Raw genomic sequence first — 57,671 nt, 5'->3', positions numbered from 1 at the left:
TTGCTTAATATATTTGTCGAATCACATACTGTTGCAAGAAGATCACCTTTATCGCCAATTTCTTTTAAACGCTTGATATTGGAAGTTAGACCAACTACCGGCTTAGGATCAAATTTCCAATCTCCTGTATGCAGCGCACTACCCACTTCAGTACTAATTAATATTGAATTTGCCTCTGGAACTGAGTGAGTAATGTTTATAAACTCTACAGTAAATGGACCCAAATCTATAGTGCCATTTATACCTACCTCTTTCACAGGCACTTTACCATCCAGTCGAAATTCCTTTAGCTTTTCCTTTAGGAAATTAACCGTAAACTTTGTTGTAAATATTGGGCACTGAAGCTCTTCCCACAGGTGTGGAACTGCACCACAGTGATCTTCGTGTGCATGTGTAATAATTATTCCAAGCAAATCTTTTTTTCTTTGAGCGATAAAATCTACATCAGCGATTAATAGTTCAACACCCGGCATAGTTTCATCTGCGAAACCTATACCAAGGTCGATCATAATCCACTTGCCTTGGTAATGGTATAGGCTAACATTCATCCCAATTCTTCCCACTCCACCGAGTGGAAGAAATAAAAATTCATTTTTGTTTATATTCATTAATCTTAAACTATTTAAAATGTGAGGATAGCAAAACTTCAGTTTTAAATAAAGAGATTTATATAATTTAAAGGAATATAAAGAACGCTTTGCAAAATCCTAGCATGGCTAATTAGGCATGTGCAGGAGTTATTCCTCTTCCACAAGCTCTTCTTGGCCAGCCACTTCTCCACCAATCTCTTTTATTTTTAATATCAATGATTCTGGTACATACATATCAATTACGTCCTCTATTTTCACAAACAAAGCTTGATAAGAATGTGAGTTGATTATCCAATTAGGCAATACGTCCTCTGCTTCTATTTTAGACTGCTCTTCTTTTTTATCGTATACTGTGTAGCAATACAAGTGCACAGCAAAAAATAGTACATAAGAAAGCAATACTCCTCTAAAAACTCCAAGAAAGATTCCAGTAACTCTGTCAATAAATCCCAACCTTATTGGGGATAGTATGTACATTAGCCAGTTGTTTATTATTATGAATACAAGATTCAATATAATAAATACAGAAGCTGTGGAGAGTATGTTTAGCGTAACTTTAGAATCAAAATATTTGCTATAATTGATGGTAAAGAAATCGTAATGGTTAGCTGTAAGGAAGACTGACAAAAATAAAAACATTAGTGCGCATAACTCTTTTATAAAACCCCTAGTTACCGAGATTATTACGCATAGAACAATAATGAAAATAATCAAGCAGTCGAAAAGCATACTTTATATCTATATGGTTTTCAGAACATAGTAATTATAAATAACAAGCTTGTAAAATTAATTGTATTTATGTTGCATCAGTTGGTCCAAATACCTGGCGATCATGTCAACTTCTAAATTCAGACAGTCATTTACTTTATTATACTGAAAAGTTGTATTCTCCCATGTGTATGGAATGATGTTTACAGTAAACTCCTGATTAACAACTGAGTTCACTGTGAGAGAAACACCATCCAGTGTCACTGATCCTTTTTTCGCTATAAATTTAATTAATTCTTGTGGGCTTGATAGCGTGATTTCATGAGAATTTAAATTTTGCTTAATTGTTGAAATTTTTACTATCCCGTCAACATGACCTTGAACTAAATGGCCATCGATTCTATCACTCAGCCTCATTGCTTGTTCAAGATTTATTTTTTTGTCTACTGTCCATGTATTTAAGTTCGTGATTTTTATGGTTTCGTGAGATGCTTGAACTGTAAATATATCGCTCATTATATCGACAACAGTTAAACACACGCCTGAGCAGGCTATTGAATCTCCTTTATTTATAGAGGATAAATTTTGTGTTTTTATATGGAAGATTTGATCAGAATCAGAACTAGTAGTGATATCGATTATAGTTCCAATGTCTGTGATAATTCCTTTAAACATATAGCTAAATAAGTAATTTTATCATGAAAAATCTTTTAAAACAGCCTGTTTATATTGTGAGTAAACTTAAGTGCGAGAAGGATGTTTATTCAAATTTACCTGTCCAATAGATTCTACAGAATATTCAGAACGTACAAAGTCAGCCAAATTTACAACACATAACAAGATTAGTATTGGTAACCCTATGTTCAATGTCAACCCAATGTATTCTCTTTTTCCTTCCTGTACTAAACTCTGTAAAATTGGTACTTTTCCAAGTGGCAGATGCCATAAGCAAAGTATTGATATAGAGACCCCTATAACAAACAAGCAGAAATAAGCTTCTTTTGAGGAGAATACAGTCCCTAACGATGATTTGAAGGCAGTATTAGTGGCTGGTGGAGTTCTAGCTTTCTTTGCTTTTGCTGCTGATAGAGGGCGTGAAGCTTGATGAGTAGTAGTTTCAGGTTGTGTGGGAGGCTGTGAGTTAATCCTATCAAGTACTAGTGCAGACAATTGCATTTTTTTCATTTACCCTCTCTTCTAAATATTTTGCATCAAATTGTACTTCAAGCTTAAGTATATTGAATACTTCTTCGAGTGTTTCTATCTTATCTCGATTTTTATCTTCACAAAAAATGCTATTAAATACTGTATCAAATATACGAGAAAATGTTTTTCGATCTTGATCTGTATAATTTTTCATTACTTTAATGAATATTTCATCTAGTGCTTTATCATTATTATTTTTCATCGCATCTTGAGCTTTCTTTTGTGCAAAGTTATATAATTCTTGTATTTCACTTTTATTTACACTAGATATGCATGAAAAATTACTACGCTGAATTGAGCAATTCAGCATTTCTTTCTTTCGCTCTATTTGTTGCATTAAGTAATTCTTATTAAATTCCAAACTGAAATCTTTCAAAGTGTTTAATATATCTTCTTCTGAGACCTCGCGTTTTTTGGAAATATCTTTTAAAAATATGGTTTTAAAAACTGATTCAGTTATTTCCATTAAAAGTTTCGGATATTTTGGATTGTGGTATGCTACTACTGTTTCACAAAATATTTCATCAAGCGTTTTTTGTTTGTCATTAGCCTTGATTTCATTTGATATCATTTCTGTTCTAGCATAACCATTAGCTAGCGCAATAATCTTTTGTGCTTGTATGTCGTCATCATTAATTATTCCAAGAGATCTTTTTACTCTTTGCGTGAGTGTAGGTTCTGCTGTGATATGTTCCTTTTTTGTGCGATTCTCTTCCACTTGTGTTAATTTATGTTCTGCTGTGATATCCTTGTTTTCTGTGTGATTTTCTTTCACTTCAGAACTACTTGTTTCATTTTTTTTAGGTGCTAAATTCTTTTCTTCTCTTACTTCATCCTGCTTTGCCTCTTGTGGCTCTGGGTGATAAGTTATAGCCAGAAGTTTTTGTGTAGAAAGCTTTGGTGTTCTTGAAAAAAATAACCTTATTACATCATTTAAAAAATTAGATAATGGGAAGAAAATTCTATATTTTGGTATGTTATTTTCTATTGCAGCAGTCACTACTGGAGCTTTACAATTTATTTCTCTTGCTACTCTAAAGCTAAATGACCCTGTAAATGGCACAACTTGTTTATTTTGTGCAGTTTCTTGCTGAGTCTCTGCTACCTGCAGCGCAACTTGGCTTTGCTCATTATTTTTTGCCTGTTTTAGTTTTTCTTTTAAATCTGCTTCAATTTTGTGCAAATTATCTAGATTAATATCTTTAATGTTTGCTCGTAGTTTTATTGTTATTCCTTGCTGCAAAACTTTTAATATTTCTTGCTTTATAGCTATACCAAAATTCTGTGCATTGATTTCGCTTCCAAAGATTCCTCTAAAAATGCTCCAAACAAACATGCGGATTTCTTCATCTTCAGCATCTCTTTTATTTCCTACAACATTGTGACAAGCTTTACTGAGAGATGCGCTTACCTTATCCGTAGCCGCATTAGCAATTTTTCTAAACCAGTTTTTTTTGTCAGAAACAGGCTGCAATCCTTCTATCTCAAACTTAAAAATTTCTCCCTGTTTTAGGCAAGGTTTAAGAAAAATTATTAAACCTTTTATCTTATGAAAAATTTTTGCATGTACTTTTTGAGGATTTGAATTTACTTCTGGATTTAACTCAAGCTTAAATGAAAACTCCTGCATATTGTTTTTAATGCTTTCCGAGCTAATAGTTCCAATCTCGATTATCTCATCAGAAAATGCTTTGCCTATGTCCTCAGATTTCTTTTGAAAGAACTGAGGCAAATCTTCTATTGTATACTTCTTATTAGTTTCAGCGTTACTATTGGGCATAGCAGATATAGTTTATTTATTAATATAAAGCTAAATAAATTAACATAATTAGTCAATAAGTTAATAGCCAGAAATATAATAATTTTTTAGGTTATTGATGATATTCAAGATTTTCCTATAATTAAAGTTTGAGCTGGCGTTTTAAGAATGGATAAAGAGCTATTTGGTGAAATACCTTTGCTTGAAGATAAGGCAATTTCTGAAATTGAGAGTGCTTCTTCTTTGCAAGATTTAGAAAAAGTTAGGCTGTCATACTTAGGAAAAAAGGGAACAGTTAAAGCTTATTTTGATAATTTAAAAAAGATAGAAAATATAGAAAAAAAGCGCAGCTTAGGCGAAATCATCAATGCTTTACGTGACAAATTGGACTGCCTTATAAGGGATAGAGAAAACACACTAAAAATCAAAGAAATTAACTCTAAATTGCAAAGTGAAGCAGTTGATATCACATTGCCTGTTAGACCAGAAAAAATTGGCAGGATTCATCCACTCAGCAAGGTTACAAATGAGATAAAACTCATTTTTGCACACATGGGTTTTAGTGCAGTTGATGGTCCTGACATTGAAGATGAGTTTCATGTGTTTGACGCGCTAAATACTCCGAGTCATCACCCTGCTCGAGAAGAGCAAGACACCTTTTATTTAAAGAACAAAATGAATGGTAAAAGAATGGTGCTTCGCACTCATACATCGTCTGTGCAGATTAGAACTATGGAGAAAGCAAAGAGCTTTCCAATTAAAATAGTTGCACCTGGTAGAGTGTATAGAAATGATTTTGATGCAACTCACACTCCAATGTTCCATCAGATAGAGGGGTTATACGTAAATGAAAATGTCAATATGGGCCAGTTAAAATTTACTATTCATCACTTTCTTAATGAGTTTTTTGGAGATAAGGGCCTAAAGATACGTTTTCGAAATAGTTTTTTCCCTTTTACTGAGCCTTCTGCAGAGGTGGATATAAGTTATAAAGGTAGTAAATGGATAGAAGTGCTTGGATGTGGAATGGTGCATCCGAATGTCTTTCAGAATGTTGGGATAGATCATACTAAATACAATGGTTTCGCATTTGGCATTGGCATAGAAAGGCTGGCAATGCTAAAATATCAAATTGATGACCTAAGAAGTTTTTATGACAATAAAATCAATTGGCTTAATCACTATGGTTTTCATTTTTCATCTCTAAGCTAAATAGTGAGTAAAGTTCATACAGTAATCGTACTTGCTGCTGGGCATGGCAAGCGAATGAACTCAAATGTACCTAAGGTGTTGCACAAGATAGGCAACTTTTCCATGCTTGAACATGTGATTTACAGCTCAAAACAATTAAGCCCTGAAAATATAGCGGTTGTAGTTGATCAGCCTTTGGTTGAAAAATTACAGGACTTTGAAAATATACAGCTAATTACACAAGAATCAATGCTTGGCACAGGCAATGCAGTCAAAACTGCAATGAGAAATCTCAAAGAACTGCCAGATCTCGGCATTGTAGTTATTCAGTATGCAGATACTCCACTTATCAAAAACAGCACAATAACCAAGATGATAAATTGTTTAAAAGATAAAGCTCTCGTTTGCCTTGGTTTTAAGGATCACAACAAAGAATATGGTAGGCTAATTATTGAGAATTGCTCCTTAAAAGAGATCGTAGAAGCAAAGAATAGTAGAGATAATGACGGAGAGTTCTTAGCCAATGCTGGGGTAATGGTTACCTATGCAAAAAATTTACGTGAATTAGTAGAGAAAATAGAATGTAATAATTTAATTAATGAATACTACCTAACTGATATAGTTTCAATTGCAGTGAAAAATGGTTTGAGTGTTGGTTATGCTACTACTGGTGAAGAAGAGGCAACTGGGATAAATAATAGAAATGACCTTATAAAGGCTGAGTTTTACTTTCAAGAGAATAAAAGAAAAATTTTTACCGACTCGGGAGTAACGTTGGTTGCTCCAGAAACTATTTTTTTTTCTCTTGATACACAAATTGCTAAAGATTCAATTATTGATCCATATGTTTTTTTTGGTCCTGATGTGAAAATTGAGCCTGGTGTAAAAATATTGTCGTTTTCACATTTAGAAAGTTGTTTAATCAAAAGTGGTGCTACTATTGGTCCATTTGCAAGAATAAGTAAAAACACAACTATAGGTGAAAATTCAGTAATAGGGAATTTTGTGGAAATAAAAACAAGTGAAATTGGTGAAAATACTAAGGCAAAACATTTGAGTTACATGGGAAATACTAAAGTAGGGCGTGAAAGTAATATCGGTGCTGGAGCAGTTGTTTGTAACTACGATGGAAAAAATAAGCATGAAACAAACATAGGCAATAATTGCTTTATTGGTGCAAATAGCTCACTCATTGCACCACTTAATATTTACGATAATTCTACAGTTGCTGCGGGTAGTATTATAGTTGAGGATGTGCCAGAAAAAAGCCTTGCGATAGCAAGAGAAAAACAGGTGATTAAGAAAATAAAATAATTCAGTTATATGATGTAATTATATTATTTTTAATATTTATATGTTCATATATGCATATAAATATTTAGAGGGTAAAATAATGAAAAAATTACTTGCTTTAGCTGTATTATCTACTGTTTCTTTTGCGGCACCATGTTTTGGAGTTGATTTTATTAGGGATAGAGTCTACACCACTGCCATTAAGTTAAGAGAAAAGGATGGACTATATTAATAAATCAAGTAAAATTCCTAAACTTAAAGGAAAAATAATATGAGTAAAAAAAACAATAATCGAATTCATAAAAAATAAATTGATAAGTTTAAACTTTATAAATGATCACAAAGTATCACCAAAAGACTTTCTACGAAAAAGAAAATTGCCTTTTATTGATGTATTCATTTTGATTTTCAGAAAAAGTGTGAAATCATTACAAGTGATGCTCAATGAATTTATTCTGTACACGATGAGAGATTATACAGTTACTGCAAGTGCTTTTACCCAAGTAAGACAGAAGCTAAAGTATACTGCATTTTCAGAACTTAATGATGATGTAGTTTCCCTATATTACCAGGATCAGGAGTTTAAAACTCACCATGGTTTCAGGGTACTTGCATTTGATGCTTCTATATTAATTCTACCAAAAAGTGATGAGGTAATAGAGGAGTTTGGCTCAAGAGCAGTATGGAATGGAGTTCAGAGGTTTGAAGATTATACAAGTGCAACCTTTGAAGCTTGTTATGATGTGCTAAATAATATTGCAATAAAATCGGTGTTAAGTAGAGGTGACAGTTATGAAGTTGATTTAGCAACCGATATGCTTGAAGGCCTCAGTTCAGATGACTTACTAATCTGTGATAGAGGGTATGTATCTTATCGATTTATTGCCGAGCTTACGGAAAGGAAAATTAATTATGTAATTCGTTGTCCAAGTTCATCTTTTAGTGAAGTAAACGATATGTTTAAGCCGGGCAGTCCCTCTAGTACAATAGCAGTAGCTACTGCACCTATTAAAGTGGCAAGGCAGCTAAGAAAGCTAGGATTACCTGATGAAATGGAATTTAGGCTAGTTAAAATCATACTTTCCTCTGGTGAAATTGAAGTGCTAATTACATCATTATTAGATGAGCAGCAATTTAAGGTTGAGGAATTTGAAGAGTTATACTACTTACGTTGGGGAATAGAAACATTTTTTTCTAAACTCAAAGGAAGGTTAGGCTTAGAGAATTTTACAGGTAAAAGTGTTGAAACTATTAAGCAGGATTTTTGGTCAACCATTTTTATTAGCAACCTAGAAAGTATTATGACAGAAGATGTAGAAGAGGCATTGAATGCAGACCTAGCTGATAGTAAGCTTGAAAAAAGCATTAATAAATCTGTTTCATTTAATGCAATTAAAAACTTAGCTTTCGATATTTTTTCTACAGAATCGGACATGGATTGCGTTATGGAGCAATTATCTAAGTTATTTTTAACAAACACTTTAGTTGTAAGGAAGGGGAGGAAAGTTGATCTTCATAAGATATCTGATGTTCGTTCACTCAATTACCAAAAAAGGGCTAGAAAACACGTATTTTGAATACTACCCTACTCATTTCTGAAAGACAGTATTCCTGGAGCAACTTTTGTCAAATCTTCTGTAAAATGACTTTTAAATAAGCTATTTCTTAACTAATTTACATCTAAGAGTTTATCTACTTTAAAGTTTGCTCTATTTTGTTTTAGCATTTGCCATAACTCCTTAATCACTACAAACTTTTTTGTTCAATTTTTAGCCATTCCTTCCTTAACTTAATAGCAGTGGATTTGGAGTTCACCCTTTTTCACAACCTTAGACCCCCTGCAAAAAGGTAGAAAGTAGGTAAAAACGACTAAAAAGCATGTAAAATGAAAATTTTAGAAGAGTAAAATGGCAATAAGTTACGTGAAAATAGCAAAAACACCATATGTTTTTAGACAATTGACAGGGCTTACAACATCTGAATTTGAAAAAATCGTGGAAAAAGTCCGTCCAGAATGGGAAAAACTTGAGAAAAAAAAGAAATGTCATGGAAGAAAATCGCATGTTGAGGAGCTAGAAGACAGGATTTTATGTGTTCTAATTTATTACAGAACGTACATAACGGATCCATTTTTGGGCTTTTTGTTTAATTTGCATAACTCAAATATTTGTCGACTTTTGAAGAAAATGGAGCCATTATTAGCTAAAAAAATTACTATAAAAAAGGATAGAACGCTGACTCCAGAGAGGATTTAAAAATTTTAGCAGACGTCACAGAGCAACCGATACAGCGTCCGAAAGACAGCAAAAAACGTAAGAAAAGTTATTCCGGAAAAAAGAAAACAACCACGATAAAAACCGAAATTGTGATTGAGGGAAATGGGCAAATTTTGTCGATTTCGAAGTCGCATAGAGGTCGAATGCATGATTTTAGGATACGAAAGCAGGAGAGAATGCTGCCAGAAGAAGCGTATGTTTACGAAAAGCAACGATTATAGCTTCCTCCTCATTGGTTAAAACCGTTGATCTTGGCTGCTTTGGGCCCATTGTGACATCTTTAGTGAATAAGCGTTTTTTCCATTTTATAATGGTCTTTGGTATAGTGCTCAGCAAGCTTTGCTATGCTCTCTTGACTATTTTGCATTGCTCTTGCTACTTCCTCTGTTGTTCTGGCGCACCCATGTAACCACAACTCCTCCTTTAATGGTAACTTCTAATATATTATGCCATTATACTCTGGGACTGTACATCTAACCACAACTCCTCCTTTGATGATAATTTCTCATATATTATGCCATTATACTTTTATCATTTGCTTTAGAAAGTGCTATATGTAGAGTTTATAAGCTTAATAAAATAATGTATACTTCAACTGATTTAAGAATTACTTTGTTACATGCAAAATTTTGAAATATTAGAAGAGCTAAAAGTTAAAGCATTAGAAGCTGAAAAAGGAGGAGGCACTGACCGAATTAACAAGCAACATGAGAAAGGAAAATTAACTGCGAGAGAAAGGCTTAGTGTATTGCTCGATGAAAATTCATTTGAGGAATACGATAAATTCGTAAAACATCAGACAACTGATTTTGGCATGCAAAATGCCAATTTTTTGGGTGACGGTGTTGTGATTGGCTATGGCACTATTTTCGGTAAGAAAGTTTTTGTTTACTCTCAGGATTTTACTGTTTTTGGTGGGTCCCTTGGCACATCTCATGCAAAAAAGATATGCAAAATTATGGATATGGCAATTAATGCCAGAGTTCCAATCATTGGGCTAAACGATTCCGGCGGTGCCAGAATTCAGGAGGGAGTAAATTCCCTCGCCGGTTATGGAGAAATTTTTCAAAGAAATGTAGATGCATCAGGTGTTATACCACAGATTTCTTTAATTATGGGTCCATGTGCAGGTGGTGCAGTTTATTCTCCAGCGCTAACTGATTTTACATTCATGGTAAAAAATAGCTCATATATGTTCATAACAGGACCAGATGTAGTGAAAAAAGTCACATACGAGGACATAAGCCACGAAAGCCTTGGTGGGGCTAAAGTTCATACGAGCAAAACAGGGGTAGCAGACTTTGCGTTCAACAATGACATTGAAATGCTATTCAAGGTGCGTGAATTCTTTACTTTTTTACCAGCAAACAACCAAGAGTCACCAAAATCTGTACCAAATTGTGGTTCAGTTGATGATGATGGCATTGAGGAATCTTTAAATACTCTCATCCCTAGCAACCCTAACACTCCTTATAATATGTATGAACTCATTGAAAAAGTTTGTGATGAAAGGAAGTTCTTCGAACTAAAGCCCGATTTCGCTCGCAATATCATAATCGGTTTTGGTAGAATTGGCGGCAATACGATTGGTATTGTTGCAAATCAACCTATGCACCTTGCAGGATGTTTGGATATTGACTCTGCGAGAAAAGCTGCACGATTTGTTAGATTTTGTGACGCATTTAACATCCCTATCATCACGCTTATTGATGTTCCAGGATTTTTACCAGGCACGAATCAAGAATATAATAATATAATACAACACGGAGCAAAATTACTTTATGCTTATGCTGAAGCAACCGTGCCAAAGATTAGTTTAATCACTAGAAAAGCGTATGGCGGCGCATATATCGTAATGAACTCGAAGCATTTAAAAGGCGATATGAATTATGCTTGGCCAACTGCTGAAATAGCTGTTATGGGTCCTGAAAGTGCAGTTGAAATTATATTTCGACATGAAAAAGATCATCAGACATTAATTAAAGAGTATAAAGAAAAATTTGCTAATCCATTTTTCGCTGCATCACATGGGTATATTGATGATATAATAACGCCAAGTAAAACAAGGTATCACTTCCATAAAGCATTAGAGCTACTGAAAAATAAGAAAATTGAAAGATTATGGAAAAAGCACGATAATCTTCCCCTGTAACCTTAAATAGATAGAGCTAGCTCAGGTAAATTTTTCCCGATTTTTGAAAAATAAAGTCAATAGCAGCGTTAATATCTGGCCAAAAAGTTGGTAGAATTTTTCTCATAGTATGTTTTAGATATACAGTCCCAGAGTGTGATGGTATGATATATGAGAAGTTACCATTAAAGGAGAGTTGTGGTTACATGGGTGCGCCAGAACAACAGAGGAAGTAGCAAGAGCAATACAAAATAGTCAAGAGAGCATAGCAAAGCTTGCTGAGCACTATACCAAAGACCATTATAAAATGGAAAAAATGCTTATTCACTAAAGATGTCACAATGGGCCCAAAGCAGCCAAGATCAACGGTTTTAACCAATGAGGAGGAGGCTATAATCGTTGCTTTTCGTAAACATACGCTTCTTCCTTTGAACGACTGTCTTTACTCTTTGCGGGCAACAATCCCTAATTTAACTCGTTCTAGTTTGCATCGTTGTTTGCAAAGACACGGCAGTAACCGGTTGCCAGATGTTGAAAGAGAGGTAAAAGCCAAAAAGAAGTTCAAACAATATCCTATTGGTTATTTTCATATTGATATCGCTGAAGTTAAGACATAAGAAGGCAAATTACAGCTATTCGTTGCCATAGATAGAACGTCCAAATTTGCTTATGTTGAATTTCATAAAAGCGCTACAAAGACCGTAGTTGCTGAGTTTTTTCGCAATCTAATTAAAATTTTACCTTGTAAAATACATACAGTCCTTACTGACAATGGTATTCAATTCACCAACCAAGAGCGCCATAAATATGCTTTTAAACATATATTTGCCGACTTTTGAAGGAAATAATATCGAGCATAGGCTTACAAAAATCAGCCATCCTTGGACAAATGGCCAAGTTGAGTGTATGAACAGGACCATTAAAGATGCCACAGTTAAGAAATATTACCACAAGTCCCATAAGCAACTTAAAGAACACTTATACAACTTTGCTATGGCCTATAACTACGCAAAAGACTTAAAACTCTTAAAGGTCTGACTCCTTATGAGTTTATATGTAACCAGTGGACACTATCTACAGAATTATTTATACTTAATCCATGCCATCACACTCCGGGACTGTATATCTAAGTGAACTAGAGCGTGATTGGTCTAGGAAGGCTATGGAGAATATACACAACAAACCTGGTCAATTTTTATCATGTGTTAATAGCGAAAAGTTTAGTACATATCCAACTGTATTAAATATATAATTTTTCGATAAGTAATGCTTTGTGTTATTATTCATGCAATTATTGCACAGTTTTAGCATGAGAAACACTAAAAAACGCAAGCTTCATGACGCTCAATGAAAAAAGAGAAGCATTTACTTTAATAAGTACTATAGAATGGCAGAAAGTGTTTGGGTTCGCTACATCAGCTGATTATAACAAAAGCAGTAGCATAATCCTTATCATCACTGAGAGAAAGATGAATTGTAGAATTCTTATATATAAAATCTTTGCTAATTGTAATATGCGGCTTACCTCTTATATCACTGTATATTTCTATATCTCTCATTATAATGCCATTGCTGAACCCAGTGCCTAGTGCTTTAACAAAAGCTTCTTTTGCTGCAAAACGTTTGGCAAAATATTTTGCCCGCATTTCTTGACTATTATACTTTTCACTTGTTTTTATTTCTTGTTTGGTGTACATCCTACCCAAAAATTTTTCTCCGTATTTTTGTAATATCTTCAATATCCTTGGTATATACACTATGTCAGTACCGATGCCATGTATCATTTTGTATTAAAGTGATTTATTACTTCTTCAATCTTCATCTCTTTCACCTCACCTGTTGCTCTATTTTTCATTTCAACAAGATTTTCACTCGCTGCTTTCTTTCCAACAATTATTTGCCACGGCAGACCTATTAAGTCCATTCTAGCAAATTTTACTCCCGCGCTTTCTTCTGAGTCATCGTAAAGCACTTTATTGATGTTCAAAGATTCGTATATCTTATTTGCAATCTTTGTGCATTCCTCTCCTTTTGCTTGTAAGTTAATCAGCCCTATTTTAAAAGGAGCTATGGCTTCTGGCCAGATAATACCTTTATCATCATGAAAAGCTTCTATTATTGCACCGACAAGCCTTGAAACTCCAATACCATATGAACCCATGTGAATATTGACATTTTTTCCATCCTGAGAAGTAACACTTGCCTTCATAGGCTTTGAATATTTATCACCAAAATAAAAAATATGCCCTATTTCTATTCCTTTGCTAATTTTCAGTTGTTCTTCTGGTACATTGCAAGTTTTTGGATCGTGCATTTCATCTGCCACTGCATATATATTTTTCAAACTTTCAATATCTTCACTTTCCATCAGCTCGGAAAATTTATTATCGTAATACAAAGTGCTTTCACCTGTATTTGCCAATATATGAAATTCGTGACTTAAGTTTCCTCCAATTGGTCCAGTGTCCGCTCTCACTCCAATTGGAGTCAGTCCCATACGCTTGAAAATCTTAATATAAGTCTTATACATTAAATTGTATGAATTTATTGCACTTTCGTAATCCACATCAAAACTATATGCATCTTTCATCAGGAATTCTCTACCTCTCATAACACCATAACGTGGTCTCACCTCATCACGAAATTTCCACTGAATTTGATATAAACAAAGTGGTAAGCTCTTGTAGCTTTTTACCATGCCTCTAATCAAGTCAGTGACTACCTCTTCATGAGTTGGGCCAAAAAGCATATCGCTCTGGTGTCTATCTTTTATACGCAGCATTTCTTTACCGTAATCATCATAACGGCCTGACTCTTGCCAAAGACTTGCAGGTTGTATACAAGGCATTAATGTCTCAACAGCCCCTGATTTATTCATTTCATCCCTGATAATATCTTCAATATTTTTAAGCACTTGCATACCAAGTGGCAACCAAGAGTAAATACCAGACGCTGTTTGCTTTATTAAACCTGCACGCAGAGAATATTGATGAGAAATAATTTCAGCACCAACTGGAATCTCCTTCAAAGTTTGTAAGTAATACTGTGATAGGCGCATGATAATAATTCCAATTCATATTAAAAAACTCTAATGCAAATTGTTTTCCAGGTAAACTTATTTTAAAGATAAGGGAAGTGTGCTGCACTTCTCCCTATGTTGTACAATGAATCGCTTACTTATTTACGAGACCAATTTGAGTATTTTTTATCTCCTGGTGTTACTACATTTCCAAATATTGCACAGCGATTTTGAACAGAGAAAGTAGACGGATCTTGTGTCCCACTACTCACCTGATTCGTATCATTAACTGCTGTTTCAGGAAGAACTTGAGATGCAGCTTCAGGTTCCTGTTGCTTCATATCATCGCCAGAGGTATAACCACTTTCAGGGGTTTTGTTTCCTACTTTGGTTTTTATCGGAGACGTTTCACCTTCATAATCAATCCATTCTGATTCATCGTCAGAAGTGTTAGTACACATTACATTAGCCCGTGCTTGTAGGACTTTCTGCAACTCTTGCATATGACCATTTCCTTGCTCATTAGAACCATTGCTTGATTTCTTTGGTGCTTCCTTTGTGTCAGAAACTTGTTTCAATTTAACTCCTGTTTTTATTTGGTCAAATAAACAAGGAGGTCGATTATCGACGTTATTTGATGCCGCAGTCAAAGTAGAGGGATTCATACCTGTCAGCAGAGGAGGCAGAGGAGGCAGAGCACTGCCATTAAGTTAAGAGAAAAGGATGGACTATATTAATAAATCAAGTAAAATTCCTAAACTTAAAGGAAAAATAATATGAGTAAAAAAAACAATAATCGAATTCATAAAAAATAAATTGATAAGTTTAAACTTTATAAATGATCACAAAGTATCACCAAAAGACTTTCTACGAAAAAGAAAATTGCCTTTTATTGATGTATTCATTTTGATTTTCAGAAAAAGTGTGAAATCATTACAAGTGATGCTCAATGAATTTATTCTGTACACGATGAGAGATTATACAGTTACTGCAAGTGCTTTTACCCAAGTAAGACAGAAGCTAAAGTATACTGCATTTTCAGAACTTAATGATGATGTAGTTTCCCTATATTACCAGGATCAGGAGTTTAAAACTCACCATGGTTTCAGGGTACTTGCATTTGATGCTTCTATATTAATTCTACCAAAAAGTGATGAGGTAATAGAGTAGTTTGGCTTAAGAGCAGTATGGAATGGAGTTCAGAGGTTTGAAGATTATACAAGTGCAACCTTTGAAGCTTGTTATGATGTGCTAAATAATATTGCAATAAAATCGGTGTTAAGTAGAGGTGACAGTTATGAAGTTGATTTAGCAACCGATATGCTTGAAGGCCTCAGTTCAGATGACTTACTAATCTGTGATAGAGGGTATGTATCTTATCGATTTATTGCCGAGCTTACGGAAAGGAAAATTAATTATGTAATTCGTTGTCCAAGTTCATCTTTTAGTGAAGTAAACGATATGTTTAAGCCGGGCAGTCCCTCTAGTACAATAGCAGTAGCTACTGCACCTATTAAAGTGGCAAGGCAGCTAAGAAAGCTAGGATTACCTGATGAAATGGAATTTAGGCTAGTTAAAATCATACTTTCCTCTGGTGAAATTGAAGTGCTAATTACATCATTATTAGATGAGCAGCAATTTAAGGTTGAGGAATTTGAAGAGTTATACTACTTACGTTGGGGAATAGAAACATTTTTTTCTAAACTCAAAGGAAGGTTAGGCTTAGAGAATTTTACAGGTAAAAGTGTTGAAACTATTAAGCAGGATTTTTGGTCAACCATTTTTATTAGCAACCTAGAAAGTATTATGACAGAAGATGTAGAAGAGGCATTGAATGCAGACCTAGCTGATAGTAAGCTTGAAAAAAGCATTAATAAATCTGTTTCATTTAATGCAATTAAAAACTTAGCTTTCGATATTTTTTCTACAGAATCGGACATGGATTGCGTTATGGAGCAATTATCTAAGTTATTTTTAACAAACACTTTAGTTGTAAGGAAGGGGAGGAAAGTTGATCTTCATAAGATATCTGATGTTCGTTCACTCAATTACCAAAAAAGGGCTAGAAAACACGTATTTTGAATACTACCCTACTCATTTCTGAAAGACAGTATTCCTGGAGCAACTTTTGTCAAATCTTCTGTAAAATGACTTTTAAATAAGCTATTTCTTAACTAATTTACATCTAAGAGTTTATCTACTTTAAAGTTTGCTCTATTTTGTTTTAGCATTTGCCATAACTCCTTAATCACTACAAACTTTTTTGTTCAATTTTTAGCCATTCCTTCCTTAACTTAATGGCAGTGGAGTCTACACTTCCCCATCATACAGCGCTGGTAATGTTGGTTATGCTATAGGTTACCATTACACAGACAGCGTAAAAATTTCAGTTCAGTCTATGCTTTCACCTAAAGGTTTAGTTGAACAAAAATTGCAGGGGGGAATTTTAGTGAATTTACATTATCATTATGATTTGATAAACACAGATATCACTCCATATATTAGTGCTGGTGTAGGTTCTAATATAAATAAGGATGCTAATGGTCTAAAATATAGTTTCTCATATAAAATAAGTTCTGGTTTTAACCTTCCACTCTCTTCAACAACAAATGTTTTTGCTGGCTATAGTCTGTTGAAAGAATTTGGAGGGCATGACCATGGGCTAGAGTTCGGAATGAAGTTTAATTTGTAAGACCACAAGTAAATAGAAGCAAATTGCAATTTTTTTCAAATTAAAGCTTGAATTTTTGCTAGATAATTAATAAACTATATATATAGAGTTATTAGTTAGGTTGTTATGTTGACCCCAATGGCAAGCTTATGTGTTGATAGCAGCACTAATCTCATGCAATACATTGCTAAAGTGCAAAAGTTTCCTATGTTGTCTCAGGAGGAAGAAATACAACTAGCAAAGAATTGGCATCAGTATCAAGATGTTTCTTCTGCTCATAAACTAATTACTAGCCATTTGAATTTGGTAGTAAAAATTGCAATGAAGTTTAAAAATTATGGGTTGCTGCTAATGGACCTGGTCATGGAAGGAAATATGGGCCTAATGCATGCAGTAAAAAAGTTTAATCCTGATTTAGGGTTTCGCTTTTCAACTTATGCGGTGTGGTGGATTAAGGCTTCAATAAAAGATTTCGTATTGAAGTCTTGGTCATTTGTAAGAATAGGTACAACGCAAGCACAAAGGAGACTGTTTTTTAGTTTACGTAAAATAAAAAAAAGAATTTTGCAGTATACGGATAGAGAAATTTTAAGTAATGAAGAGATAAAAGCGATATCGAGCGAACTTTCTGTATCTGAAGAAGATGTTGTGCAAATGGCCTACCGTTTGGCTTCTAAGGATCAGTCACTAAACGACTGCGTAAGAATAGGTGATGACTCTGAAAAAGAGCTACAGGATATGATCCCATGTAACTCAGTAAGCCAAGAAATAGTTTGCCAAGATCACGAAGAAAAAGAATTAAAAGAAACGATTTTAAACAATGCATTAGCAAGTCTGAACGATAGGGCAAGGGATATCTTTATTAGCAGATATTTGTCTGGTAGTCCTCGCACTTTAGATGAGCTTAGTAAAAAATATTCTGTTTCAAGAGAAAGAATAAGACAGCTAGCTGAGCAGTCAATGGGAAAGGTAAAACAATATATACAGTCTGAAAGTTTGAAATTTGGTTTACATGCGTAGTGTTTTTCTATTTTTAATATTTTTTTCAGTCAGTACTTTTGCGTCGGTTGGCGATGTGCAATTAAAGGAAAAATATAAAGATTGGCTTGTGTATACTGCGCTGGAAGATGGGGAGAAGGTGTGTTACATTGTATCTTACCCTAAGAAAAAAAGCGAGCATTATACAACAAATCGCAAACCTTATGTCATGATCAGTTATGTTGATAAAAAAGCAGATGAAGTAAGTGTCACCTCTGGTTTTCAATATGATAAGGAGCCTGTGAATCTAAATATCGATAAAAGGATCAAATATACATTGTCCATAATACAGGGAAATTTTGCATGGGCAGAAAATATAAAAATAGACCAAGATCTAATTTTAAAGATGAAGCAAGGACTATCAATGGTGATTAATGGAAAAATAAAAGCAGCCACTATTGATGATACTTATTCTCTGCTTGGTTTTCAAAAAGCATATCAAAAAATGCATGATTTATGTCATAAGAATTAGAACCCGTCTTTCTTCGCGTGACTCCTTTACCTTCGGATATGGATTGCTAGAACGGATAGGCGAGAACGGCAACGAAATTGCCATCAGAAATCGAATTTCGAAAGAAGCTTACTATTATTTTCAATTAGATGTGGTACGATAATAAGCCGAATAAGGAAATTCTTTATATGATAGTATTGATAACAAATGACGACGGTTTTGAAAGTGAAGGAATAAAGTTACTGAAAGAGATTGCATCAGATCTTGCAACCGAAATATGGGTAGTAGCACCGGATACCGACAGGAGCGGAGCAGCAAGATCTCTTGATTATCCAGTGAAGCAATCTATTCGAATAAACCAACATAGTGAAAGAGAGTTTAGTGTTTCTGGCACTCCTGCAGATTGTGTCATTATTGCACTCAATAAGATTATGGATAAAAAGCCAGATTTAATATTGTCTGGAATAAATATCGGATCAAACGTTGGGGATGATGTTTGCTATTCAGGCACTATTGGTGCTGCAATGGAAGGCGCTGCAAGATCTATACCGTCTATTGCACTAAGTCAAGTGTATCATAATGAGATAAGCTGGGACAATACAAATATTTTTGCACAAAAAGTTATTGCCAAGCTAGTCGAGGTTAGTTGGCCTAAAAACATCGTAATGAGTGTAAATTTCCCTGCTACAGAAAAAGTCAAAGGAGTAAAATTTGCTGAGCAAGGAGAGTATGACATTGATGGTGATTTAACTTTTACTGAAAATTCTAATGGATCTTTTAATTTAAATTGGTCTCGGGAGCACTCTGGAAGTGGGAGTATTGGTAAAATCAAAAAGGGATTTATTACTATCACTCCAGTAAAATTAGATTTTACAGATTATTATACACTAAGTACTATGAAAAATTCTTATGCAGACAAGTTTTCTTCTATAATAGACAATTAACCAAAAAAAGAGCAAAAATCAAGAGCTAGCCATCCAAAAAGCCTACTATTTCCCGCACTTCCTTTGTTGGCTGATCCATAGTTGTTTTTTTGGTCTTGTTAATATTAAATTAACTTGACTTGTGAGCAGTTATTGATATAATTTAGGTAAAGTATGTGGCCCGTATAATGATTGGGTTTAACACGCTCTAAAAACTTAGCTCAGCTTAATTTATTACTTATAGTCACATTTTGGGTGAGCAGGCATCAATTAAAATTTTTGGAGGACTATGACGACAATCAATGAAGATGTTTTGGCAAATGAAAAAAAAACTACAGCTAGACGTGAATCAATAAAGAAAAGTGAACAGATTTCCAATAACGATATGACAAAACAAATAGTACATGAAGGTGCAGAGGAAAATAAAAAAACATTAGATCTGAGCGAGTTAAAAAGAAAAACAGTGGAAGAGCTGTTAGAATTGACTGAAGAAAGAAAAATTTCATCTAACGGCAAGAGTAATGGCCGAATGCTGAAACAGGAAATGATATTCAGCTTAATGAAAAAAATGAGCGAAGAAGGAGGCATTACTACAGGAAGTGGAGTAGTGGAAATATTACCCGATGGTTTTGGTTTTTTACGCTCAGCAAGTGCAAATTATGCTCCCAGTACCGATGATGTTTATGTTTCCAATGGGCAAATAAAGAAATTTAGTTTACGTACAGGAGATATAGTATGCGGAGAATTAAGGCCACCTGGTGATAAAGAAAGGTATTTTACTTTAACTAAGGTTCAAAGTATAAACTCTACTGAGATAAATGAATTAAGGAAATACGGTCATTTTGATAATTTGCTTCCTCTTTATCCTGAAAAAAGTCTAATCCTTGAAAACAACAACAGTGGTGATAGCAAAAAAGATATAAACATGCGCGCTATAGATATAGTTGCGCCCCTTGGCCTGGGGCAAAGAGCATTAATAGTTGCTCCACCTCGTACGGGAAAAACAATATTGCTTCAGCAAATGGCTCATTCTATAGCTATAAATCATCCTGAAGTAGAATTAATAGTATTACTTATAGATGAAAGACCTGAAGAAGTAACAGATATGATGCGCTCTGTAAGGGGTGAGGTAGTAAGCTCTACATTTGATGAACCTGCCTACCGTCACGTACAGCTTGCTGAAATAGTGATAGAAAAAGCTAAAAGAATGGTTGAGCATAAAAAAGATGTGGTAATTTTGCTTGACTCTATAACTCGTCTTGCACGTGCTTATAATGCAGTTATTCCTTCATCTGGAAAAGTGTTAACTGGTGGTGTAGATTCAAATGCACTACAAAGGCCAAAACGTTTTTTTGGAGCAGCACGTAATATTGAAAATGGAGGATCTTTGACAATAATTGCTACAGCTCTAATAGAAACTGGTTCAAAAATGGACGAGGTTATTTTTGAAGAATTTAAAGGTACGGGTAATGCTGAGATCATACTTGATAGAAAACTTGCTGATAAGCGAATATTTCCGGCTATTGATATTACAAAATCTGGAACTAGAAAAGAAGAGTTATTAATTGATAAGGCTATACTAAATAAAATATGGGTACTACGCAGAATACTTAACCCTATGGGATCTATCGAAGCAATGGAGTTTTTACATGATAAATTGCTTTTGACAAAGAGTAACGCTGACTTTTTTAACTCTATGAATAGCTAGTATAGAATAGAGATAAGGTTTCCTGTTGTTATATCACGATTCGTTCCGCTATCAGCTCTAAATAAATTTTGAAAGAGGGTCAGTACTCTCTTGTTTGATTTTTATACCATATACTGCTTTATAGCCAAAAAATATCGTGATTTTTTCTATGATGAGAGAAATCATATGCTGAATTTCCAATGCTTTACTACCATTTGTGACTGTAAGGTGTAATACACCAGAATTTATATTTTGTGCGTACGAGATCTTTTTTGGTTTTGTACACTCTGCAATTTCCGCTCCAACTATATTTCTCCAGTTTAAAATAAGACGTATTTCATTTTTGCTGATCTTATTTTTCATGCATTTGAGTGCATAATTTTCTATTATAGACTTTAATTTTTTTGGTCCGCTTGTTTTGAGCATTTTTCTATTATTGATCAGATTCTTCCATAACCACGAGATAATGAGATGGATATTTTTTATAAGCCCCAGTAACTGCATCAACAGCAAAACCAGGCCACCATAGTATATTAAACAAAGCAACCTTATTAAAACTTTCACCTACCATAACATCTAATCTTCTGTAACCTGCCTTTCTGCAATCAACAGACAATAAGCCAGAACCTCGTTGAACAATTACTTCGCCGGGGTTAGAAGGAAGAAAGTGACTTACTCCAGATGGATTGTGTATAACGCACCTAACTCCTTCAACTAAATTATCTCTATTATCAACCACTTTAATTCTTATTTCCTGAGTAGAACCAGAAAAAATCGTTGCAAAGCAACCAGAAAATAAACTGGTTACAGATAATATTAAACAAACATTGCGTAATTTGAAAGACATAAAACATCCAATATTGTAATTTCACAACATAAATAATCAATTTTTTCGTGTTATCCAGTATACACTTTCCTGGTATTAAAGCAGCCCTTCCCTTGTCATCCCAGTACTTGATACTGGGATCCAGATTTTTCCACTTGATCCTGTGGTGAAGCTATAGGATGTTAGCTATAGCTAATCGAACAACAACAAAACCCTCCAGCCTCACACCGTAAAAAGCAGTATTTTATGCAAAATCTATATTAACATGGCACTTATCAGACAGATCAAAATCGTTCCATTCACCAAATTTCAGTGTGTTAGGTGTAGCGGTAAGCTCTGTAGTAAACCAACCACTATCCTTTTCTGTGATTTTTGGACTTGTTACTGTTATATCAATCTCTGCACCTTTTTTATGATATTTGTGACTTGTTCCTTTAACTTTTACGCCTTCAATTTTAAAGCAATTGTCTGGCCTTTCTAAGCATAACTCTAATGTTCCAACAGTGTGCTTTCCGGTTGCTGCGTCTTTTCCTTCGTTATCTAGAATGCCTTTATAATCCTGTCCTGCAAATACTAATTTCTTAATGTGTATATTGGGAATGTTCCCTGCGGTATCAGAAGGGAACTCATTTATCACTGTTTGTGTAGCACCATCTACTATACTCATACCAATAAGCTTTTTTAATTCAATTTTTGCTGCCATCTTTGCTCCGTAATTAATTGATTTCTACCTGGTTTTAATTGAAATTGTTTAAGTTATTGTTAACCCGAGTGAACTTTAAATTGGATTCAAAAAATAGCATGAGATATTTATTTTCTATTAACACGCGATTCTTCTATTTACAGTAGAAATCACATTCGATGGTACGCCAAATAGTATGGTTTATAATTTAACTATATTATTTAATTAATGGAGTTAATATGTTTGGTACATCTAAGGAAAAAGAAGTAATTAAAACAAATCAAGATATTACAGCAACATCTACCACTGAAATTGACCAGGTTGTGGTAGAAGATATAAGTGTAGATATGCTAATGAAGACAAAGTTAGACCTCTCACATAGATTAGAACATAGTCTTAAAACTTCCTTATCTCGAATTCGTAGTTCTATGACCGATACTTGGTATCGCATAAAAGCAGTTGTGTTAAAAGTCAATAGAAAAATGAAAAATACTGAAAATAATTTTCACTTATTTTAAAGGTATAAAAAGATGTTGCCAAAAATCTTAAAGAATTTTAACGTATTCGTTGATGGTCGTGGTTATGCTGGTCGTATCGATGAGATCACTCTGCCAAAACTTACCATTAAAACAGAGGAGTATAGAGCTGGTGGAATGGATATTCCTATAAGCATTGACATGGGCATGGAAAAGCTTGAAGCTGAGTTTACTTTTTCTGAATATGATACAGAGCTATTTAGACTCTTCGGTTTAATAGATGGAAACTCAGTATCTTTAACGCTTCGTGGAGGAATGCAAGGAAGTGGTAATAATGATATTGAAGCAGTGGTGATAAATCTTAGGGGAATATTCAGAGAATTTGATTTTGGTAGCTGGAAACCTGCTGAAAAAACCACTCTTAAATGCACTGTGGCTGCTCACTATTATAAACTCACTATCAGTGGTAATGAGCTTATCGAGATTGATGCCGAGAATATGATTCGGAGGATTAACGGTGTTGATCAGATGGCCTTACTGCAGACAGTTTTAGGTATTTAAGTTGTAATTCTTAGCTCAAATTCTTTTAATTAGTGTGGATGTGTATAAGTGCTTTAAGTCTGTGTAAGCGCACTTATCCACAACCACACTAATTTGCTAATATTTAGATCTAAGCAGACTTAGGGATGTATTCCTCGGTAAAAACCCTTCCATCTCTTACTAAAGAGTTAGCAAGTATAAGAAATTTTCTCATTGCAGCAGTAGAAGCAACCTTATATGGCTTTTTATATTGATCATACAATCTATCAAAGAAAATTTTTATATAAGAATTCCATTCCCTAGCAAATCTTTCATTATTGCCTGTCTTTGTTGCACCAGTACTTCCTGCGCCACCTTGTACCATCTTCAACTCCATTCATTGTAAATATGCTTAATTATATATAATAATTGTTAATTATATTATAATTAATATGAAATATATAATTTCTTATCTGCTTAGCAGAGTGGGAAGAAGTAAGTAGTAAGTAACCGTTTACATCGGGAGAGTAGACTGGTGGGGAAGTTCCACCGGTCTACTCTCCCCTGAATTAATATAGTCCTCATAATAACTTGTATGTTCTTAAATCCATAAATTAGTCTTTTGAAACGTTTAACTGTATCAAGCTCGGTAATTTGGAAAATACTATTGACATCTTATGGTAAATTATATTACATTCCTCATTTAATAAACGAGGTGATGTATTATGTGTAAAGATAAATTAAAAGGGTTAGCGGCAGCATTGGGAATTGGTGTTGTGGTAGGGACCTTTTCATGGTGTTTGGTGAGCTTTACAGGTCCATATACAATCGCTAGTGCAATTACTGGTGGGGCTATTGGCACTTTAATGACAATGTTGATTATGTCCAGCATTACAGAAAATACTACTGATACAGAGAAAGATTGGTTCGCCTTTGCTGGAATTGTAATAATGATTCTTGCCTTTGGAACGGCAGTTATTCTCAATCAAATTGCAAATGCTGTCTTTCCTAATGCTACGTTATCAGGGTGGCCAGGAGCTTTAACATCTGCAGCAATAGGTGCTATAACAATGTTAGCAGCGCTTTTCATGGAATACTTAGTTGAAAAAGCAATTGACCGTTTGTATCCAGAAAAAGAGCACCCAGACTCGTTAAGCGAAGTAAGAGTGCAGGCTACTAATATTTCTCCCATCAAGTAGTAAGCTAGTTCAGAACAAATGTTAAGCTCCACTCTGACCTTACCAAGAAAAAGTAGAAATGAGCAGTACGAAGTTTGTTGCTATAACCATCATTGTCGTATAGATTATACTTATAAGTTAAATTAAAGGAAGATTATGAGTGGAGAAATAGTAAAGCATTTAAATAAATTATTGACAAATGAATTGACTTCTGTGCGTCAGTATCTTTTGCATTTTTCGATTTTCCAAAACAATGGAATTAATAGATTTGCAGAAAAGATGAAAAATGAACTCACTGAAGAGCTTGAACATGTAAGTAAATTGGCGCAAAGAATTTTCTTGCTCAAAGGTATACCAAATTTTCAGGATACAAATGAAATATCAAAGTATGATGGAAAATTTACAAAAAATACGATAAAAGAAGTATTAGAGGCTAATTTAAAATTAGAGGAAAAAGGTATAGAAGACATCAGAGAGGCAATTTCTGCTGCTGAAAAAGAAAAGGATTTTGTGAGTGTGATGTTACTTGAAGAGCTGCTCAAAAATGAAGAAGAGCATTTCCATTGGATTGAGCAACAGATTGATATTATTGGACTAATGGGTGTTGAAAATTATTTAAGAAAACAAATATAGAGTGCTAAAGAAAACGATCTTTATTTTTATTATACCTTGCTTGCTCTTTTTTTTACTAGGGTTATGGCAGTTGTTTAGGCTGAACTGGAAGAATAATATTATCAAAAGCATGAGACTTCCAGTTGTGTATCTTTCACGCGATAATGATCTTAAAAAATTCAATTATAGGCACGTCAAAATTGATGGAGTGTTAAGTGACATAGAACTATATGTTTTTGCTGGGCAACGAGGGTATCATGTTCTGTCACCTATGCTACTTAATACTGGACATTACATGCTAGTAAATAAAGGAATAATCAGCGAAAAAAAAGAAAGGGAAGCAAAAGAAACAAAAATTGAAAAAGTAATTGTAAGTGGAACTTTATATTGCGACAGCAATAAAAGCAAAAGTTGGTTTATCAAAAACGATACCTCTTCCAATATGTGGTTTACCTTGAGTACAGAAGAAATTTCTAACGAACTCAATATTAAACTAGAGAAGTGCATACTATGGCAGGAGGATCTCGGCGGTAAATTAACTATAGAACCATTAAAGCATTTGGAATATGCAATAACTTGGTTTGCACTCTCCTTAATTTTGTCAATTATGTGTGTAGTCTATTACAGGCAAAACCTAAGTATTCATTCGGGTGGTAGCAAAAGTAAGTAGACATGGCATGCTAAACTGAATTGTTCTGACTTCTGCAATATCAATATGTAAATAGCCTATGAGATATTATTTGAATTTCTTTCTTTTTTTCTTTGCTCATGGAGTCCTTTTTATATTCCTTGCCCTACACTTACAGGTGTAACTTCAGGTTTGTCAGCATGCTGCTGCGGCTTTTCTTGAATAAAATCTCCATAAAGCAGTCTAATAACAAGAAGAGCTAATGGCATAAATATTCTACAAGGATCATACCATGCAAGCTCTCCTTCATAGCTAAATTTTGCATCTTGTTCATATAAACGCTTAATGCAGTGTTTGCTGTACAGTTCAGATGCTTCTATGAAAGTTTTAAGTAAAACAAGAAGCAATAAGTCCAATGCTAAATTTGCTACCAATATTGCTCCATATTGAGCAGACCATCCATTTTGTGCTACTTCTGATACTAAACTGCATACAGCAAATATTGATGCAATACAAATCACACAGTTGTTAACTGCATTAAGATCATTCATTCTTCTATTCAAATTATCATTATTTTCTTCTAGTGAGCCTCCTTCCTTCGCTTTTTTATAAGCTATGGCAAAAACTACGCATGAGGATAAAATAAATAACCATGGCCAAATCCCTGTGGTAAATGCATAAAATTGATAAGCAATATTTTGCACTGAACCATTAGCAGCAAGTTGAAATAAACAAAATTCAACTTCTGATACTGGATTAAGCACTATACTTACTAACGTAAAACATAATAATGCTCTAATTAAAACAGTACGTCTATGTGATAATATTTCCTCTGTTTTTGTTTGATTTTCCCATTGTTCTGTTGAGGTAGTGAAATGCTGTCCTTCTTCTAAATTTTTTAAATTATCAAGAGATTCTTCTAGCTTTTTTTTATCTGCACTAAGTTTCTTAAATTCCTCCTCAGCTATCTTTTTCTTAACTGCATCATTTTCTTTATCAGGGTGGCACTTGCGTGACAATGTTCTAAAACGTTTACCAACCAGATCAAGTATCTCATCAAATTCGTGACTGATTACTTCTTTTTGTATTGTTTTTTCGTCAATTCCTAAACTTGAAAATAAATCCAGTAAACGGAAAGATTTACCTCCACAGTAATAAACATGATAGAGTTGCCCTCTTGTTAAAAATTTACCCATTAACTTTATCTATTTCATAATTATTAATAAAGTATAACTAATTGTAGTGTAAATAGCAAGTTAGCGTACAAGCAAGGATTTTAAGCTATATCAAAAGCAATTTTATTTTCTGCTTTGTCCATATAAATTCTTATTTTTTTTCCTTTTATTAATCTGCGATTTAGTATCTCTTCGGCTAAGTAACCTTTTATTTCTTTTTCAATCGTTCTTTCTATCGGACGTGCACCCATTTCCTTATTATAACCCATTTGCGCAAGATAAGATTTTACTTCTTCCTCTACTGAGCAGTTTATGCCCTTTTGTACAAGTTGTTTTTTTAGTTCCAGAATAAATTTATCCACGATGTGTAAAATCACATCTGCATCCAAGTCAAAAAACGAGATAATAGCATCAAGGCGATTGCGAAATTCAGGACTAAAAACTTGTTCTACTGCTTTTTCACTATCGCTAGTACTAAAATCCTTATTTCCAAAGCCAACTGAACTTTTGCTACGCTCAAATGCTCCTGCGTTGGTTGTCATAATTAAAATTGTATTGGAAAAATTAACTTTACGTCCATAAGCGTCTGTAACACAGCCATAATCCATAATTTGTAATAATATATTGTAAATATCACTATGAGCTTTTTCAATTTCATCAAGAAGTACAACGCTATATTGATTATTAGATACAGACTCTGTAAGTAATCCACCTTGATCATAACCTACATACCCAGGAGGAGAGCCAATCATTCTGGATATTGTATGGGATTCCATATACTCAGACATATCAAAGCGTATAAAATTCATACTCATACTTTTTGCTAATTGTTTTGCAAGCTCAGTTTTACCAACTCCAGTTGGTCCTGCAAAAAGATAATTTGCCAAGGGTTTATCATAATTTCTCAATCCAGACTTAGCAATTTTAATAGAATTAACAAGAGATTCTATCGCTTGTCCTTGACCGAAGATAACCTTTTCCAGATTCTCTTTTAAAAGCCTTACCTTTTGCATATCATCAAATTCAGAACCGCAAGGCACATTCGTAATTCTAGTAATAGTATTTTTAATATCTCTACTATTTATAATTTTACGTCTGTTTTTTAGCAATTTACAATGTGCACCTGCTTCATCGATAACGTCAACTGCTTTATCAGGTAATATTCGCCCAGTAATATACTTGTATGAAAGTTCAGCTGCAGATTTAATAGCATGCTTTGTATAATACACTCCATGATATCCTTCATAATAGTGTTTTATGCCGTCCAATATCTTTATTGTTTCATTTACAGAAGACTCTTTAACATTAATTTTTTGAAATCTTCTTGCTAGTGCCTTATCTTTTTCAAAACTACTGCTATATTCTCTATAGGTGGTTGCACCTATACAACGGAGCGTTCCTCTTGCAAGTGCAGGTTTGAGTAAATTACCTGCGTCAAGAAAACTGCCACTTGTTGAACCAGCTCCAATGATGGTGTGTATTTCATCAATAAAAAGAATAGCACCTGGTTTTGCTTCAATTGCTTTGATTATAGACTTTATTCTCTCTTCAAAATCGCCTCTATAACGTGTTCCTGCAAGCAGTGATCCTAAGTCCAAAGAATAAATTACACTGGATTTGAGCATACTTGGAACATTACCTTCAATGATTTTTATTACTAAACCCTCAACTATTGTTGTTTTGCCAACGCCTGGGTCCCCAACATATAAAGGATTGTTCTTTCTACGTCTGAGTAATATTTCTATAGTACGAGTTAATTCGTAATCACGACCAATAACATAATCTATTTTTTTATTCTGCGCATAATCATTTAAATTTTTACAATAACTTTGTAAAACTTCTTCATCTTTTAATAGTTCGTTTTTGTTTATTGCAGGAGAAATATCATTATTTTTATCAAATTTTACTTTACGATTAGTCGTATATTCATCCGTATCATGGAAATATCCCATATTAGATATATGGTAAATTAAGTTACAATCTTTCGCATTTTGTTTTTCCAATAAATCTTCAATGTATGAGTCTTGTTCAGATAAGATTTCTACTAGAATATTTGCCCCATTAATTTCTCTTTTACCAAGACTATGCGCACGAATTATCGCTCTATGTATTATGCATTGAAACATTGAGCTCGGTTTGATCTCACTCACAACCAATTTAGAGTTGTTTTGTAAAAAATCTTTTATATTTTTGCTATAATCATTAATTTTGATATCACACCTGAGTAAGATATTATCTATGTTTATAATTTCATCAGCTCTGATATTACATTTTAACAAAGCATAATTCACATCAGCATCTTTAGTTAATGCAAGCAGCAAATGCTCTACTTTTGCATACTTAAGATTAAAACTAGAAGCGATTAATAATGCTCTGTTTAGACTTGCCTCTAAGTTTTTAGAAATCATTTATTATTCTCTTAAAGTAGAAACTTATAAATAGCACACAATTATTAAAAAAACTGAAATTGAGTAGTTTGTGCTCAGTAAATAAATTGGCCTTGCATTTTTTATGAATTATTGATACTCTGATAAAGCATTCGGGGCGTAGCGCAGCCTGGTAGCGCATTTGGTTTGGGACCAAAGGGTCGGGAGTTCAAATCTCTCCGCCCCGATTTAGTAAACGCTTTCATATGTTAGCTGTACACTTTCAGAGGCAGCATCTCTTGGACGTACAGAAGCTAAACGACCACTTGCAAGCTGGTATTGAGTTTTCTATCACAATTTATAACCTCATGAAAATAAAGTGGTGTACTGAGATAACAGCAAAAAGTCTGATCTTTAACAAAAGAAAAAAGCTGCTATAATGTGAATAAAAGTATCGCAAATGAAATGAATGTAAAAAACATATTATTACTATTTTTAGTGCAAGTTATGTGTAGTCTGCCATTATTTGCAGCTGACCCTATTTTACTCAACTGCATTGAAACCCCAGAGATATATGAACTTGATGCAAGGCCAAAAATTTTTAACCCTTCAAATAATTTAAGGAGAAAGCCTGGTTCTCCAAACAGTGCAGCTGGGGAATTAATACATATAGTAGGTAGAATTACTGATATAAACTGCTTACCAATACAAAATGCTGCAATTTCTATATGGCATGCAAATGCATTTGGAATGAATCACTATGATGAGGGTATAGAGGATAATCAACTAGATTCAGATTTTGCTGGGTCAGGAAGATCTATAGCGAATAATCTTGGCTATTATAGTTTTATTACGATCATGCCAGGCAGAAGTGACGATAGGGCACCACATGTTAACTTTTTAGTTCAACATCCAGATTTTCCAGAATTTACAACACAAATGTTTTTTAGTGAATATAATTGTGACAATTGTGCTGATCCTGTTCTTGAAGATTTCGTTGATAGCGGGCTTGCAAGTCTTCTAATAGCACCGTTTACCTATAATGATCAAGTCATAAAAACCTATACGTTTAATATTACCTTGGGTGGGTATAATAAATTCTCTGGTAAGAAATAAAACTTGTATTTTTCGGCCAATCTGGTAAACATTACCCGTAATTAAATATGGAGCTATAAGCAATGAAGATCAAAATTTCTAAAATTTCATCTGATTTTAAAACAGTAGTCACAGGTTTATTTGAAGGTAGTGAAACTATAAGTGAATGTGGAATTTTGCAAGGAAAGCAGATTATAGATAATATAAAGCAATTTAGTGATTTTAATGGAAGTTTTGGTGAATTTTCTTCTACAACTTTATCAGGAGAAAAAAATGTTATAGTAGTTGGACTTGGTAAAAAAGATGAATGGGATGAAAATAAAGCGTTAAACATTGGTGGTAAAATATATTGTGAGTTAAGCAGACTCAAGATCAAGAAAGCAGCTGTTTTAATTGAAGATAGTGCAGCAAATATTGCATATGGTGCGTTTTTACGTAGCTTTAAATTTGATAAATACAAGACTAAAAAGGATGAAAAGATCACAGAGGTGGAAGAAATCACAGTGTTAGCAAAAGATGAGCAATTAAGCAGCGCTGAAAAATTATTTGAACGTCTAAGGCAAGAAGGTGAGGGCATATTCCTCGCGCGTTCTTTTGTTACAGAGCCTCCTAATATTCTGTATCCAGAATCTTATGCTGATAGTATTAAGAGCGAACTCACCAAATTAGGCCTTGAAGTTGAAGTGCTAGATAAAAAGCAAATCGAAAAAGAAAACATGGGGGCTTTACTTGGAGTGGCACAAGGAAGCAGCAAAGAGCCAAAATTAGTAATCATAAAATGGAATGGAGCTGCTAAAGAACAAAAACCAATTGCTTTTGTTGGCAAAGGTATAACATTTGATACTGGCGGAGTATCACTCAAGCCTTCACGCGGTATGGAATCAATGAAATATGATATGGCAGGCTCTGCTGCTGTGGTTGGTGTTATGCACGCTTTGGCTGGACGAAAAGCAAAAATAAATGCTATTGGTGTAGTTGCGCTTGCAGAAAATGCTGTGGGTGGTAATGCTCAAAGACCAAGCGATGTAGTCACTTCAATGTCTGGGCAGACAATAGAAGTGTTAAACACTGATGCGGAAGGAAGATTAATACTTGCGGATGCTCTTTGGTATACACAAAAGAGATTTTCACCGAAATTCATGATTGATCTTGCAACCTTAACTGGTGCAATCGTTGTTGCACTTGGTAATAACGAATATGCTGGTCTTTTTTCAAATAATGATGAATTAGCCAACCATCTGATTGATGCAGGAAATGAAGTAAATGAAAAATTGTGGCGTTTTCCTATGAATGAAGCGTACGATAAAATTATTGATTCACCTATTGCTGATGTCCAAAACATCGCTCCTGCAGGTTCTGGTGGAGATAGCATAATGGCTGCACAGTTTTTACAACGTTTTGTAAATGATGTTTGTTGGGCACATTTGGACATTGCAGGTTCTGCATGGCATGAAAAAGGTACTGATATTTGTCCAAAAGGAGCGGTGGGGTTTGGTATAAGATTACTCAATAAACTAGTTGAAAAATATTACGAAACAAAATAATTAATGCGATATTAAGCAAATGGTTAAAACTGTACTCATCAAAAAGACTGGAGGACCGGAAGTATTAGAATTTGTAAATAGAGATATAGGTGAGCCAAAAAGCGAAGAGGTTTTGGTACGTCATACAGTTATTGGCTTAAATCGTTATGATGTTGAGCATAGAAAAGGTATTCGTAAAATTAAAGATCTACCAGCAGTTCTTGGAGTGGAAGCAGTTGGAGTTGTTGAAAAGCTTGGTAAAAAAATAGGTGATGGTTTAAAAATTGGAGGTAGAGTTGCATATTGCACGGCCCCTCCAGGTGCATATTGTGAAAAGCGCATTATACACCAGAAATATCTGATAAAAATTCCAGATGAAATACCTGATGAAATGGTAGCTGCAGTGCTGTTTAAAGGTATGACAGCTCACTATTTGATTAACCAATCTTATAAAGTAAAGCCTGGTGCTTTTGTGCTAGTTCATGGAGCTAACGGTGGTTTAGGACAAATAATATGTCAATGGGCAAAGGAGAAAAAGGGTATAGTGATAGGCTCTGTAAGCTCTGACGAAAAAATGAAGATAGCTTTACAAAATGGCTGCACATATGCAATAAACCATAATGATAAGGATTTCGTTTCTAAAATCATGGAAATTACAGAGGGCAAAGGGGTAGGGGCAGTGTATGATCCTATAGGTCACGCTACAGGCAAAGTTTCTTTTGAATCTTTATGCAGGTTTGGCATATATGTTTCCTATGGACAAATATCAGGTAGTGCTCCCGTGAGCTTTTCTTTACTTAGTTCACGTTCATTGTTTGCAACTGGTACCTCAATATACCACTATAAGCGTCATAGATTCACATTAGTGCTCACTGCGATGGAAATCTTTGAAATGCTAAGAAAAAAACTCTTAACTGTACGGATTAATAAAAGGTATAAATTTGATGAAATAATTCAAGCTCACCATGATATGGAAAATAGAAAAGTGAGTGGGTTAAATATTATCAAGATTTCTTAAATAAATTATCAAGTTAAATTAACTATTTATTAAATTACACCGGCTACAATATCGTATGCTTTAATTCTCTTTTTATGGGAGTTTAGAGTATATTATCAATTTTTAGTTGAAATAGTGTAAGAGGTTAAGAGATGCGGCAATTTAGTAAGAAAATAAATCTATATTCTATGGTTAAAAGCTATTTTAGCCTATTTCTTATGTTTATTCTCTATACGTTTGGATATTCTGCAATTAATAACCCTGCAGGAGCGGAAGAGTTTATCAATTCCATTATGTCTTTTTCTCCTGAAATAAAAGTCTTATCTATAACAGGCGTATTGTTGTTATTTTTGATTCTAATTTATGAGAAATTATTCAATCAGAAAAGTAGCAGTCAAAATAGTAGCTCTTCCACACAAGGCAATGCTTCTACAGCTTCAGATGTACCATTATCCACTCTTGCAGCTGGTACTGAACTGCCTGACTATGATATTATAAACTCTAGTGAGTTGATAAACAGTCAACCAGTAGCTACCTTTTTGGTTCCTTCTGTGATGAACAATAGTGTTTTGTCTATAACTCCTTTAGAGTTAGATCACCACCATTCACGTGAGTTTAACTTTGACAGCCAAGAAGATAAACTTGGCATTCTAAAAGAAATAGTTTACGTATCTACAAAAGCAATACTTTGCAGCATGATAGCTGGAATTGTCATGCTAAGTTGCGGTCTTGCTATAGAGGCATTGATAAAAGGCCAACAGCTCTTGCCCACTATGCTTGAACTTACCAACAGTGTTAGTAGTTTACTCGGTATTTCCAGCAGCACATTATTAGCTGTTGCTTTAGCACCTATGGTTGCGTTGACAGTTTTTTCTGTATTGAGCAAATCACCAATACATACTCAAGATATTATGGGACATGTTTCAGAAAAGAGTAAATCTGATGAATGTGTTATAACTGTTGTAAGTATCGTAAGTCTTGTAATTATAAGTAATAGCGGATTAAGGAATCTAGAATCAAAGAGTAAGTCAGTTAGCGCTAATGGTTCACAGAAAGTAGATGATGGTGGTGATTGGAGACACAACCCAAAAAACCCCTTTAGTATCGATTACGATCTTGAACATTGCACTACAGCCGTGGAAAATTTAACAATCGGAAATCATCATAAGGAAAAAGCCTTGGGTTAATGAATTCATTTTAGGTATAATATAGGTAATATCGCAATACTTGAAATGAGTCATATTGTTAATGCTTATAATAGACTTAAAATTCCTATAATTAAAGGGGAGGGGGTATATCTTTTTGATGAAAACAACAAACAGTACCTGGATTTTGCTGCAGGCATTGCTACGACTTCTTTAGGGCATTGTCATCCATATATTACGGATAAATTAAGCGAGCAATTGAGCTCATTGTGGCACTGCTCTAATGCTTTTACCATTCCAGAGCAAGAAAGACTTGCTGAGCGTTTAACAACACTTGCCTTTGCGGATAAAATATTCTTTTGCTCAAGCGGACTTGAAGCAACTGAAGCTGCGATTAAATTTATTCGCCGATATTTTTATTCAAAAGGGCAAGCAAAACGCAATCGCATAATTACAATTGAAGGAGGATTTCACGGACGCAGCATTGCTGCTATTTCTGCAGGTGGAAATGAAAAAGCACGTGAAGGCTTCGCTCCACTACTTTCTGGCTTTGACAAAATTCCAAGAAATGATGTTAAAGCATTAGAGGAAAAAATCAGTGATGAAACTGCTGCTGTGTTTTTAGAGCTCATACAAAGCGAGGGTGGTGTGTACCCACTAAACGTGGAATATCTTAAAAAAGTAAGAGAAATAACAAAAGCTCATGGAATAATTTTGTGTTTTGATGAAGTGCAGTGTGGGTATGGTCGTATCGGCTCTTTATTTCATTATCAAAACATTAATATTGAACCTGATATGCTAACCTGCGCAAAAGCTATGGGTAACGGATTTCCTCTAGCTGCGTGTTTAGTAAAAGATTATATAGCAGAAGCAATTACCCCAGGAACTCATGGATCAACTTATGGCGGTAATCCGCTTGCTATGACTGTTGGTAATGCAGTACTCGATATCATGCTAAAAGAAGGCTTTTTTGATCACATTAAAAAAGTGAGCGGATATTTGAAAGAAAAATTGTCATCGTTAGCCACAGAGTTTCCAGAGATAATTTCAGAAGTTCGCGGGGAAGGTTTGCTAATTGGAATAGAGCTCAGAGCTCCTTTGGCCGATAAAATCGTCAGTCAATGTCTTGATAAGGGGTTGATATTAACTAAAGTTCTGAATAATAAAGTAATCAGAATCACTCCTTCGCTTATAATTGAGAATGAGCATGTGGACTTGGCATATAATATACTTTCGGAATCCTTTTTACTATAGGAGAACCTTATCTATGTTAGCCATGTTAGTTATATAAGATTTATGTGATATGAAATATTTCTTCGCGTTTTGTGCGACGTGGAGATTCCTCCTCATGCACTATTTCGATAGTAGATACTTGAATTTCCGAGCTAATACCTACTGCTTCTTTTTCAACGATTGAATCTTTTACTTGATCTTTCTTTAAAATCCGTAGGGAAACATTGTCAAAAAGATACCATAAAATTGAATGAAGTACAATGAATGCACCAATACAATTAACTATACTTGGAACGTAGCTTTCTTTGAGTTCTGGAATAACGCTGCTTTTATACCATTCATTACATAATAAAGAAATGCACATAAGAGATACGCCAGCAAAAAGCTTTTTTATTGATAAGCTTCTACCTTGTTTATGAACTTTCATTTCTTGGTGAAGTTTAGATTCCGAGAATATTTTCTCAGCAAGTCTATCTATATCTTCCTATATCTTCTTCAACATCTGAAGTTGATGCATTTGAGTCATCTGCTTGGCTCATCAGATTTGGTAATTCCTTAATATGTAAATGCTTTATATGTGTAGAGCAAGCATATGGAGTAGGATGTTTATATTTTATGATTAGTTCAACTAATTCATTTATAACACCATTAACTTCATGTTCTTCAGTAGAAGACAATAATTCATTATATTTTAAGTGGGGTTACATTTCCAATTCGCCTATGCTAATAAGAGTTCTACGATTTATTAAAGAAGATATGAAAATCGTTAATGCACCAAACGAAGATGCTGCAACGGAACCATTTTTAAAAAATGCTGGCATAAGGAGAGAAGAAAATAAGACTACAATTCCAGAAAAAAATGCAAAAATTGATAAAGATAAATGATCTTGCTTTAGTTTAATGTTTTTGATCCTTTTACCGTCAAAAACTATATTCCTAGCTAACTTTTCTAATTCATCAAGCCTTATAATGTCTATTGATGAAAGAACGTAATCGCAATAGCCTTTGCCATGTTTACGACGCCACAATTCTATGTATTCATTTACCATATTGCCCTCACAATCCTAGCTACATAATTATGTTACGTCATTTTACATAATCTGTCAAGATTTTTAAATTATTAAGATATTATAATCTTATTTAGGGCAATAGTTTACATTTAAATTTTATTTCATATTATTGTAGATATTAGATGATTTTAAGGAATGGTTATGGCAGTTATGCCAGATAAGTGGATAAGAGAAAAAGCTGAAAATTTTCGAATGATAGAGCCTTTTGTTGATCATAAAAGCAGTAAAGGTGTAATATCTTTCGGACTCTCGTCTTATGGGTATGATGCAAGAGTAGATAATAAATTTAAGATTTTCACTAATGTTAACTCGGCTGTCGTGGATCCTAAGAATTTTTCTGAAAATAGTTTTGTAGATAAGGAAACAGATGTATGCATAATCCCACCAAATAGCTTTGCACTTGCAAGCACAGTTGAATATTTTCGTATACCAAGAAATGTTTTAGTTATTTGCGTTGGTAAATCAACTTACGCGCGGTGTGGCATTATAGTAAACGTTACACCACTGGAGCCTGGATGGGAAGGTCATGTAACATTAGAATTTTCAAACACTACTCCACTTCCTGCAAAAATTTATGCTAATGAAGGGGCATGTCAGTTTGTTTTTTTAAAGGGTGAGAGTGAGTGTGACAAGTCATACGACGACATGAAAGGGAAGTATATGAATCAACGTGGTATTACTTTACCGTTAGTAAAGTGATAACCTCTGTTATCACTTTATATATGAAAAAATTATTAGTACTATTTGCGTTGTGAACTGCCATATTGTTCTATAGATAATATTCCACCATTACCAGATGATAGCATAGTTTGTGCTGATTCACTTTGCATTAGTTCGCGTGTTGCTGCTTGTTGATCACTTCCAGTGCGCATACTCATGCCAAATTGAAAATCTACACCCTCTACTTTACCATCTTTTTCAATGGTTTCACATTCAAAGCTGAAACCAGTAGCAAAACCTTTTTCTTGGTCAGGAACATTTCCAGTTACGATTCCTTTCATTTTTACGCTACGATCATTTCCAGTTGCGCGTATCATTGCTTTACCATCTCGTATACCATCACTATTTATACGATTTGCTATAACAGTTTGATCTATAGCTTGTTCACCTTCTACTTCTCGAGATATTATCTCTACATCTGGTTGATTATACAGCTGACCACTATTTACTAATACGTATGAATCGATACCTGGCTGATCTTGCTCCGCATCGTTCCGCTGCTCTAACTTACCAACTTCTTCTTCAATACGTTGATTGTACTTTTCCTCATCATTTATATTCACTTCATTTACTGCTTGGCCTTGATTGCTCCCTAGATCCACACTTTTTTGACTAAAGATATCTCTATTGATAGCTAGAAAGATAAGAAATGGTACTAATGAAATTGCTAGATTTAATATCACACATGCGATTAAAAGTGCAGCAGCAGCAATATAAATTAACAATCTAGCCGTGCCTTTTGCTACTTTGGATAATGTAGAATCATCCTTCCGAGCACTTACAGCATTTAAAAATAGGATGGTAAAGCCGAAAGATAACGTTGTTACAGCAGTTGGCACAATAATAGGCACTAGCAAAATAGCATTAATAATCTTTTTTACAGAACCAGTTGGCTTAGAGCTATCGTTACTTAGTGACATAAAATAGTTCTGACCTGTGTCAGTAAGCCATTTTGTGCCAGATAATACTATTTTCCTCAGACATTTTAAACTGGATAGCTCACACCTTTATAACAACAATGGCATATACTATATTGATATATGCCATCAAGTCAACCTAAAATCTACTTTTTTGCACATTATTGTTTATCATGAACCTAAAATTCTTGTGTATTTCTTCATTGAGCACTTTAATTACTCATTATAAGTTGCTGAATTTTACGCTAAATCTCTAAGCCAGAATAGGGGATGTAATTATCTGAATCGTAACCCTCATCTGGAATTTCCATAGTTGGTGCTCCAAAAGGAAACTTTATGCTGCTTTTTATACCTTCCATTATTTTACTTGGCATTTCTTTTATTTTATCCTGCATAACATCTATTTCTTGCTTTACAGCTTGTTTAATTTGTTCTGTTAAACTTTTCATTAGCTCTGTCGTTAAGTCCTTAATTTCTGCTGAAACTTCTTTTGCTATAGGTAATGCAACTTCTTTTGCCACATATTTTCCTACTGGCAGCGCAATTTCTGTTGCAACATATTTCCCAACTGGTACTACAATTTCTGTTGCAACATGTTCTCCTACTGGCACAACAATTTTTGTTGCAATATAGCTTCCAACAGGTATAACAAGGTTTTCTGCTGTAGCTTTTGCTAACATTTTTACTTTATCTTCAGTAAAACCTACAGCTTTTCCAAACATATCACCAATAAGCGCATATGATTCTGCTTCTTCTCCGTATAGCTTTGCCTCTTTAGGTGATTCGTACTGGATTATATTTCGATTAAGTTGCATAACGGTCTCCTAAATTATTTATTACTATTTTAGTATAATACGATTAATATTGTATTAATTTTTTAACCTTTGTGATGGTAATAGACTTACCAAATTTCTACTTCCGCACTTTTTCGTTGTTGCTTATCATAAACTTATTGCTGCATGATTTGCTCGTGTATTTTTTTAATCAAGCACTTTCATTATTCGCTGTAAGTTGCTGAATTTCTTGCGATTTTGTTTCTGTAGCTCTGTCATCCCAGTGCTCCATTCCTGTCATCCTATGACTTGGGTCTAGGATCCAATGAAAAAAGTTGATTCCAGTGTCACGCACTGGAATTACAGTAGGAGAGCTACTTGGATGAAAAGAGAGGGACATTTGGAATGACAAAATCTGAGTCAGCTCAACAATTTCAAAAAAATCTATCAATAAGGAGGGTTACCATGTCTACAATAGTTTTATCATCAATTTTTGGTCAAGTTGGCAGTGTTTTGGGTCCAATTGGTCAGGTTATCGGTTCAGAGCTCGGTAGCCTGCTTGGTGCACAGCTGGATGGCGCGATGTTTAACCTTGATGCCGAACAAAAAGTAACGCATGGGTCAAGACTGAAAAATCTGCAAGTTCAAACTTCAACCTATGGAAGAACTATACCAACTATTTATGGTACTGCTCGCGTTGCAGGAAATATTATCTGGGCTGAGCCAATAAAAGAAGAAGCAATCACTGCCAATAGTAAGGTCAGCAAAAATGCTAATGTTACATATAACTACTATGCAACGCTCGCAATCGCTATCTGCACAGGAAAAGTAGAAAAATTAAAGAGAATATGGGCGGATACAAAATCACTGAGTTTTGATGAAATAGATTATACCTTCTATCCTGGAACAGAAGATCAGAGTCCTGATCCTTTTATATTGTCAATTGAAGGGGAGGGGAATGTGCCGGCTTATAGGGGAATATCTTATATAGTTATCAAGAATTTTCCTTTGGCAGACTATAATAATCGTGTTCCAACATTTACATTTGAAGTGCGAACTGCATTAAAATCAGAAGGTTTTTCAGTAGCAGGAGATATTAAGAATATCAATATGATACCAGGCTCCGGCGAATTTGTTTATGACGCAAAAGTACAGAAAAAAATTGCACAAGAGAAAATAAGCAGTAACCAATACATTCCATACGGGCCTGCAAAAAGAATAAATCATAACCAATTATACTAAATTGTAAAGAGTGATGCTATGCTCTCTTTGGATCAATTAAAGGAAGATCTACCAAACGTTGAATGGGTGTCAGTAGTAGTTAATTGGTTTGTAGATAATTTAAACATCAAAGATTGTAAAATATGCCCTGCAGTTGAATTTCATGATGATTCTATGGTTGTACCTGATGATTGGCAAGTAGGGGAGGTAACAAGAAGTAGCGCTCAATTAATCACAAAAGATGCGAGTGGAAATCCAAGATATGGCGGAACTATTAGTGATTCAGCATTGATGAGATTTGTAGATGAATTGCACAGCAGAGGTTATAAGGTAATGCTTTATCCGATGCTTCTGCTTGACACAGAAAATAAAGAGTGGCGAGGTAGGCTGACAGGACCGCCCGAAGCTATAAATGATTTTTTTTGTAATCAATATAGAAAATTTATAGAGCATTATGCGACCATTGCTGACCAAACTAAAACAGAAGGGTTTATTATCGGCTCTGAATTTACTCAGCTTACAAAAATTAAAGATGAGAGAGGTAATTATCCAGCAGTCAAAGAATTAGTGAGACTTGCAAAAGGAATAAAGGATTATTTTGTAGGAGAAATGATTCTTACTTATGCTGCGGATTGGAGCGAATATCACTCACATGACGGTTGGTATAACATGGATGAGCTCTGGTCTTCTAAGTACATCGATGTTGTTGGTATAGATGCTTATTTTCCACTAACAGATGGTCCTGAACCCCCATTTGGTTATTCTGTGCAAGATGTAATTGATGGTTGGAGTAGTGGGGTAGGGTACGATTATTTTTATGACTACTCAAAAAGCGAACCTGAAAAAATAAAATATAATGACAGCAAATACGCGTGGAAAAACATAGAGAAATGGTGGAGTGAAGCTCATGTAAATCCAGACGGCAGTAAAACAAAGTGGCAACCAAAAATGAAAAAAATATGGTTTACTGAGTATGGGCTCCCAAGTGTAAATGGCTCTACTAATGAACCTAATGTATTTATTGATAATAGCAGCAAAGAAAAGCCCCCCTGCGAAACAACGTGAAGCAAGTTGCTGATAAAATCTGGTAAGAAATCCCCAGCCCAAAAATTATTAAAAACTATGCCTCAAATTCACAATTCCTGCTATAATATTAAATCTCATGTTGTATTTCTTCTGAAAATTGCGGTAAACATTTGACATTATTTTGAAGATTTTTATCTCGCGAATCTTATTTTCCACACGCATCCTGAACGATGCCAGCTTCCGATTATGCTCCTTTTGCTCCTCCGTTAGTGGCTTTTTACGGTGTTTTTTGTACGGAATCACAACGTTTTTCTGCAGTTTTTGCCAACCTTGATACCCAGAATCGGCATATTTTATGCTATCTTTGGCCAACAATTTTTCCTGTTTCCTTATGCGAAAATCATGCATTCGACCTCTATGCGACTTCGAAATCGACAGAATTTGCCCATTTCCCTCGATCACAATTTCGGTTTTTATTGTGGTTGCTTTCTTTTTTCCGGAATAACTTTTCTTACGTTTTTTGCTGTCTTTCGGCCGCTGTATCGGTTGCTCCGTGACGTCTGCTAAAATTTTTAAAATCCTTTCTGGCGTCAGCGTTCTATCCTTTTTTATAGTAATTTTTTTGGCCAATAATGGCTACATTTTCTTAAAAAGTCGGCAAATATTTGAGTTGTGCAAATTAAACAAAAACCCTAAAAATGGATGCGTTATGTACGTTCTGTAATAAATTAGAACACATAAAATCCTGTCTTCTAGCTCCTCAACATGCGATTTTCTTCCGTGACATTTCTTTTTCGCCTCCATTTTTTCCCACTCTGGACGCACTTTTGCCACAATTTTTTCAAATTCAGATGTTGTGAGCCCTGTCAATTGTCTAAAAATATATGGTGTTCTTGCTATTTTTACGTAACTTATTGCCATCTTCCCTCTCCTAAAACTTTCATTTTACATGCTTTTTAGTCGTTTTTACCTACTTTCTACCTTTTCGCAGGGGGTCTAAAGTAAATATCCGCGTTATTCAAATGGAGAGATAAGTTTTCTTTCTCAGAAAATTGCAATTGAAGGAACACTTCAAAAGTGGCAAAATTCAGAAATGGTAGAGAAAATGTTTCTGTGGACATGGGATGCAAGGCCATTTCCTTATTTCCCTAACCTATGTGATGTTTGGGCTGATTGTCATAATTGGCAAACTGGACACTGGATACAGGGGAAAATTTCACTACTTAATATTTCTGATGTTTTGTCTGATCTTTTACAAAAAGCGGGCTTAAAAAGCGACCAATTTGATACAAGTGATGTTAGGGGATTATTATCCGGATATGTGATAAATGATCAGCAACCAGTGCGTTCAATTATTAAAATGCTGAAGAGTTGTTATTTTTTTGATGTGATTGAGCAAGACTCCAAATTAAATTTATTCAAAAGGGTAGGGAAGCTAGATCTCTTTCGAAACCGGCTTATGATGAGAAATATTTAGGAGAAGCGCGGATGAGCACCGCAGAATACTCGAATGTATTTGAGGAGCGCAGACAAGTTTCGACAACAAAATTGCCACCAGAAATCGAGTTTCGAGAGAGATCTACTACTGAAATTCCCATTGGTGATATTGTCTTCAGTAACAATGCAAAACAAATGCAGCTCATAAATGTTAGTCAACTGGATTTAAGTAATAAAGTTAATATTGTTTATTTTAATCGCAATTTCAACTATCCAATCGATGTAAAATACGCTGAACTCCCAAAACAAGGAACAGCTGCAGGGGTTGAAATACCACTAATTATGGAAGAGGGGCAAGCGCAAAACATAGCTGAAGTTTTACTTTATTCTGCGTGGCAAGAAAGAAATATATATAACTTCAAGTTGCCGATTAAATACGCATGGCTTGCGCCCAGCAATATAGTGAAAATTGTGGATGGTGAGAAAAAACACACAATGAGAATTGTAAAAACGAAGTTTGAAAGCATGTCTATTCAAGTGAGTGCAGTAGGGTATGATCACTCTATATATAAATTATCTTTCCCTTCAGCAAAGTCGCTAAGACTCAAAGAATATCCTCCTCACCATATCAGCAAAACTAATATAGAAATCATAGATTTACCGCACATTAAAGATAATACTATAAACTTTACTTTAAATGGAGAAGAAGATGGCTGGAAAGGAGCAGTACTCTTTATTTCGAGTGACGATAAGGATTATAAACCTATTGCAAACGTAAATAAGCAATCTACTTACGGATATATAGTGGAGTTTACAGATGAAGAACTTACAGTATTATTACGCTCTGGTGAATTATTTAATATGAGTCCTATTTCCGGCTCAAATTTGCTACTCATTGGAACAGAAGTGATACAATTTCAGAGTGCTGAACTCGTAGATAAAAATAAATATAAGTTGGGTAAGATCACTAGAGGACAAAAAGGTACTAAAAATATAATCTCACTGCAGGAGAAAAATTTGTTTTACTTGATGATTCAATAATATCTTTTGAAGTAGAGTCAGGAAAACAGTTTTTCTTGAAGGCAGTCACTTATGGTGATTCGCTGAGTAATACGGAGGTAAAAATCTTATACTAATCTTACAATAAAATTAATATTGTCAATAAATATTTAATGTTTATAATCAACCGTTAGATTAATATTCATAAAACATAGTGAGGTAAATTATGAATCAAATACAACTTAAACTAATTGCTAATTAGCAGCTTTTTGATGCTGTTGGAGAAAATAACGTAGATCAAGTTAAGGAGCTGATAAAAGCTGGAGCAGATATTAATGCAGTAGATGACAAAAGGGGTACTCCTTTATGTTGGGCTGCTCATTTAAATGGATTCGATATGGCAAAAATTCTTATAGCTAATGGTGCACATATTAATACTCTCGTGGAAGAAGAAAATCCTTTGTCTCAGGCTATTAGTCAAAACCATACTAAGATGGCGAGACTTTTAATAAGCGAAGGAGCAAAGATTAATATGAAGATTGGCATTTGGAAGTCTTGCCTATCTTATTCTCTTGCTTCATTCCGTATGGATATGGCGATCATCCTCATCAAAGGAGGGGCAGATGTTAATGTTGTAGAGCAGTGTGGGAGAACTGCTTTCCATTTTGCTGATCAAAATGGTTGGGCAGAACCTATAATCCAGCAGACAGTATTATGCAACCCTGAAGCAACCAAATCTGATTACGTCACAAATAATCCTAAGCTGTCTGAGTATTGGGATAGCCAAATAAAAAAAGAAATTTTCTTACTTAACAATAAAGGTATATTTAATCAGATGTTAGACTCTAAATATGTTATCAATAGAGATGATCCACTTGATAAGCTTACCTCAGATGCTGAAAATTTCCTGAAGGAGACCCAAGAAAAATTTGGTATAGTAATAAATCCAGCTGAGTTTATAGAATATAGGGTTGAAAAAAGATATCCCGCTTCACTAAAAGCTCTAACATTTGGAAATGTACCATTTGAATGTTATGAAGAATTGTCAGGTGGAATACTTGACGGTCCAAATGTTGAACAATCAAAAGTTGGTAAAGCTATTGGCTAGAACTTCTTTTAATACTATCAAGTAGCATGACGTTGAGACTCATTTTTTTGTACTCAGCGTCATGTGCTGGTTTTCCTTGAAGCAGTCACTTACGGTGATTCGCTGAACAATACAGAGGTAAAAATAATAAATATTACTTCACAAAATTCCCAATAATTTTTTACTATAATCATTTTACTATAATCATAAGGAGGCTTTATGAGCAAAAAATTTCTATATTCGCCATTATCACTAAAAAACATAGAGGAAAATGGCCTATTTTCTGGCTATGCTAGCGTTTTTAACGTAGTTGATAAACAAAATGATCTGATCTTACCTGGAGCATTTAAAGAAAACTTAAATAGAAGCAAGATAAAGCTCCTTTGGCAGCATGATCCAAGTGACCCTATAGGCAATATCCTAGATATTTATGAAAACGATGTTGGCCTGTATATCACAGCACATTTGCTTTTAGGTGTTCAAAAAGCAAAAGAGGCATATTTGATGCTAAAGGCTGGTACAATTGATGGTCTTTCGATTGGCTATATACCTATTAAGCATGACATTGATCATGAAACGGGAGCCAGAATATTAAAACAAGTGGAATTGTGGGAGATTAGTTTAGTTACTTTTCCAGCGAACTCAGCTGCTCAGGTAATTAATGTAAAACATCAAAACAATGAGCAAGAGATGTTAGTGAGAGCAATAGAAAAAGCGAACAATGTGCTTGCAAATACATATATTTCTCCTTAAGCTTTAAAAACTGGATAAAAATTCTATTAAAAATAGTAAAATACCACTTGACAGCACAGATATTTAAGTTAAAGTTGACATTATATATTAATATTTATACTAATATATATAACTTTGTTACTATTTTAATTTTATAATAGCCCTCCTTAAATAGATAGTTAATGAAGTGCAGCTTCTCCTAAATTTAGGAGAAGTTTTTTTTAGATTTTTAGCTTTATATGAGGTAATGCTATGTTAACTGAAACTACTAATGGGATTAATCCCGATAACACTAATAAAGAAAATAAACATTGGTGGATAACTATACAAATCGCAAGACTGGTGAATTACTTAACTTTAACAAGGATAATTGGAAGAATCATTCCGAAAAGATTGAGTGATTGGGCCAAGGTTCTTATTTATAACTTATCTCCAGGCAGTCCATCTAAAGCAGGTTACACGATTATTAAACCCGAAGATGTGAAAGATGTAGGGTCTGAGAAAAGCAATGAGTTGAAGCCTGAAGTGGAAGCAAAAGATCAAGATGCTGAATTAGAGCCTGAACTGGAAGAAGATTTCCATCCGATAGAATTAACTGGGAATATTAGCGAAGAAGTAGAGGTCCTGAAATTACAAAAACAAGTTGATGAGTTCAAACCCGAAATAACTAAAATGAAATATTTGGTAGCGCAATCAAAGTATACCTTGCAAAAACTAAGAGAAGAAAGAAAAAAATTGGAAGAAAATGTGAAAATTTTAAAGGAAGAGTTAGCTCAAAAAGTTGAAGAAATTATTGGCTTAAGAAAAGAAATAGAAGAAAAAGACGAAGAAATCAGTGAGTTAAAAAGAAGAAATAAAGAATTAAATGAAGCTAACGAGAGAGTGGAAGCTAAAAACATTGAGCAGCAGCAAACAATATCTGAGAAAGATAAAAGAATAAAGGAGTTGGAGAAGGCATTGAAACAAAAAGATGAGAAAATCAACGAATTAACAGTATCAAATACACAAAAAGATGAAATTATATCTAATCAAGGTAAAAGAATAAAGGAGTTGGACGAGGCATTGAAACAAAAAGAAGTAGTACTAGATACCGAAAGCAGTGAAAATGATGAACTAAAAAAGAAAGTAAAAAAACTTGAGAGTACAATCAAGGGATTAGGTGGGAATATTGACACTCAAATTTCTGAAATTGGGGAACTAAGAGCACAATTAACTATAAAAAGTATGGGGTTAGAGAGTAAAAGACGAGAGTGCGAAGCTTTAAAAAGTGAGAAAAAAGATTTTGAACAACAAGAACAAGAATTAGAGAAAGTTACAGGGGAAAAAGGAGAGTTAGAAGAAAAAGTTAGAGACCTAAATAATACAATATTAATGCTGCAACAAAGATTGGATGAGCTCACTGCTAAATTGGAACGAATGGAAACACAACTGCAGACTCAGACGAAAGAAAATGAAGATTTAAATGGTCAATTCAATGATTTAAAAAGAGAGAAAGAGAGATTGAGTGCTGAATTAAACTGTCATAGACAAGATTCAAGTCGGCAAATAGAAGGCTTAAATGGTGATTTAGCCTCTAAGCAAGATAGAGTTCAGGAGATGGAATGGGAAAATTCTGATTTGAGAGGGGATAATGAAAAATTGGTACAGCGTGAGTGTGAGCTAGAAAATCAAATAGGTGAGTTGAAAGAAAAGTTAGAAGAAGAAAAAGGTTGGCATAAAAAACAGCTAGAAGAGTTGAGAAATCAATTAGCAACTGCAGAAGAAGATAAAAAGATGCTAAAAAAGCAAATTACTGAATTACAAGAGCAAGTGAGAGAATTAAAAGAAGATAATAAAAAGTGGAAAGAGCTTTTTCAACAAGGTAATAAATCACTGATAGATGAAAATGATGGATTACAAAGACTTAAAATTTCTTTAACTACTGAAAGAGATGGATTGAAGGCAGATCTGAATCGCAAAAAAGGTGAAGTTGAAAGGCTGAAAGATATTGTATTTCAAAAGAATGATGAGATAAAAGAGTTAGGAGAAAGAATAAAAAAATCAAACGAAATTGTAGACGAAACAAGAAAATTCTTTGTTGAGGAAAGGAGGTTAGTGACACAGCTACAGGGTGAACAGAAGAAGACTCCAGGTTTAATAAACAAAGTGGATGAATTACAAAAAGAAAAAGACGGATTAGAAGAAGCAAACAGAGAGCTTGATGAGCAAAAAAGCAATTTAGAAAAAACAGTAAAAAGGCTAGAAAAGCAAATAGATATTGATCTAGCTGAAGTTAATAAATTACGAAAAGAAAAAGAAGAATTACAAGCTAAGTACGATAATATGGTTGCAACAAATATGAATAGCATAAAGTTATTGAATGCACAAAATGAGAAATTAAGAGGTGGGGAATCAGAAGAAATAAATAAATTAAACCAAGAATTGCAAAGAGTTGAAAGCGAACTAAAAGCTGCTAATAAAACAATTGCAAGATTAAAAAAGGAAACTCAAGCACTGCAGCGCGAAGAGCCAAAGCAACCAAAAGCTCAAGAGCCAGATCAAGATCAAGATACAGTTAGCACTGCTGACAGTGGAGTATCTAGTGGCTCTTCTAAGTCAATGGTTTCAAGATTTTTTAGCAAGAAAGAAGGATTTGCGAATTGGCCAGCAGTGCTTTTGAAAGCTATGCATAGCCTTGGTAAATTTTTATCTAACAAAGATAAAGAGTTGAAAGAAAAATTTCCTGCTTTGTCATGGAATTTATGAAGAAGCCATGAAATCTTTATCAAACGAAACTGATGGCAAGTTTAAAAGTGATAGATTATTTCACTTGTTACAAGATGAATCTACAGCAAGGAAAGCTATAGAAAATAGAATTGTAGAAGTTGTCAATAAAAAAAACAAGACAAATGATAATAAGTATTATGACGATGGAAAAAATATTAATGCAGCATTAATACAAGTAAAGAAAGACGACACTGAAATTGATAATATGGTTGAAAAAGATTTAAAATCTCAGTTGTTACTTTCTATTAAAAAGTGCATGAAAAAATTGGAGTTTAATAAAAAAGATGCACCTGGAATTACAGATTCTATCATGGCTAAATTTAAGAACAGAAAAAAAGAGAATAAAAGTGAATTGAGCGTATTACTCGAAGAAATTGTTGTGGAAGAGTTAGTAGATTTTAGGATGGAGCTTTTTTACAAGTATGATTAGTAAGGAAGAAAGATGTAAGCTTGCATCAAGCATAAGAGATAAAATTTTATCAGAGGACAAAATATGTAATAAAATATCAGACAAAGAAAATACATACCAACTAAGCCCAGAAATTATGAAAGAATATAAGGAACTACCTAATTCTGATCTGAACGAATTAAGCGCTAATCAATCACATGTAGCTTCACTACCAAGACAACCTGATAAGAAAAGTAGCACAACTAAGCCTCGTGTGAATGAACCAAAAGCTGACGAATCACTTGCAACTTCAGTACCAGTACCAGCATCAGCACCAAAACAACCTGGTGCCAAGAAAAAGGTATGGGGACTTTTTTAGTATAAACCATTAACTCACCCGCGTCATACCGCGATTTATTCGCGGTATCTCAGCGTAGATCCCGTAAAGCGATAGATTAAGTGTTAAACATCAACTAACGGTATCATCTAAGTAGCGGACACAGGGATCTAGATTTTATGAAAAATTATTATATTTATATACTTTCAAGTAGACACACTAAGGCTCTATATATAGGTGTTACGTCGAATTTAATCAAACGAATTTGGGAGCATAAGAACAAGGTTATTTCTAGTTTCACATCAAAATACAATATTTCTTAACTGTAGCATTTTTGATAGTCCTATTCATGCTGACCAAAGATGGTTAATTTTGCCATTCCGTGGTATAATGCAAGTCCTATGCAGCTATATATTCTTAAATTTTATTATAGAAATATAAAAAAGTGCAACAACGAGAGTTGTTAAAAGGAAAAGTAAAAAATAGTTTTTATCTTTCTGCTGTTTTTTCATAACTAAAATAAATCAATAGAACAAAAAATAATACTAGCAAATAAGGCAAATAGATAAGAAATTGAATAAGAAAACATTTTTTTCTGCGAGTTATGATCTTTATATCTTAGAATGGATATAGCATACCAAACAAAAATGCAACCTTCAAAAGCTGCGATAATAAGGTAAAATAAAGGCTTTTTCAAGAATAGAGCTGGAAGTAAACTAGTTAGCACCAGCAGTATGCTATAAATTAATATATACTTTCTTGTTTTGCTTGGACCATAAACAATATTGAACATCGGAATTGATGCTTTTGCATAATCTTCAGATCTGTTTAAAGATAGTGCCCAAAAATGCGGGGGAGTCCACATAAAAATTATTAAAAATAAAATGAAACTTTCCCAACTGATTGAGTTTGTAACAGCTGCCCAGCCAATCATTGGAGGAAAAGCACCTGCTGCACCACCGATAACAATATTTTGCGGAGTGCGTCTTTTGAGCCAGATTGTATATATAAAAACGTAAAATAATATGCTGACTGCAAGCAAAGCAGCAGAAACATAGTTTATCGCCATTGCCATGATAAACACGGATAATATTCCAAGTGTTATACCAAACTCAAGTGCGTTTTCTGCAAGAATTCTGCCTGACGGTATGGGGCGTTTTTTTGTCCTTTCCATCAATATGTCTATGTCGCTATCATACCACATATTTATAGCCCCTGCAGAGCCAGAACCAAGAGCAATGCATATAAAAGATATTAGTGCAAGAAAAGGGTGCATACCACCAGGCGCTGCTACCATACCTGCAACTCCGGTGAATACCACAAGGTACATTATCCTTGGCTTGAGGAGTTGCCAAAAATCCAGTATCGTTGATTCGCTATTTGGTAGAATACTTGTATACATTTTATTTTATAACTGGCGGTTTTTCAAAAGTATGAAAAGGTGGTGGTGAAGACACTGTCCACTCTAAAGTATCGCTTCCCCACGGGTTATCCTCAGCTTTTTTACCTTTAATCAAAAGATGAACTACTACAAATACAAAGAACATTACTGAGAAAAAGGACATATACGCACCGATTGAAGATACATAATTCCAAGGAATAAACGCATCAGGGTAATCTGGTATACGTCTTGGCATGCCAGCTAATCCTAAGAAATGTTGAGGTAAAAAAGTGACATTGGTACTAATAAAAGTGAGCCAAAAGTGTATTTTGCCCAGGCACTCATTATATTGCCTACCCGACATTTTACCAATCCAATAATAAAATCCAGCAAAAGCTCCAAATAGTGTGGCTAGTGACATGACATAGTGAAAGTGAGCCACGACATAATAAGTGTCATGTAACATTTTATCTATTCCACCGTGAGACAGAACAATTCCAGTTATACCACCACCCACAAACATGAAAATAAAGCCCATTGCAAATAGCATCGGGGTTCTAAACTCAATTGCTCCACCCCACATAGTTGCGAGCCAACTGAAAACTTTCACACCTGTTATAACGCCGATAAAAATCGTAGTAGTGCTAAAAAATATAGCAGCATCAGCACTAAGCCCAACAGTGAACATATGATGAGCCCAAACCATAAAACCAAACACTGCTATACCTATCATTGCGTAAACCATTCCTATGTAACCAAACACTGGTCTATGAGAAAAAGTTGATACGACCTGACTTATGATGCCAAATGCAGGAAAAACGACAACGTAAACCTCTGGATGGCCAAAAAACCAAAATAGATGTTGAAATAATACAGGATCACCACCACCTGCAGGATCAAAAAAGGCAGTGCCGATATTGCGATCAGTAAGTAGCATGGTTATAGCACCAGCAAGTACAGGTAACGCAACAATCAGCATAAATGCTGTTAGCAAGACAGACCACACAAATAATGGCATTTTCATTAATGACATTCCTTTTGCACGCATGTTGAATATAGTAACTATAAAGTTAATCGCTCCAACAATTGACGACATACCTGCAATGTGGAGTGCAAATATAGCAATGTCAACTCCCGCACTTGGGTGGGACATAACCTGTGATAAAGGAGGATATAAAGTCCAGCCTACACCTGGGCCTTCGCCAACAAACACAGAAATGACGAGTAAAATAAAAGATGACACTAATAACCAGAAACTCAAATTATTCATGCGAGGAAATGCCATATCTGGTGCCCCGATCATGAGAGGTACAAACCAATTACCAAATCCTCCCATTAAGGCAGGCATTATCATAAAAAACACCATTATCAATGCGTGTCCCGTAACCATTACGTTATATAATTGGTGATTACCTCCAAGTATATTGATGTGCATTAGCTGAGTACGAATGACTACCGACAATAACCCACCAATAATTCCAGCTAATATGGAAAAAATAATATATAGTGTACCTATGTCTTTATGATTCGTGGAAAATAGCCAACGTTTTATACCTTTTGGTACGTTACTCATATCTATACTCCAAATTTAACTCAACAATTTTTTATCTTCAATCCACTTATTAAAATCTTCTTTGCTTACTGCTTCAACAACAATTGGCATAAAACCATGACCTGGACCACATAATTCGTAGCATTGACCGTAATAAATACCAGGCTTTTTGATATTAAACCACGCTTCATTTAATCTTCCAGGTATTGCATCAATTTTTACACCAAAAGCCGGCACTCCCCAGCTATGTATTACATCCCCTGCTGTGACTTGTAAGCGAACGTTGGTATTTATGGGCAACACGATATTATTATCGACGGAAAATAATTTCAAATCTCCTTCAGTAAGACTCTCGTCTCCCTTAATGTAGCTATCAAACGATACACCTTGATGCTCTGGATATTGATAGCTCCAATACCATTGATGGCCAATAGCTTTTAACGTCATCTCAATTTTTGGGATTCTTTCTTGCATTCTGAGTAACTTAGCATTTTCAAAAGCCAACACTCCAACAATGATGGTTGGTATAACAAACCAAATAATTTCTAAAGGAACACTATGGGTAATTTTACTTATGTTTTTTACTTTGCTCTTACGAAAACGAAACGCTATATAAGCAAGTAATATCCACACAAACAGCATTATTGCAGTCATCACAATCATGACAAATGAGTGTGACTTGACTACAGCCTCCATTACTTCAGTGGCAGGAGCAGGAAACCCAAATTGCCAGGAAGTGGGAGCAGAAGCGATAGAAATATTTGAGTAAAATATTAACAAAAGTGCAAATAACTTCACCATATCCTTTGTTTACTATAAAACCTAAGTGACACGCTATATAATAGTATATATAAATTTACTATGCAAACAGAGATTAGCGACAGTTAATAATTTTTTAGCATTAGATCAGTATAATAATACAATAAGAATTTGAGGAAAAAAGCATTTACGCAAGTTTACTTTAAGTAAAATATTATAATGCTTTATACTAAGAAAATAATAATATATTATACATAAGTATTTACTTTAGGTAAATTTTACAATAAGTTTAATAGTGTCTGTTACTGCTAATAACCCTCTAGCCTCACACCTAAAAGCAGTAACAGACACTATTAAACTTTATGACAAACTTATTTATCATCAATTCATAGAATAGAAAATAGAAATCCCTTATATTATATTCTACACTGCAATTTATTAAGTAACTTTTAATGCCTATAGCAGTATCTATAGCTTAAAAACACTATCAAGGATTTAGGATGCACATACTTCCAGAGATACTAAATCTCCTGAGAAACGAATAAAGTGATAACGGCTTCACCCTACCTTATAAGATATTTTGGCTATAGTATTTTCCTACATGAAGATACAAGTCAGGATTTTACATCAAGCTAATCCATACTTGGAATTTAATTCCTGAGTACTCATAGAAATCTGTGGATAGTTACAATCATTCTGATTATTATGAGAAAATTATAGAATTAATATAACTTATTGGATACTTAGTATTTTCTTAAATTTAAGCAAAATGAGGAATAATTGGGCACAAAATTGAAATAGGTGTGATGAAAAAATTCCTTTTACTTATTGTTTTAATTATCTTCTTCCCATTTGATGCAAATGCTACTAAGTTTAGTAACAAAAAAGACGACGAGTTTTATAATTCAAAAGTTACAGATCACCCATCGTGGTTCATGTGTTCCATCATGAAGTATCTTCATCGTATAGGTGGACCAATTATGACTTTAGTGATAACAGGAGCAGCTTTGCTTGCAATATTTGGCAGAATGCCATGGCCGGCGCTTTTTGCGCTTGGCATGTTTACTGCTGTGTTTTTTGGTGCACAGGCAATTATACTATATGTGGCACCCCCAGATACACATGATTGCCGTACTGACGACTGGCAGCCCTCTGGTGTTCCTCTCGGACCTAGATTGATGGGTAAGAAACTCTCATCTATGAACACGTACGGATGGTTTGATTGGTTGAAGTTTTGGTAAAACTGTCAAATTATATCATAAACGTTTGCTGAAACTTTCTTTATGTCTTCACTTGTAAGTGGAATTAAGCCTAGCCTAAACAAGTAACTACTTTCAGTGTTGATGGAATCTATAACTTCTCTAATAAATTCTCTTAATCCATCAATAGTATCCAGGTGTTCTCTTTTTATGTAAAGGAATAGAGGTCTTGCTAATATGTATTTCCCTGATGATATATTGTTATAATTTGGCTCAATTCCTGCAATGGTGCTTCCTTGTATTTTATCTTGGTTTCTCATCAAAAAGCTAAAACTAAATATTCCCAAGGCGTTTCTGTTGCTTTTTAGTTTTTGTATTATTATATTCTCATTAATTCCAACTTCTATGTATCTTCCGTCATCTCTTATATTACTGCATGCTTTTTTTCTTTCTTCTTTATTTTCATAATTCTCTTTAAAAATTCTTGAATTCATGCAGGAATATTGATCAAGCATAACAGAATTAACTAAAGTTTCGTATGTGCCTGTATTTTGATATGGACCATAAATCTCAATTTCTGTTTTTGGTAAGGCGTAGTTCACATCAGACCAAAATTTTTTGTTATTTTTTACTAATTTTTTACCTTCTGGAGAGTATGCAGATAAAGTATCAAATAGATCTTTTTTTGTGAAATCAAACTTATGACTTTGATTTGAATTTGCAATTACAATTCCATCATAGCCAATAATAATCTCTATCACCTCACCAACTTTATTTCTTATGCATAACTCTCTTTCTACTTCTTTCATGGGGCGAGATGAAGTGGTGATATCAGGAGTATCCTCCCCTATTCCCGAGCAGAACATTTTGAATCCAGATCCACTACCTATCGACTCCACAATCGGGGTTTTAAAAGAGAATACGCGGTTAAACTCCTCCGCTATAAATGAGATAAAAGGAAAAACAGTTGAAGATCCAACAATTCTAATATATTTCCTTGCATCGGCATTTGAAAGCGGCATGAATACCGCGAATATAAAAATCAGTAGAAAATTTCTAAGCATTATTTGTGGCTCAAGAACATAAACCTAATTATTATAACAAAAAAACAAACTGAAAAGCCTTAATTTTGTGGTATGACCAACTGAACAATCATCACCTATAAGGTGATGATTGTTCAGTTTAGGCAGTGCTAAAGTGTCACTTGAACGACATGAGGAACGCTACTTGCATCACATTATGTACGCTCCTCTTTGTTATTCCAAAGCGTAACGCTGTACCTCGGATACGCTTTACAAAGTAAAAAGAAGCTAACGATCTGGTTCGTTAGATGATAATTTTTCTGAGTCCTTAAGTTCTTGCTTGAGATTTCTAAAGCCTTTCCCTAAATCACCCATAATTTGTGGTAACTTACCCGCACCAAATAAAACTAGAATTATTATTAAGATTAGAAACAATTGCCATGGTCCTAAACTCATTTGTACCTCCATTGAAATAATCTTTAAACATTGACACTTGACTCAAGCCAAGTAGCACATAAAGTATATCACCTTTATTTCACAATAGATCAAGATTTTTTAACATTAGTATTTAATACGTACACTAATAATTTCTGAATCGATTATTTTCTTGCAATAAGTGTGTCATTAAAGGAAAATTTCTCTTTTAATTGCAAATTGGAAGAGAGTTCGCTAAAAAAACTTGCTAGAGTGTCATCTTCGGGACGATGATATATATCACTAGAAACTCCCGATTGAATAATTTTACCATTTTTCATAACATAAATAAAATCTGCGATTTCCAATGCTTCTTGCGGGTCATGAGTGACCATGAGCACAGGAATATTCTTTTGTCTAAAAAGAGACAATATATGCTGCCTGACTCGGCGCTTTAAAATAATATCTAGATTAGAAAACGGCTCATCAAGTAACACAGTATCAGGGTTTTGCGCCATTACTCTTGCTATTGCAACTAATTGTTGCTGCCCACCGGACAAAACATTGGGGTACATATTCTCATATTTTTCTATATCGAGAAGCTTCAAAATTTTTAGTGCAATGTGACGTTTTTCTAGCTTGGAAGAATTTTTGATGGCAAAAGCTATATTCTCCACAACTGTTTTATGAGGAAATAACGCAGAATGCTGAAAAATCAATCCGATATTTCTATCTTCTATAGCAGTTGACGTTTTATTACTCGCAATCAATCTATCATTTATAAGAATGGTTCCAGATTTTGGGCTTTCTATTCCTGCGATTAATTTCAAAATCGTTGATTTGCCACAGCCAGAATGTCCAAGTAAACAAGCAACACTTCCTTTTTTTACTTGGATATTTATATTACTTAAAGCAAAATCGTCCTGATTATTATAAAAATAACTTATATTATTAACTAGCATTAATCCCTTAACTTAAAACGTGTTATTAAATATGATAGCACTATACTCGAGAAATGCAGAATATTTTTTTGCTGCAATAAATTTGATAGGTATAGTTATAAAAGTAATAGATTTCTTGAATAGCCAATTCATGTAGTTGGGTAGCCCTTAAGGGCTGCATGCAATTGAATTATTATGGTTCTTTGTATTGCTTGACGACAATGCATCTCTTTATTCCTGCTAAGTCATTTACGTATTCCTGAAAAGCTAATCCGTATGAGGATATTATTTTATCAATGTCATTTTGATCTTCACCTATCTCCAATATTGCAAATCCATTTTTTTTAAGGCATTTTCTCAACATTGGAAAAATACTTAAATAACAACTTAAACCATCAATGCCACCATCAAGAGCGATTCTCGGTTCTTTTTGAACTTCAGCTTGCAAATCTTTTAATTTACTTGTTTTGATATATGGAGGGTTGCTAATTATAAGATCAAATAAGCCACTGCATTCTGTCCATGAACTTGGAAGTATTTCAGCTCTGCTGAGTAAATTATGGTTTTTTATATTCTGACATGCAACTCTATATGCCTCAAGACTCTTTTCAAAACCTATACCAACAGCATATTGATATTCATTCAGTACGGATATTAATAAACAACCTGTGCCTGTACCAAAATCAGCAATTTTTAGCTTTTGCTCTTTGTTTTGATAATATTTTAGTGCTGTTGAGATTAGTGTTTCACTGTCTGGCCTTGGATCTAGCACGTGCTGGTTCACTATAAAGTTACTACTCCAGAATTCACGAGTGCCTATTATTTGTGATATTGGATATCTTTCCGTTCTTTTTTTTATCAAATTCCAAAATAGAGATTCTTTGTCTATTGGTACCTGATTAGCGTGGTTTATAATGATGAATGACCTTTCCACGCTAAGTACGTGTTGCATAATGATTTCAGAGTCCAGGTATGGCGAATCAACTCTGCACAATGATAATAGTTTTGACCCTTCTTGAATTAAAGCGCTAATAGTTTTCATCAATCTAGCCCTTCAAGCCAAATTAGCTAAGTGGAGAAAACTTAGAATAGCTGCATAAAATTCCAGCGTCAAGCACTGGAATCGTAAGCACTATAACCTAGTTATCTCAGTTTCAGTGTTAATGCGTAAAAGGCTGAACTCTGTTGAAGGATCTTTCATTTTCTCTAATTGAAAAGCGAGTTTATGCCGTGCGTTCAATAAACAAATTAAAGATAAGCCAATTTTTTCATCAGCTTGTTGCGTATTGTATTCTGTGTGTATACCATCCATTATTTCCTGAAACTTTTTCACATCAGATAAGTCGCTCATTTTTTGTGGCATACTTTCGAATAGTTCGCTTATTGGGTTGAGGCTTTGATACATTTTTTTCTGATATTCTATAATTCTCCCTTGGTATATATCAATCATTTTTTGGCATGCGTTGCCTCTCAATGGATGTTCTTCTTTTTCCTTGATATAAGGACTTTGTAGATCTTTACAGTTATGAATT

At 34.3% G+C, this 57,671-nt stretch carries 60 protein-coding genes, 1 tRNA gene and 7 pseudogenes (2 of these 68 only partly in view); 38 read left to right on the top strand and 30 right to left on the bottom strand.

Going from position 1 to position 57,671, the window contains the following annotated elements:
- The 5 genes from AAGD89_RS04545 to AAGD89_RS04525 form a co-directional block, all read right to left on the bottom strand.
- Nucleotides 1–608, bottom strand: partial view of a ribonuclease J gene (locus tag AAGD89_RS04545; RefSeq protein ID WP_341807922.1) — the beginning only. It extends 1,027 nt beyond the left edge of the window; 608 of the gene's 1,635 nt are visible here — the first part of the coding sequence; its start codon is at nt 606–608; its stop codon lies off the left edge, out of view.
- 129 nt (nt 609–737) lie between these two features.
- Nucleotides 738–1,319: a CvpA family protein gene (locus AAGD89_RS04540; RefSeq protein ID WP_341807921.1), complete on the bottom strand. Its 582-nt coding sequence runs from the start codon at nt 1,317–1,319 to the stop codon at nt 738–740.
- A gap of 57 nt (nt 1,320–1,376) precedes the next feature.
- Nucleotides 1,377–1,973 (bottom strand): riboflavin synthase, encoded by a 597-nt coding sequence (locus tag AAGD89_RS04535; RefSeq protein ID WP_341807920.1) that lies wholly within the window; start codon nt 1,971–1,973, stop codon nt 1,377–1,379.
- A 66-nt stretch (nt 1,974–2,039) separates the two neighbouring features.
- Complete coding sequence (locus AAGD89_RS04530) at nt 2,040–2,483, bottom strand: hypothetical protein (protein WP_341807919.1); 444 nt, start codon at nt 2,481–2,483, stop codon at nt 2,040–2,042.
- Complete coding sequence (locus AAGD89_RS04525) at nt 2,449–4,284, bottom strand: hypothetical protein (protein ID WP_341807918.1); 1,836 nt, start codon at nt 4,282–4,284, stop codon at nt 2,449–2,451. The genes AAGD89_RS04530 and AAGD89_RS04525 overlap by 35 nt, the downstream gene beginning before the upstream one ends.
- Nucleotides 4,285–4,431: 147 nt before the next feature.
- Between AAGD89_RS04525 and pheS the strand changes: the two genes are divergently transcribed.
- The 5 genes and pseudogenes from pheS to AAGD89_RS04500 all read left to right on the top strand — a co-directional run.
- Complete coding sequence (gene pheS / locus AAGD89_RS04520) at nt 4,432–5,475, top strand: phenylalanine--tRNA ligase subunit alpha (RefSeq protein WP_341807917.1); 1,044 nt, start codon at nt 4,432–4,434, stop codon at nt 5,473–5,475.
- Between the two features lie 54 nt (nt 5,476–5,529).
- Nucleotides 5,530–6,768: an NTP transferase domain-containing protein gene (locus AAGD89_RS04515; RefSeq protein ID WP_410541874.1), complete on the top strand. Its 1,239-nt coding sequence runs from the start codon at nt 5,530–5,532 to the stop codon at nt 6,766–6,768.
- 79 nt (nt 6,769–6,847) lie between these two features.
- Entirely contained in the window at nt 6,848–6,979 is a 132-nt protein-coding gene (locus AAGD89_RS04510) for a hypothetical protein (protein WP_341807916.1), read from the top strand.
- Nucleotides 6,980–7,037: 58 nt separating this feature from the next.
- Complete coding sequence (locus tag AAGD89_RS04505) at nt 7,038–8,324, top strand: IS4 family transposase (RefSeq protein ID WP_341808904.1); 1,287 nt, start codon at nt 7,038–7,040, stop codon at nt 8,322–8,324.
- A gap of 330 nt (nt 8,325–8,654) precedes the next feature.
- Nucleotides 8,655–9,217, top strand: a pseudogene (locus tag AAGD89_RS04500) (transposase family protein); the annotation flags it as partial.
- Here the strand turns inward: AAGD89_RS04500 and AAGD89_RS04495 are convergent.
- Nucleotides 9,210–9,390: pseudogene (locus tag AAGD89_RS04495) on the bottom strand (IS481 family transposase); the annotation flags it as partial. The pseudogenes AAGD89_RS04500 and AAGD89_RS04495 overlap by 8 nt on opposite strands.
- 252 nt (nt 9,391–9,642) lie before the next feature.
- On the opposite strand from AAGD89_RS04495, the gene AAGD89_RS04490 reads away from it, so the two are divergent.
- Together AAGD89_RS04490 and AAGD89_RS04485 are read left to right on the top strand one after the other, a co-directional pair.
- Nucleotides 9,643–11,175, top strand: a complete 1,533-nt coding sequence (locus tag AAGD89_RS04490) for an acyl-CoA carboxylase subunit beta (RefSeq protein ID WP_341807915.1) — start codon at nt 9,643–9,645, stop codon at nt 11,173–11,175.
- A gap of 175 nt (nt 11,176–11,350) precedes the next feature.
- Nucleotides 11,351–12,284 (top strand): annotated as a pseudogene (locus AAGD89_RS04485) (IS481 family transposase).
- Between the two features lie 285 nt (nt 12,285–12,569).
- On the opposite strand, the gene AAGD89_RS04480 reads toward AAGD89_RS04485, so the two are convergent.
- The 3 genes from AAGD89_RS04480 to AAGD89_RS04470 all read right to left on the bottom strand — a co-directional run bounded on the left by AAGD89_RS04480 (nt 12,570) and on the right by AAGD89_RS04470 (nt 14,838).
- On the bottom strand, nt 12,570–12,938 hold the full coding sequence (locus AAGD89_RS04480) for a holo-[acyl-carrier-protein] synthase (protein ID WP_341807914.1): 369 nt from the start codon (nt 12,936–12,938) through the stop codon (nt 12,570–12,572).
- Entirely contained in the window at nt 12,935–14,212 is a 1,278-nt protein-coding gene (gene proS, locus AAGD89_RS04475; RefSeq protein ID WP_341807913.1) for a proline--tRNA ligase, read from the bottom strand. The genes AAGD89_RS04480 and proS overlap by 4 nt, the downstream gene beginning before the upstream one ends.
- A 119-nt stretch (nt 14,213–14,331) precedes the next feature.
- Nucleotides 14,332–14,838, bottom strand: a complete 507-nt coding sequence (locus AAGD89_RS04470; protein WP_341807912.1) for a hypothetical protein — start codon at nt 14,836–14,838, stop codon at nt 14,332–14,334.
- 130 nt (nt 14,839–14,968) lie between these two features.
- Between AAGD89_RS04470 and AAGD89_RS04465 the strand changes: the two are divergent.
- The 6 genes and pseudogenes from AAGD89_RS04465 to rho all read left to right on the top strand — a co-directional run bounded on the left by AAGD89_RS04465 (nt 14,969) and on the right by rho (nt 20,964).
- Nucleotides 14,969–16,255, top strand: a pseudogene (locus tag AAGD89_RS04465) (IS4 family transposase).
- 316 nt (nt 16,256–16,571) lie between these two features.
- On the top strand, nt 16,572–16,865 hold the full coding sequence (locus AAGD89_RS04460) for a P44/Msp2 family outer membrane protein (protein WP_341807911.1): 294 nt from the start codon (nt 16,572–16,574) through the stop codon (nt 16,863–16,865).
- Between the two features lie 105 nt (nt 16,866–16,970).
- Entirely contained in the window at nt 16,971–17,864 is an 894-nt protein-coding gene (locus AAGD89_RS04455; protein ID WP_341807910.1) for an RNA polymerase factor sigma-32, read from the top strand.
- A complete protein-coding gene (locus tag AAGD89_RS04450; protein ID WP_341808924.1) occupies nt 17,857–18,354 on the top strand; it encodes an invasion associated locus B family protein in 498 nt (165 codons plus the stop codon). Before AAGD89_RS04455 ends, AAGD89_RS04450 begins: the two co-directional genes overlap by 8 nt.
- A gap of 167 nt (nt 18,355–18,521) precedes the next feature.
- Nucleotides 18,522–19,277: a 5'/3'-nucleotidase SurE gene (surE, locus tag AAGD89_RS04445; protein WP_341808923.1), complete on the top strand. Its 756-nt coding sequence runs from the start codon at nt 18,522–18,524 to the stop codon at nt 19,275–19,277.
- A gap of 268 nt (nt 19,278–19,545) precedes the next feature.
- Nucleotides 19,546–20,964 (top strand): transcription termination factor Rho, encoded by a 1,419-nt coding sequence (gene rho / locus AAGD89_RS04440; RefSeq protein ID WP_341807909.1) that lies wholly within the window; start codon nt 19,546–19,548, stop codon nt 20,962–20,964.
- A gap of 57 nt (nt 20,965–21,021) precedes the next feature.
- On the opposite strand, the gene AAGD89_RS04435 is transcribed toward rho, so the two are convergent.
- The 3 genes from AAGD89_RS04435 to AAGD89_RS04425 form a co-directional block, all read right to left on the bottom strand.
- Entirely contained in the window at nt 21,022–21,369 is a 348-nt protein-coding gene (locus AAGD89_RS04435) for a DUF721 domain-containing protein (RefSeq protein ID WP_341807908.1), read from the bottom strand.
- A gap of 7 nt (nt 21,370–21,376) precedes the next feature.
- Nucleotides 21,377–21,790: a hypothetical protein gene (locus tag AAGD89_RS04430; protein ID WP_341807907.1), complete on the bottom strand. Its 414-nt coding sequence runs from the start codon at nt 21,788–21,790 to the stop codon at nt 21,377–21,379.
- Nucleotides 21,791–22,013: 223 nt separating this feature from the next.
- The gene (locus AAGD89_RS04425; RefSeq protein ID WP_341807906.1) at nt 22,014–22,472 is read right to left on the bottom strand and encodes a hypothetical protein; all 459 of its coding nucleotides are present in this window, start codon (nt 22,470–22,472) and stop codon (nt 22,014–22,016) included.
- A 218-nt stretch (nt 22,473–22,690) separates the two neighbouring features.
- Here AAGD89_RS04425 and AAGD89_RS04420 point away from each other — a divergent pair, with 218 nt between their 5' ends.
- Nucleotides 22,691–22,969, top strand: coding sequence for a hypothetical protein (locus AAGD89_RS04420; RefSeq protein WP_341807905.1), 279 nt, complete (start codon nt 22,691–22,693; stop codon nt 22,967–22,969).
- 12 nt (nt 22,970–22,981) lie between these two features.
- The gene (locus AAGD89_RS04415) at nt 22,982–23,488 is read left to right on the top strand and encodes a phage major tail tube protein (protein WP_341807904.1); all 507 of its coding nucleotides are present in this window, start codon (nt 22,982–22,984) and stop codon (nt 23,486–23,488) included.
- 109 nt (nt 23,489–23,597) lie between these two features.
- Here AAGD89_RS04415 and AAGD89_RS04410 read toward each other — a convergent pair whose 3' ends face one another.
- Nucleotides 23,598–23,831 (bottom strand): hypothetical protein, encoded by a 234-nt coding sequence (locus AAGD89_RS04410; protein ID WP_341807903.1) that lies wholly within the window; start codon nt 23,829–23,831, stop codon nt 23,598–23,600.
- A 340-nt stretch (nt 23,832–24,171) separates the two neighbouring features.
- Between AAGD89_RS04410 and AAGD89_RS04405 the strand changes: the two genes are divergently transcribed.
- The 3 genes from AAGD89_RS04405 to AAGD89_RS04395 all read left to right on the top strand — a co-directional run bounded on the left by AAGD89_RS04405 (nt 24,172) and on the right by AAGD89_RS04395 (nt 25,906).
- Nucleotides 24,172–24,645: a hypothetical protein gene (locus AAGD89_RS04405; protein WP_341807902.1), complete on the top strand. Its 474-nt coding sequence runs from the start codon at nt 24,172–24,174 to the stop codon at nt 24,643–24,645.
- Nucleotides 24,646–24,780: 135 nt separating this feature from the next.
- Nucleotides 24,781–25,257 carry a bacterioferritin gene (gene bfr, locus AAGD89_RS04400; protein WP_341807901.1) on the top strand — a complete coding sequence of 159 codons (477 nt, stop codon included), beginning with the start codon at nt 24,781–24,783 and terminating at the stop codon, nt 25,255–25,257.
- A 1-nt stretch (nt 25,258) separates the two neighbouring features.
- Nucleotides 25,259–25,906 (top strand): SURF1 family protein, encoded by a 648-nt coding sequence (locus AAGD89_RS04395; RefSeq protein ID WP_341807900.1) that lies wholly within the window; start codon nt 25,259–25,261, stop codon nt 25,904–25,906.
- Nucleotides 25,907–26,016: 110 nt separating this feature from the next.
- On the opposite strand, the gene AAGD89_RS04390 is transcribed toward AAGD89_RS04395, so the two are convergent.
- Both AAGD89_RS04390 and AAGD89_RS04385 read right to left on the bottom strand, forming a co-directional pair.
- Entirely contained in the window at nt 26,017–27,060 is a 1,044-nt protein-coding gene (locus AAGD89_RS04390) for a molecular chaperone DnaJ (protein WP_341807899.1), read from the bottom strand.
- Between the two features lie 80 nt (nt 27,061–27,140).
- Nucleotides 27,141–29,447, bottom strand: a complete 2,307-nt coding sequence (locus AAGD89_RS04385; RefSeq protein WP_341807898.1) for an AAA family ATPase — start codon at nt 29,445–29,447, stop codon at nt 27,141–27,143.
- A gap of 132 nt (nt 29,448–29,579) precedes the next feature.
- Between AAGD89_RS04385 and AAGD89_RS04380 the strand changes: the two genes are divergently transcribed.
- From AAGD89_RS04380 to AAGD89_RS04355, 6 genes are all read left to right on the top strand, one after another.
- Nucleotides 29,580–29,653, top strand: a tRNA-Pro gene (locus AAGD89_RS04380).
- Between the two features lie 217 nt (nt 29,654–29,870).
- Complete coding sequence (locus AAGD89_RS04375) at nt 29,871–30,521, top strand: protocatechuate 3,4-dioxygenase (protein WP_341808922.1); 651 nt, start codon at nt 29,871–29,873, stop codon at nt 30,519–30,521.
- A gap of 62 nt (nt 30,522–30,583) precedes the next feature.
- On the top strand, nt 30,584–32,044 hold the full coding sequence (locus AAGD89_RS04370; RefSeq protein WP_341807897.1) for a leucyl aminopeptidase: 1,461 nt from the start codon (nt 30,584–30,586) through the stop codon (nt 32,042–32,044).
- A gap of 19 nt (nt 32,045–32,063) precedes the next feature.
- A complete protein-coding gene (locus AAGD89_RS04365; RefSeq protein ID WP_341807895.1) occupies nt 32,064–33,041 on the top strand; it encodes a quinone oxidoreductase in 978 nt (325 codons plus the stop codon).
- Nucleotides 33,042–33,172: 131 nt separating this feature from the next.
- A complete protein-coding gene (locus AAGD89_RS04360; RefSeq protein WP_341807894.1) occupies nt 33,173–34,207 on the top strand; it encodes a hypothetical protein in 1,035 nt (344 codons plus the stop codon).
- A gap of 45 nt (nt 34,208–34,252) precedes the next feature.
- Nucleotides 34,253–35,419: an aspartate aminotransferase family protein gene (locus tag AAGD89_RS04355; protein WP_341807893.1), complete on the top strand. Its 1,167-nt coding sequence runs from the start codon at nt 34,253–34,255 to the stop codon at nt 35,417–35,419.
- Nucleotides 35,420–35,459: 40 nt separating this feature from the next.
- Here the strand turns inward: AAGD89_RS04355 and AAGD89_RS04350 are convergent, their stop codons facing one another.
- Genes AAGD89_RS04350 through AAGD89_RS04340 form a run of 3 tightly spaced genes read right to left on the bottom strand, consistent with a single transcriptional unit; the run spans nt 35,460 to nt 36,447 of the window.
- Nucleotides 35,460–35,825 (bottom strand): hypothetical protein, encoded by a 366-nt coding sequence (locus AAGD89_RS04350; protein WP_341807892.1) that lies wholly within the window; start codon nt 35,823–35,825, stop codon nt 35,460–35,462.
- A gap of 43 nt (nt 35,826–35,868) precedes the next feature.
- A complete protein-coding gene (locus AAGD89_RS04345; RefSeq protein WP_341807891.1) occupies nt 35,869–36,075 on the bottom strand; it encodes a hypothetical protein in 207 nt (68 codons plus the stop codon).
- A 24-nt stretch (nt 36,076–36,099) separates the two neighbouring features.
- Entirely contained in the window at nt 36,100–36,447 is a 348-nt protein-coding gene (locus AAGD89_RS04340; protein ID WP_341807890.1) for a hypothetical protein, read from the bottom strand.
- Nucleotides 36,448–36,609: 162 nt separating this feature from the next.
- On the opposite strand from AAGD89_RS04340, the gene dcd reads away from it, so the two are divergent.
- Entirely contained in the window at nt 36,610–37,167 is a 558-nt protein-coding gene (gene dcd, locus AAGD89_RS04335; protein ID WP_341807889.1) for a dCTP deaminase, read from the top strand.
- 41 nt (nt 37,168–37,208) lie between these two features.
- On the opposite strand, the gene AAGD89_RS04330 is transcribed toward dcd, so the two are convergent.
- The 3 genes from AAGD89_RS04330 to AAGD89_RS04320 all read right to left on the bottom strand — a co-directional run bounded on the left by AAGD89_RS04330 (nt 37,209) and on the right by AAGD89_RS04320 (nt 39,329).
- Nucleotides 37,209–38,108 (bottom strand): hypothetical protein, encoded by a 900-nt coding sequence (locus AAGD89_RS04330; RefSeq protein ID WP_341807888.1) that lies wholly within the window; start codon nt 38,106–38,108, stop codon nt 37,209–37,211.
- Between the two features lie 242 nt (nt 38,109–38,350).
- On the bottom strand, nt 38,351–38,920 hold the full coding sequence (locus tag AAGD89_RS04325) for a hypothetical protein (RefSeq protein WP_341807887.1): 570 nt from the start codon (nt 38,918–38,920) through the stop codon (nt 38,351–38,353).
- Between the two features lie 169 nt (nt 38,921–39,089).
- Complete coding sequence (locus tag AAGD89_RS04320) at nt 39,090–39,329, bottom strand: hypothetical protein (RefSeq protein ID WP_341807886.1); 240 nt, start codon at nt 39,327–39,329, stop codon at nt 39,090–39,092.
- Nucleotides 39,330–39,343: 14 nt separating this feature from the next.
- On the opposite strand from AAGD89_RS04320, the gene AAGD89_RS04315 reads away from it, so the two are divergent.
- Nucleotides 39,344–40,120 carry a hypothetical protein gene (locus tag AAGD89_RS04315; protein WP_341807885.1) on the top strand — a complete coding sequence of 259 codons (777 nt, stop codon included), beginning with the start codon at nt 39,344–39,346 and terminating at the stop codon, nt 40,118–40,120.
- Nucleotides 40,121–40,147: 27 nt separating this feature from the next.
- The gene (locus AAGD89_RS04310; protein ID WP_341807884.1) at nt 40,148–41,164 is read left to right on the top strand and encodes a glycoside hydrolase TIM-barrel-like domain-containing protein; all 1,017 of its coding nucleotides are present in this window, start codon (nt 40,148–40,150) and stop codon (nt 41,162–41,164) included.
- Between the two features lie 48 nt (nt 41,165–41,212).
- Here the strand turns inward: AAGD89_RS04310 and AAGD89_RS04305 are convergent.
- Nucleotides 41,213–42,046: pseudogene (locus AAGD89_RS04305) on the bottom strand (transposase).
- A gap of 109 nt (nt 42,047–42,155) precedes the next feature.
- On the opposite strand from AAGD89_RS04305, the pseudogene AAGD89_RS04300 reads away from it, so the two are divergent.
- The 10 genes and pseudogenes from AAGD89_RS04300 to AAGD89_RS04260 form a co-directional block, all read left to right on the top strand.
- Nucleotides 42,156–42,215 (top strand): annotated as a pseudogene (locus AAGD89_RS04300) (hypothetical protein); the annotation flags it as partial.
- A 3-nt stretch (nt 42,216–42,218) separates the two neighbouring features.
- Nucleotides 42,219–42,602 (top strand): hypothetical protein, encoded by a 384-nt coding sequence (locus AAGD89_RS04295; protein ID WP_341807883.1) that lies wholly within the window; start codon nt 42,219–42,221, stop codon nt 42,600–42,602.
- An 11-nt stretch (nt 42,603–42,613) separates the two neighbouring features.
- Nucleotides 42,614–43,603 (top strand): phage tail protein, encoded by a 990-nt coding sequence (locus AAGD89_RS04290; RefSeq protein WP_341807882.1) that lies wholly within the window; start codon nt 42,614–42,616, stop codon nt 43,601–43,603.
- A gap of 265 nt (nt 43,604–43,868) precedes the next feature.
- A pseudogene (locus AAGD89_RS07290) lies at nt 43,869–44,039 on the top strand (ankyrin repeat domain-containing protein); the annotation flags it as partial.
- 15 nt (nt 44,040–44,054) lie between these two features.
- The gene (locus AAGD89_RS04285) at nt 44,055–44,669 is read left to right on the top strand and encodes a hypothetical protein (protein ID WP_410541873.1); all 615 of its coding nucleotides are present in this window, start codon (nt 44,055–44,057) and stop codon (nt 44,667–44,669) included.
- 198 nt (nt 44,670–44,867) lie between these two features.
- On the top strand, nt 44,868–45,401 hold the full coding sequence (locus AAGD89_RS04280) for an HK97 family phage prohead protease (protein ID WP_341807881.1): 534 nt from the start codon (nt 44,868–44,870) through the stop codon (nt 45,399–45,401).
- A 231-nt stretch (nt 45,402–45,632) separates the two neighbouring features.
- Nucleotides 45,633–48,125, top strand: a complete 2,493-nt coding sequence (locus tag AAGD89_RS04275) for a hypothetical protein (RefSeq protein WP_341807880.1) — start codon at nt 45,633–45,635, stop codon at nt 48,123–48,125.
- Nucleotides 48,126–48,132: 7 nt separating this feature from the next.
- A complete protein-coding gene (locus AAGD89_RS04270) occupies nt 48,133–48,576 on the top strand; it encodes a hypothetical protein (protein WP_341807879.1) in 444 nt (147 codons plus the stop codon).
- Nucleotides 48,569–48,913: a hypothetical protein gene (locus tag AAGD89_RS04265; protein WP_341807878.1), complete on the top strand. Its 345-nt coding sequence runs from the start codon at nt 48,569–48,571 to the stop codon at nt 48,911–48,913. Before AAGD89_RS04270 ends, AAGD89_RS04265 begins: the two co-directional genes overlap by 8 nt.
- A 137-nt stretch (nt 48,914–49,050) precedes the next feature.
- The gene (locus AAGD89_RS04260; protein WP_341807877.1) at nt 49,051–49,194 is read left to right on the top strand and encodes a GIY-YIG nuclease family protein; all 144 of its coding nucleotides are present in this window, start codon (nt 49,051–49,053) and stop codon (nt 49,192–49,194) included.
- Between the two features lie 191 nt (nt 49,195–49,385).
- On the opposite strand, the gene AAGD89_RS04255 is transcribed toward AAGD89_RS04260, so the two are convergent.
- Genes AAGD89_RS04255 through coxB form a run of 3 tightly spaced genes read right to left on the bottom strand, consistent with a single transcriptional unit; the run spans nt 49,386 to nt 52,605 of the window.
- Nucleotides 49,386–50,273, bottom strand: coding sequence for a heme o synthase (locus tag AAGD89_RS04255; protein WP_341807876.1), 888 nt, complete (start codon nt 50,271–50,273; stop codon nt 49,386–49,388).
- A 1-nt stretch (nt 50,274) separates the two neighbouring features.
- Entirely contained in the window at nt 50,275–51,825 is a 1,551-nt protein-coding gene (gene ctaD / locus AAGD89_RS04250) for a cytochrome c oxidase subunit I (protein WP_341807875.1), read from the bottom strand.
- Nucleotides 51,826–51,840: 15 nt separating this feature from the next.
- Nucleotides 51,841–52,605, bottom strand: coding sequence for a cytochrome c oxidase subunit II (coxB, locus tag AAGD89_RS04245; protein ID WP_341807874.1), 765 nt, complete (start codon nt 52,603–52,605; stop codon nt 51,841–51,843).
- Between the two features lie 764 nt (nt 52,606–53,369).
- On the opposite strand from coxB, the gene AAGD89_RS04240 reads away from it, so the two are divergent.
- Complete coding sequence (locus AAGD89_RS04240) at nt 53,370–53,804, top strand: TrbC/VirB2 family protein (RefSeq protein ID WP_341807873.1); 435 nt, start codon at nt 53,370–53,372, stop codon at nt 53,802–53,804.
- A gap of 5 nt (nt 53,805–53,809) precedes the next feature.
- On the opposite strand, the gene AAGD89_RS04235 is transcribed toward AAGD89_RS04240, so the two are convergent.
- The 5 genes from AAGD89_RS04235 to AAGD89_RS04215 form a co-directional block, all read right to left on the bottom strand.
- A complete protein-coding gene (locus AAGD89_RS04235; RefSeq protein ID WP_341807872.1) occupies nt 53,810–54,826 on the bottom strand; it encodes a substrate-binding domain-containing protein in 1,017 nt (338 codons plus the stop codon).
- A gap of 246 nt (nt 54,827–55,072) precedes the next feature.
- Entirely contained in the window at nt 55,073–55,240 is a 168-nt protein-coding gene (gene tatA, locus AAGD89_RS04230; RefSeq protein WP_341807871.1) for a twin-arginine translocase TatA/TatE family subunit, read from the bottom strand.
- A gap of 143 nt (nt 55,241–55,383) precedes the next feature.
- Entirely contained in the window at nt 55,384–56,160 is a 777-nt protein-coding gene (locus AAGD89_RS04225; protein WP_341807870.1) for an ABC transporter ATP-binding protein, read from the bottom strand.
- 172 nt (nt 56,161–56,332) lie between these two features.
- Nucleotides 56,333–57,181: a peptide chain release factor N(5)-glutamine methyltransferase gene (prmC, locus tag AAGD89_RS04220; protein ID WP_341807869.1), complete on the bottom strand. Its 849-nt coding sequence runs from the start codon at nt 57,179–57,181 to the stop codon at nt 56,333–56,335.
- Between the two features lie 90 nt (nt 57,182–57,271).
- A protein-coding gene (locus tag AAGD89_RS04215) for a hypothetical protein (protein WP_341807868.1) crosses the window boundary here: on the bottom strand, nt 57,272–57,671 show its 3' portion. 128 nt of this gene lie beyond the right edge of the window; only the last 400 of its 528 coding nucleotides appear in the window; its start codon lies off the right edge, out of view — the gene reads right to left on this strand; the stop codon is at nt 57,272–57,274.

The organism is Wolbachia endosymbiont (group E) of Neria commutata (assembly GCF_964026735.1).
Classification (GTDB): domain Bacteria; phylum Pseudomonadota; class Alphaproteobacteria; order Rickettsiales; family Anaplasmataceae; genus Wolbachia.
Note: the sequence above shows the minus strand (reverse complement) of the source record. Positions and strands in the feature narration are given on the sequence as shown.

Coding starts and splice junctions, on each gene's coding strand:
- AAGD89_RS04540 (WP_341807921.1), bottom strand. CDS start 1,319: ATGCTTTTCGACTGCTTGATTATTTTCATTATTGTTCTATGCGTAATA.
- AAGD89_RS04535 (WP_341807920.1), bottom strand. CDS start 1,973: ATGTTTAAAGGAATTATCACAGACATTGGAACTATAATCGATATCACT.
- AAGD89_RS04530 (WP_341807919.1), bottom strand. CDS start 2,483: ATGAAAAAAATGCAATTGTCTGCACTAGTACTTGATAGGATTAACTCA.
- AAGD89_RS04525 (WP_341807918.1), bottom strand. CDS start 4,284: ATGCCCAATAGTAACGCTGAAACTAATAAGAAGTATACAATAGAAGAT.
- pheS (WP_341807917.1), top strand. CDS start 4,432: ATGGATAAAGAGCTATTTGGTGAAATACCTTTGCTTGAAGATAAGGCA.
- AAGD89_RS04515 (WP_410541874.1), top strand. CDS start 5,530: ATGAACTCAAATGTACCTAAGGTGTTGCACAAGATAGGCAACTTTTCC.
- AAGD89_RS04510 (WP_341807916.1), top strand. CDS start 6,848: ATGAAAAAATTACTTGCTTTAGCTGTATTATCTACTGTTTCTTTTGCG.
- AAGD89_RS04490 (WP_341807915.1), top strand. CDS start 9,643: ATGCAAAATTTTGAAATATTAGAAGAGCTAAAAGTTAAAGCATTAGAA.
- AAGD89_RS04480 (WP_341807914.1), bottom strand. CDS start 12,938: ATGATACATGGCATCGGTACTGACATAGTGTATATACCAAGGATATTG.
- proS (WP_341807913.1), bottom strand. CDS start 14,212: ATGCGCCTATCACAGTATTACTTACAAACTTTGAAGGAGATTCCAGTT.
- AAGD89_RS04470 (WP_341807912.1), bottom strand. CDS start 14,838: ATGAATCCCTCTACTTTGACTGCGGCATCAAATAACGTCGATAATCGA.
- AAGD89_RS04460 (WP_341807911.1), top strand. CDS start 16,572: ATGCTTTCACCTAAAGGTTTAGTTGAACAAAAATTGCAGGGGGGAATT.
- AAGD89_RS04455 (WP_341807910.1), top strand. CDS start 16,971: ATGTTGACCCCAATGGCAAGCTTATGTGTTGATAGCAGCACTAATCTC.
- AAGD89_RS04450 (WP_341808924.1), top strand. CDS start 17,857: ATGCGTAGTGTTTTTCTATTTTTAATATTTTTTTCAGTCAGTACTTTT.
- surE (WP_341808923.1), top strand. CDS start 18,522: ATGATAGTATTGATAACAAATGACGACGGTTTTGAAAGTGAAGGAATA.
- rho (WP_341807909.1), top strand. CDS start 19,546: ATGACGACAATCAATGAAGATGTTTTGGCAAATGAAAAAAAAACTACA.
- AAGD89_RS04435 (WP_341807908.1), bottom strand. CDS start 21,369: ATGCTCAAAACAAGCGGACCAAAAAAATTAAAGTCTATAATAGAAAAT.
- AAGD89_RS04430 (WP_341807907.1), bottom strand. CDS start 21,790: ATGTCTTTCAAATTACGCAATGTTTGTTTAATATTATCTGTAACCAGT.
- AAGD89_RS04425 (WP_341807906.1), bottom strand. CDS start 22,472: ATGGCAGCAAAAATTGAATTAAAAAAGCTTATTGGTATGAGTATAGTA.
- AAGD89_RS04420 (WP_341807905.1), top strand. CDS start 22,691: ATGTTTGGTACATCTAAGGAAAAAGAAGTAATTAAAACAAATCAAGAT.
- AAGD89_RS04415 (WP_341807904.1), top strand. CDS start 22,982: ATGTTGCCAAAAATCTTAAAGAATTTTAACGTATTCGTTGATGGTCGT.
- AAGD89_RS04410 (WP_341807903.1), bottom strand. CDS start 23,831: ATGGTACAAGGTGGCGCAGGAAGTACTGGTGCAACAAAGACAGGCAAT.
- AAGD89_RS04405 (WP_341807902.1), top strand. CDS start 24,172: ATGTGTAAAGATAAATTAAAAGGGTTAGCGGCAGCATTGGGAATTGGT.
- bfr (WP_341807901.1), top strand. CDS start 24,781: ATGAGTGGAGAAATAGTAAAGCATTTAAATAAATTATTGACAAATGAA.
- AAGD89_RS04390 (WP_341807899.1), bottom strand. CDS start 27,060: ATGGGTAAATTTTTAACAAGAGGGCAACTCTATCATGTTTATTACTGT.
- AAGD89_RS04385 (WP_341807898.1), bottom strand. CDS start 29,447: ATGATTTCTAAAAACTTAGAGGCAAGTCTAAACAGAGCATTATTAATC.
- AAGD89_RS04375 (WP_341808922.1), top strand. CDS start 29,871: ATGAATGTAAAAAACATATTATTACTATTTTTAGTGCAAGTTATGTGT.
- AAGD89_RS04370 (WP_341807897.1), top strand. CDS start 30,584: ATGAAGATCAAAATTTCTAAAATTTCATCTGATTTTAAAACAGTAGTC.
- AAGD89_RS04365 (WP_341807895.1), top strand. CDS start 32,064: ATGGTTAAAACTGTACTCATCAAAAAGACTGGAGGACCGGAAGTATTA.
- AAGD89_RS04360 (WP_341807894.1), top strand. CDS start 33,173: ATGCGGCAATTTAGTAAGAAAATAAATCTATATTCTATGGTTAAAAGC.
- AAGD89_RS04355 (WP_341807893.1), top strand. CDS start 34,253: ATGAGTCATATTGTTAATGCTTATAATAGACTTAAAATTCCTATAATT.
- AAGD89_RS04350 (WP_341807892.1), bottom strand. CDS start 35,825: ATGAAAGTTCATAAACAAGGTAGAAGCTTATCAATAAAAAAGCTTTTT.
- AAGD89_RS04340 (WP_341807890.1), bottom strand. CDS start 36,447: ATGGTAAATGAATACATAGAATTGTGGCGTCGTAAACATGGCAAAGGC.
- dcd (WP_341807889.1), top strand. CDS start 36,610: ATGGCAGTTATGCCAGATAAGTGGATAAGAGAAAAAGCTGAAAATTTT.
- AAGD89_RS04330 (WP_341807888.1), bottom strand. CDS start 38,108: ATGTCACTAAGTAACGATAGCTCTAAGCCAACTGGTTCTGTAAAAAAG.
- AAGD89_RS04325 (WP_341807887.1), bottom strand. CDS start 38,920: ATGCAACTTAATCGAAATATAATCCAGTACGAATCACCTAAAGAGGCA.
- AAGD89_RS04315 (WP_341807885.1), top strand. CDS start 39,344: ATGTCTACAATAGTTTTATCATCAATTTTTGGTCAAGTTGGCAGTGTT.
- AAGD89_RS04295 (WP_341807883.1), top strand. CDS start 42,219: ATGGTAGAGAAAATGTTTCTGTGGACATGGGATGCAAGGCCATTTCCT.
- AAGD89_RS04290 (WP_341807882.1), top strand. CDS start 42,614: ATGAGCACCGCAGAATACTCGAATGTATTTGAGGAGCGCAGACAAGTT.
- AAGD89_RS04285 (WP_410541873.1), top strand. CDS start 44,055: ATGGCGAGACTTTTAATAAGCGAAGGAGCAAAGATTAATATGAAGATT.
- AAGD89_RS04280 (WP_341807881.1), top strand. CDS start 44,868: ATGAGCAAAAAATTTCTATATTCGCCATTATCACTAAAAAACATAGAG.
- AAGD89_RS04275 (WP_341807880.1), top strand. CDS start 45,633: ATGTTAACTGAAACTACTAATGGGATTAATCCCGATAACACTAATAAA.
- AAGD89_RS04270 (WP_341807879.1), top strand. CDS start 48,133: ATGAAATCTTTATCAAACGAAACTGATGGCAAGTTTAAAAGTGATAGA.
- AAGD89_RS04265 (WP_341807878.1), top strand. CDS start 48,569: ATGATTAGTAAGGAAGAAAGATGTAAGCTTGCATCAAGCATAAGAGAT.
- AAGD89_RS04260 (WP_341807877.1), top strand. CDS start 49,051: ATGAAAAATTATTATATTTATATACTTTCAAGTAGACACACTAAGGCT.
- AAGD89_RS04255 (WP_341807876.1), bottom strand. CDS start 50,273: ATGTATACAAGTATTCTACCAAATAGCGAATCAACGATACTGGATTTT.
- ctaD (WP_341807875.1), bottom strand. CDS start 51,825: ATGAGTAACGTACCAAAAGGTATAAAACGTTGGCTATTTTCCACGAAT.
- coxB (WP_341807874.1), bottom strand. CDS start 52,605: ATGGTGAAGTTATTTGCACTTTTGTTAATATTTTACTCAAATATTTCT.
- AAGD89_RS04240 (WP_341807873.1), top strand. CDS start 53,370: ATGAAAAAATTCCTTTTACTTATTGTTTTAATTATCTTCTTCCCATTT.
- AAGD89_RS04235 (WP_341807872.1), bottom strand. CDS start 54,826: ATGCTTAGAAATTTTCTACTGATTTTTATATTCGCGGTATTCATGCCG.
- tatA (WP_341807871.1), bottom strand. CDS start 55,240: ATGAGTTTAGGACCATGGCAATTGTTTCTAATCTTAATAATAATTCTA.
- AAGD89_RS04225 (WP_341807870.1), bottom strand. CDS start 56,160: ATGCTAGTTAATAATATAAGTTATTTTTATAATAATCAGGACGATTTT.
- prmC (WP_341807869.1), bottom strand. CDS start 57,181: ATGAAAACTATTAGCGCTTTAATTCAAGAAGGGTCAAAACTATTATCA.